Below are 41,906 nucleotides of genomic sequence, written 5' to 3'. Positions count from 1 at the left end.
GGCCGGCGCAGCCGGTCAGAGTTGCTCGTCAGTCCGGGGTAGGGCATTGGGAGCGTGTCTGTCATGGCCAGGCAGACCTCCTGGACCGGCAGCGTCCGGCGGATGGCCCCAGGGACCGGGGGGTGGGCCGTGAGGTGGCTCCGCCGAGGCAAGTATTTCAAGCTGTTCGGGCGTCAGTTTGGTGCGCAGCGCTGCGATCGCGTCCTTCAACTTGGCGGCCGCCGCGCCACGCTTGGTAACATCGTCGGCCAGTCTTTCCTGGAAAGCAAAGGGATCGCGGGGACCCTGATCGGCTTTGCCGCCGTGGTCCTCCGCGCCACTTCCATCGGGACCGCGACCACCGGAGCCACCGAAGCCATGATCGGGCCCGGGCGGCGCCAGCACCGCCTGCAGCGCGCTGGTATAGTCGCGCCAGGCATCGAGCTGTTCGCTGCGCACGCCGATGCGGGTTTCGAGCGCAGCAAGCCGAGCCGCGAGCAATTGCGGCGGTGGGCCCATGCGATGCAGGCCGAAGCTTTCCGGGCCGTGCCATGTCGGCCGGTGCGGCCAAGGACCTTGATCCGGGGTACCTTGGTCCGGGTCGTCCTGCAGCGCCAGGATTTGTGGCTGCTCGCCGGGCGCGGGGCCGGCCTGCTGCGCAAGGGCGGGATGAATGGCGACCGCGGAGAACAAGCCGAGCGCCAGAAGTCTGCTTTGCATGACGTAATCCTTTCCCACATGCATCGGATGGCAGCAGGATAGGGGGCCTCTTTTTCCGCTTTGCTTCGGTGTGTTGCCGAAGGTTTCCAGCAAAGGCAGATTTGTTTCGGAATGTTTCTGCCGGATTGCTGGCAACATTCGGTTGCAATTTTATCTGCTGTGCGCCGGCGGCTTGCCTATAATCGGCGTGGCAAACCGGCAAAGGGCACATCGCAGGCAATGCAATCGCAACCCCACATCCTCGTCGTCGACGACGACCGCGAGATCAGGACGCTGCTCGGGCGCTATCTCGACGGCCAGGGCTTTCGCGTTTCGATGGCGGCGGACCGCCGCGAATGCGAACAGAAGCTCGGCGCCGGCCAATTCGACCTGATCGTGCTCGACGTCATGCTGCCCGATGGCTCCGGGCTTGATATCTGCCGGGGACTGCGCGACCGCAAACCGCATATTCCGATCATCCTGCTGACGGCGCTGAAAGAGGATGTCGACCGCATCATCGGCCTGGAACTCGGCGCAGACGACTATATCGGCAAGCCGTTCAACCCGCGTGAGCTCACCGCCCGCATCCGCGCCGTGCTGCGTCGGGCAGCACCTGAGGAGTTTGCGGCACCGCGCGCGCGCATCTACCGCTTCGCCAGCTACACTCTGGAGCCAGACATCCGCAAGGTGACGGATGCGGAAGGGGTTCCCGTCGATCTGACCGGCGCCGAATTCGACCTCTTGCAGGTGTTTCTCGATCGGCCCGGCCGGCTGTTGTCGCGCGACCAACTGCTCGATCTCACCCAAGGCCGCGAACGCGATCCGCTCGACCGATCCGTCGACGTGCTGATGAGCCGGCTGCGCCGCAAGTTTGCCGAGACCGGTGAGGAACCGCTGTTCAAGACGGTGCGCAATGGCGGCTACCAGCTCACCACCCGCGTCGAAACGTTGGAGACCGAGGCATGAACTCGCTGCGCCGGCGGCTCATTTTGTTGCTGGTTGCCTCGATCGTCGGCGTCGTCGGCCTGGCCACTGCCGCCGTGATCAGCGTGCGCGGCGGCGGGCCGCCGCCAGAACTGACCGTGCCCTGGATTGCGCAACAGATGGAACTCGTGGTGCGGCTGCTGCCCGGTCCTGTCCCTGATGTGCTGAACGTGCAGTTCACCGATCATCCCGCCGGTGGCAAGGTCGCCCGTGCCGAAACGGCGATGCTCAACGACATACTACGCCGCCGGGGCTTTGACCTCCCAGCCATCGTCAGCGAGAAGACGGACGAACCCGAGCAGCTCGCGTCGGTGCAACTGCCCGACGGCCGCTGGGCGATCATGGAGGTGCCTCACGTCAAGCCGCCAAGGCGCGAATGGCTGGTTCTGGCCGGCTGGATCTCGCTGATCGTGGCCGGCGCCACGGCGGTGTCCGTCTATTTCACCTCCGTGTTGATCCGGCCACTGGAAATGCTGGAGGCCGCTGTCTCCAAGATCGGCTCGGACGGCGTACTGGCGTCGGTGCCTGAAGTGGGCTCGGCCGAGGTCAAGGCGACCGCGCATGCGCTCAACCAGCTTTCCGCCCGGCTGAAGACGGCCATGGAAAGCCGCATGCGGCTGGTCGCCGCCGCCGGTCATGATCTGCGCACGCCGMTGACGCGCATGCGGCTGCGCGCCGAATTCCTCGACGACGACCGCGAAAAATGGCTGCACGACCTCGACGAACTCGACCGCATCGCCGACAGCGCGATCCGGCTGGTGCGCGAGGAGGTCAACCAGGACGCGGTCGAACCGGTCGACCTGGAAAGGCTGGTCCGCGACATCGCGGCTGAGATGCGATCGCTCGGACATCAGGTATCGGCTGACCGTCTCGACAAGGTCTCGGTGCGGGCAGGGGCGCTTGGGTTGCGCCGGGCCTTGCGCAATCTGATCGTCAACGCCGCCACGCATGGCAAGGGTTGCAGCGTTTCGCTCACCGCTGCCGACGGCCGCGCCGTGCTTGCCATCGCCGACCGTGGCCCCGGCATTCCACCGGAATTGCTCAACAAGGCGTTCGAGCCATTTTTCCGCGTCAATCCCGCCCGCTGGCAATCCATCCCCGGCGCCGGCCTGGGCTTGGCAATCGCCAAGGAAATCGTCGAGCGCTATGGCGGAACCATCACGCTGGAAAACTTGTCCGGCGGCGGGCTTTTGCAGACGGTGGTGTTCAAGGCGGTTTAGCGCGCGGCATTGGCCTTTCGGCAATCCTGTGCCGGGTGGGTCCGAATCGGCTATGCCTGCGCCATGCACGAAACGTCTCTCTACGTCCCGGTGAAGCGGTTTCTTGAGAGCCTGGAATTCACGGTCAAGGGCGAAATCGGCAATTGCGATATCGTGGCGGTGCGTGATGGCGAGCCGCCAGTGCTGGTCATTTGCGAACTGAAACTGCAGTTCAACCTGGAACTTGTCCTGCAAGGCGTCGATCGCGCTGCCGCTTGCGACGAGGTATGGCTGGCGGCGCGCATGTCGGCGCGTGGCAAGGGCCGCGAGCACGACCGCCGTTTTCGCGCGCTCTGCCGGCGGCTCGGCTTCGGGCTTCTGGCTGTCAGCAGCAAGGGCGAGGTCGAATTGCTGCTCAGCCCGGCCGCCTTGCCGCCGCGCCGCGACCCGAAGCGGCGCTCGCGGCTGATGGAGGAACACCGGCGCCGGCGCGGCGATCCGGTGATCGGCGGCGGTTCGCGCGCGCCGATCATGACCGCCTACCGGCAGGATGCGCTGGCCTGCGCCGCCGCCATGACTGATGGCCCGAAGCGGCCGCGCGATCTGAAGGCGATTTCGCCACGGGCGGCCAGCATCCTTCTGGACAATGTCTATGGCTGGTTCGCTCGGGCCGAGCGTGGGGTGTATGCGCTGACCGAAGGTGGCCACGCCGCCCTGCAGCGCTGGCCGCAGGTGGCGCACGACCAGGGGTGAGGATTTTTCGCAGTGCCTGCAGCGTTACTCCTTGGCGGCGCTCAACCGCCGGTAGGAGACGCCATCGAAACTTGCCGTCACAAAGTCGGTGGCCGACATCTTTCGTTTGCGGCCGTCGCTGCAGCTGTAGAGCGGCCAACCGACATCGCTGCATTCGCTGGCGGCGCAAAAGCGGGCAAGGCAATTTCCGACGGTCACCCGGAAGCCGCCAGTGCCTGCAAAACCCTGCAGCAGGCTGCCGTCCGCCGCACGCCATGTCCGCGCCCGGAATTCCGCTCGCAACGACCATGGCTCGAGCGGGACCGCTAGATTGGTCTCACCGGTGCGCCCGGCAAGGTTCAGGCGGCTGCGCGCCATGCCCGACGTGTAGGCAGTTACAAGGTCTGATTCGGCCGCATAGGCCGAGGCTGTGCTGGTGCGATCAAGCACATGCGAGATACGGTCGCCTGCCTCTGCCGGCTGTACGAAGGCCGCCGTCAAGGCCAGGAAGGCAAAGCAGGCTTGCAGACTATTCCAGCCGCCGGCCTGCCACCGGTCCGCCTGCGATGTCTCCCAAGCCCGCATCCTGCCGATCCCACCCGTGGCGTCCGCCACAATCCGCCGTCATCGATGAAGGCACAATGACGGCTGGACCTTGACATCCGCCGGTAAAGACGGCGTTGCCAAACGTAGGGTGGATGCATCACGGAAGGAATGCCTGTTCGTCGGTTGCTATTCCAGGCCCTTGGCGCGGTCCCAGGCACATTGCAAGCGGTTGCTTTGGATAGGTCGAAAAATGGCCAACGCCAGGGGTTGGGATACCTTGGGTGGGCAGGCGCCGGCCAAAAGGCGGGTAAGGTCCGCCGCTTGGAAAGCGTAGCCGAGTCGCCCGCGTGCCCTTATGGTGTGATCGCGAAAGTCAGCCGCTGGCCGGCAGCATAGCACCGAGACCGCAAGGACAAGGACTCCGAGACGGGTGGCAAGTCCAGTTGAGATAAGTCGGTGCCGGAAGCTTTAGGACGATGGATCAGGAAAGAATTCTAGCCGCAGTCCTCTTAGCCGATGTGGTGGGCAGCACGCCGCTGTATGAACGCATCGGCGACGATGCCGCTCTGCAGCAGGTCTCGGATTGCCTAGACGCGATACGCGAGATCGCCGTCCGGCACGGCGGTGATTTTATACACTCGAAGGGCGATGATGTGCTTAGCCTGTTCGAGAGGCCAGAGGGCGCGCTGAGGGCCGTCCGTCAAATTAGCAACCAACTGACGAAAGGGTCGCTGACCACCCGGATCGGATTGCACTTCGGGGCGGTTATTCGCACGCGGGGCGAAGTATTCGGGGACGTTGTCAATGTCACCGCAAGGTTGTCCACCACGGCCAACCCGGGGGAGGTGCTGATAAGCCAGAGCTTCTTCGAAGCCCTTTCCTCAGAGGGCCGCAGTGACTTGCGGCTCCTCGACAAAATGCCCTTCAAGGGGAAGGAAGAGCCCTTCGACGTCTATACCCTGGGTAGCGACGATGGGGGCCTCACTACGCAGATCGCAAGCCGGGGCACCATTATCGATAGGCGGTTCGCCCCGCCTAGGCACATCAATCTGGTCATCCGCTATGGAGATCAGTTGCGATCTTGCCGCAACAACGAATTCGTGACCATCGGCCGATCTCCTGAATGCAATATTGTCGTCCCGCGGCCCTGGGTCTCAAGGCACCACGCGACCTTCACCATTTCGAACGGCAGGGCGGGTCTTGTTGAGCGAAGTTCGTCGGGCACATTTGTGTCGACTGGACCCGACCATGAAGTGTTTGTGCGCCGTGAAGCCGTTCTCCTGTTCGGCTCCGGCGTCATCTCGCCTGGACGGAGGTCGTCCCTAAGCGACGCTCAGCTCCTTACCTACGAAATTATCTCAGGCTGACGCGGCGGCGGCGCCGGTTTCGCTGGGGAGTCCAGGATACCGGCTGATGCTGCTCACTTGACCTGTTCGATCTCGGGAGCAGGCGTCTGGTTTGTCGCGGGAGCCGGCGTGCAATCTTGCCCCTTGCACTCCTCGACGTGGTCCTCGGCCGGCGGCAAGCAATTTTGCCCCTCGCAATGAACCGGCGGCTGTTCTGGTGTCGCTGTCGGCGAAACAGGCTGATCTTCGGCGCGAACGACCGATAGTCCTGCCAGGCCGATCATGGCCGCGCACAAAAGCGCTGTTCGCAGCAAGTGCATTCCCGACCTCCACGGCTGAGAGCATGCAGAACTTACGCTTCCGAGCCGGGCCGACATACCGTCACCCGAAAACGACGTTAACAGCGCGTTTCCACCCCTGGTGAAATTCAGCGATTGTCTTGCGGCTGTCTATTGGACAAGCTACCGGGATGTGACGCGCCGGTAGGGGGTGGCTTGTGGGGCTTCGTAACCTAAGCGGCGCGCCGTTGGGGGATATGGAGACCCGAACGGGCTCGACGCGGGTCCACGGCGGTCACGATGTTGTGGTGGTGATCGCAGTAGACACGGTCCGGCGAAGTTGGCCCGGCACAAAAACGGTAGCCGCCAGGTACTGACGGGTCTTCGCTCACCGGGAAGCGGCACTGATGGACGCCGAGCTGAATGAGGGGAACGTCTCTCGAAGTTAGTCTGACATTTTCTGGCATGATGGTTTTCAGGTTCCTTGGTTCATAGCCATTGCTGGCTGACAGCCGCAATGCGACCCGTCTGGCGAGCTTCTCTCGATTTGGAGGGCTTTGGATCACCATATGGTGCTGGTCGCACCGTCAATGAAGCCCGACGCCCTGCTTTTGAAGCCAATAGTTTGCGACTTAAGGCCACACCTGCGCTGGCATCGGGCATTGGTCAACAGCTTCGCCAACTCGCTCATTCAGGCCCATAGAGAATTGGATGCCGGCACAGGCGCTGCGCATCAGTTGGGGGCCGCGATCAATGCTTTGCACGACAAAAACCATCACGATCTCGGTTCTGACGAGGCAAGTCGGCACCGGCACGCAATCTCTCTACGATGTGCCGAACCAGACCGGCGGCACCAGTGGGGTCGGCGTCACCCGCTATTCATCGAACGGCCCTGCCGTTTCTTCAACGCCAATCTTCAACACGTCGACAAACTCGTGGGGATACACCCAACCCAAGACCTATCAAGACCCGAGGGTTTTGGCGCAGGTGGCCGCCATGTATCCGCAGCGAGCCGCTGGCGGCCCTATCTCAGCCAACACGCCTTATTGGGTCGGCGAGCGCGGTCCTGAGCTGGTGATGCCATCGTGCTGGCGCTGGCGTGGTGGCCATCGTTCGTTCCACTCTAACCGCCTCGCCTACTGCTAAACAGTAATGAAGTACGGGCAGCCGGTGAGCGCGTAGCTTGGTGTCGTGAACGTCCCGGTTCCGGTGAAATACCGGCAAAAATAACCGTCACCGGTCTTCTCCTGATAGATGAGAATTACATCCGATGTCGCGAGCAGCGCGCCAATCGAAACGACGATCACCACCACCAAGCCGATGGCGACTGCTTTCATTGCCTTGCGCCCCGGCACTGTCGTTTGCCTAAGGTCCCTCAGGCGGGTTGAAGCTGTCCGACCGAGTCCTTACGCATCCTCAAAACGAGCAGCCGCGTCGCGGCGAACGGTGCCATGACGATAAACGCCATCGCGACGTTGACCAAGACCGACAACAGACAGGTGTCGCTGTAAGTGCAAACGGATTCCATAACGTACCCCTTTTCCACCGTCTGTAAGCATGCTCCTGCTTCAAACGAAACACAAGCAAGTGCTAAACCAGCGATTGAAGGGCCGACCTAACCGGCGAGCGCCATCCCGATGCCCACGCCAAGGCCGATTGCAAGGCCGAGGAACAGCTTGCCTGCCAATTCTAGGGCCAAGGCGCGGACAGGACGCCAGGCGTCTGTGCGGGGCGCTCTAAGGGCTAGGGAGAGATCGTCAAAGATCGTTTCCATGAGCAGATTCCAGATCGAAACGGCGAATCTGTGAATCCCCTGTTTGTCCCGTCAAAGTCTAACGATCAGGGAAGCGCACTGGAAAGCACGTGCGGTAACAGTTGATTCAACCATTGCTGGTATATTAGGTATCGGTGGCGGCTCCGACAGCTGGGCGGGGTGCTTGGTGCCGGAGCCGCCTGCGCAGTCCGGTTGGGGTTTGACCGCGCCGTCCTATAATGGGACAGCGCGGTCAACGATTCGTTAAAATTTTCCGGAACTAATTAAGCATGTGCTAATTGAATCGCAGTCGGCGAGTGATGGCTTTAAACTAAAAGGGCTGGTGGCAGTCACTCTCGTTGGCGTTCTCGCCAACCGAACACAAGTCGGTACGCGATTGCCGACACAATGCCCCCTATTGAGGCGTCGACGCCAAGTGGAGCGAACGGGTTCGGCCAAGGAGCAAGCGCATATTGCAGACACCCTATAGCAATTCCCATAAGCGCCCCTAGGATGACTGCTTGCTTGAAGGAAATGATGGCGTGCCCGGAGGCCTTCCGGAGAGCTGTTCCCGGTAGCGGATTTGAAGGCAAATTCCTGTCTGTGGAAGGTTTGGCAGAGTCAGTCCCGGCCACCGCGCGCAGGGGCTCGGCTTCGCTATTCAGGGCCTGCTGCCGATAGGTGTTCAGGACTTCGACCATCTTCTCAGTCGATAGAGGCCATCCCGCACCGGACAGGCTAAGCTCAATCCCCGGCCTTCGGTTCAACGTCGTCTTGGCGCCAGGTTCGAGGCGAAAGCCGATTGACTTGTATTTTCCCTGCTTCCGGACGTGGAAGCCTTGAATGTCCCGCCATGCAATTTTCAACTGAGATCGACCAAAGGGCGCGGGGAGAGTAAAGCCACTCCCGTCCAGGGTCAAAGCGCGCGGGCGGATGAGCGTTATTGCGCCACCCAGCGCGGCTAGTCCGAAAAGAACTATGCCAACCCATCCCGCAACTAGCAATTTGACGGCGATTACGCCTGATTGAGATGCCGAGTCCCTGACCGCGTGAGTCATTACCCAGACGAGGGCGATGCCTCCGAACAGATAGAAGAGGCTCTTAATCCTTGAGCTTCTTATGGTTCGAGGCTCGACTACTGTTTTGGTCGCGTCTTGCATGAATATCCCCCAATACTTCTTCCCCGGCATCAGCATCGCGCAGCACGCAGTCGTGCGCAAGCCGGCTTGCCAGCGCTACCGATATCAGGAATATAATCCTAATTATGTCGTTGACACCACAACGGCTAGGAGTAGAATTCCAGCCATGACAGGCCGGAAGGTGGGGCGCCCCACCACACCAGTTAGCGAGATCGAAATCACGCCCGAGATGATCGAGGCTGGAGAGGAATTGGTTCGGGAATTTGATCCTGAATTCAACAGCGCGTCTGAATACGCCGAAAAAATATACAAGGCTATGGAGACGGTACGTCTCAGCTTTCCTGATATTCCTTCACGGCCTTGCTAAGGCGCACTACCAAAGGAAAGCACTTCTCCGACTGCGATACGATCTCTGTCGGGCGAAATTGTTTGTGGTATCTCTTAAATTTGTCACGCGTCGTTGTGTACCATTTGCCGAACGCGTCGTCGTTAGGAGACCAGCCTGACCAATCGCCGTGAATTAGCTCATTCCGGTATGTGGTTAAGGTTCTGATTTCCTTAATTATCTCCAATATTTCCTTTGAAACAGGCTTTGTCTTTCTCCCCTTTACTATGGATTGCATTATGTTTAGTCGAGTATCTACGCTGACTATCGGACCCAATAGCAGTTGCATTTTCCGGACGTTATCAATGGGAAGCAGGCAAGCGATGGCCCAAACGATGTGTTTTTCAAGCACTGAAAAATCCAGGCAGAACTTGCCAATAGCGTATGCCAAGCGCTTCTCAGCCTCGTCGTGAGGGCGCATAATGGCGTCTAATTCTTCTTCGGGTGTCAATGGGACGCTTTCAGACATGACATCGGTACCGCGAAAGAGCGACCAATATGGCGACAACGAAGCGGAAGACCGTTTCCGCAGACTGCTAAAGTCTGCGCTGAATACGCCCCCCGCGCCTTTGAAGAGCTTGGCACCGATAGGGGTGGCGGCGCAACAAAAGCGCGGGAGAAAACCTAAGTCTTCTTCCGCTTCTTCGGATGCTTCTTCTGCCAGCGCAAAAAGCGCAGGGCGCGATAGCGATAAACCGGACTAGTCAGGTAGGTGATAGGTGAGGCGCTTGCCGGGTGCGCCCTTGATCGCCGCATGTGTGCGGGCTTCATCCTCAACGCCAAGCGCCGAACGATGGTTGTAGCGGAAGTCAAATTCCGCAAGATAACGGTGCAAGTGCTTCTCATCGCAATGCTGATAGACGCCGCGCATGCCGCGCTTGAACACCGAAAATACGTTCTCCACGGTATTGGTGTGAATGGTGCGGTCGCCCTCGTAGCGCACGTATTCGCCGGCTGAGTGCTTCACTGTCGAGTGGTCCGCAAAGAGCTGGTCGGCATCGCCATAGAGGCGGCTTTCATCGGTATAGAGGTAGCTTTCGCGGGCAACGTTCTCGGCAACGATCTTGGTCACGGTCTGCTTATCGGCAACGCCTGCATAGAACATACGAACCGAACCTCCGCGCTCGACCAAGGCGATGATCGGGCGCTTGTTTGACGGGCCAGTCTTGCCGCTCTTCGTAAACGGGCGGCCCCTAGTGGTAGTCGTGCGGCGCTTCGCCTTCTCGATTGGGCCATAGTAGGTTTCATCGGCTTCAACGATTTTGCCTTCGCCGCCTAACGGGCCGAACGTACCATCGGCGCGCATGGCTTCACGAATGCGGTGCGCCATGAACCAAGCCGCCTTGTAGGTGATGCCGAGCATACGATGAAGCTGGTGGGCCGAGACGCCTTTCTTGGACGAAGCCATGAGAAAGAAGCCCTGCATCCACTTGTGGAGCGGGATATGCGAGGACTCCATAACGCTCTTTGTGGTGACGCTGAAATCTTTCCGGCATTCCGGTTCACCACAACGGTAAACGGTCGCGCCGCACTTCTGGGTGCGCTTGGTAGCGTAGGAGCGGTCAAAGGTTCCGCAATGCGGGCAGGAACGGCCTTCCGGCCAGCGGATTTCCTCTAAAAGCCTACGGGCGGCTTCGTCATCGTGGAAGTGTGGTGCGGAGAACATGGCTGCGTCCCTCTCTTGCAGCCCATACTATACCTAGGGTTTGTGGTGTCAACGATATAATTAGGAATATAATCCTCCCTGTTGCGGCGACCCCTTCAACGGAGTTCGCCATGCCCCAAAAGACCCTTGCCGATACCCTGGCCGATCGCGAAACCGTCTATGTCAACTGCGGGCATCCGATGTGCTGCAAGTCGACCAAGCTCGATATCCAGGCGCTGATCGACCGGCTCGGGCCGGATCATGGTGCCATGCACTGGGATCTTGTCGGCCTGTTCGGTTGCTCGTCATGCAAGAGTGCCGGCCGCGATCGCCGGCCTGTGTTCTTCACCTGCGTCCCCGACTATGAGGGCCTCAACAGGGCTTGCAACCGCGATTGGAAGCCAACTTTCGGCACTCGCTAGGCTGGCTTTTGCAGCAAGGGCTCCGTGCCCTTCGGCCGGCGGTATTTCCTCAGCAGTTCGACCGTTACGGCATCAACCGTGACGCGTCCGAGCACCTGCACGGTCACACGGTCCAGATCCTCATCGACGAAGACGACATCGCCCTCAAATCTCTTCCTGTCGCCAGGTTTCGCCTTTGGGTCGATGATCGAATAGGGATTGTTGGCCGTGAGGATGTGCAGGGTCACGCGATCCTCGATACGCTTGCCTACCGTGGCGAAGATCGCCACCTTGTCGCCGATGTTGATTTCCCGCGCCATCGATAGGATTCTGGAGCGGGCGCGGCCTTAGTCAAGAGGTTGCTAATATATTGCGCGATGCCGTGAGGCGAAGATGCAAGCCGCGATCGATCTCGCCCAGGGGCCAGGTCGAATGCGCGCTTCCTGCGGGCCACAGGGAAGCGCCAGGACGCGGGGGACGCTTCGGCGGCGTAGGACAGCGGCCAGTGGGAAATGCACGCTGGCGAGCTCCTTCCTGTTCCCGAAACGTGCAAGACACGTTCTTACGTTAGGGAGGCCTAAACCCGCCGTCGTCTGGCGATGCTCCAGGTAGCCGCGTCTATCGGCCGCGTGGGCCACCAGCAGTCCGCCGCGTGCCCCCACGCGACGGACCTCTGATGGGAGCGGCTACATTCCCTAAGGAATCGACCGCTTGTAGGATGTATTGTGAACTGCCGGGATCACGTTAGCCTATGGTGTGATCGCGGAAGCCCGAGGAGATCGGCGACCAAGTGCGGATTGAAGAGATCACGCCGAAGCCGAAGCGGCGGCCTTTGGTCAAAAGCGAATACAAAAAAGCCCGCCGCTGTTGGGGGCGCGCAGCGACGGGCCTCGCTATGGCGGCACTGGTACACAGCCGCCTAGTCGGGAGCGCGCCGTCGCCCGACGCGTCTTATCGGACGCAGGGCGGCCCAGCGGCATGGTCGAGGGGACTTTGGGCGGCTGTCGCTGGGCCTGACCAGTCTGGCTTGAACGAGGCGCGGTGCTGGCTGACTTAGAATGAGCGCAAGCCACTTTGAAGGCAATCGGCGCCGTCTCATACGTTTGCTTCTGCAGCCTCAGCCAATTTGCTTAGGGCGACCTGCGGCCGATCTAAATCCTGAGGGCCGCCCGCTTAGAAAAATGGCCGGCGCGATTTTCGGCCTACCCGCGCGACGTTCTTTCCACAAGAGGGCTGAACATGCTCAACGGTTTGTTGATCGGCCGAATATGAGGAGCCGTACAGACGCTCGTACGCGTCCACCGAATGTGACATTGACGCAACCTGATTGCGCTAACGAACACGCGAACGGAACACTCGCTTGACGATCGAGGCAGACTGCGACAGCGTTTTGACGTCCGGGGGTACGCGGCGCACGGCTCGTCGAGAGCTAGTAAAAAAGGCGGGGGCCTTTCTCGGCGAGCCTGCCTCGGACTTGGCGCTTGGCTAAGGATCACGGCGCGAAGAGGCGCTGGCAGCATCAGCACCACCACCGCAAGAACCGCCATCAGGATGCAAGCGGCCATGCCCACCATGTCGCGCTGCCTGTAGCGCCAGACCGCGCTGGCGATCATCGCAGCGGCGATAGCGGCGATAGGGAGGCGCCAACACGGTTTCAGATCACCGCGATGCCGACTGGTTCGCGAACTCAGAAATGGTCCGCTGTTTCAACTCCTCGCCATTGAAAAATGGCATCGCATAAGTAGCGACTTTGGCCGTTCTCTAGGGAGGCGATCGACTTCGTTACGCTCGCAAGCTCTTGTCTCATCCAAGCAATGTGATTTTCGAGCATTTCCTGGGTCATAGATGGTCTCAGATCCTATGAAGTTTGAGAGAGCATATCACGCCAAACGATGAGCCGATGACGGCTTTCTCAAGGGGTGATCCAGTGAGCGGCGCGGCCCACCTCGATCAGAGCCATCACCACAGTAGCGAGGGTGACAGCTAAAGCAAGGCGCCTCTCATAGTCGGACAACCGCTTCTCGGTGACAATCGCGTGGCCATCCCAATACAGCCGATTGGTCCTAGGATCGACGCCGAGCAGTGTAAGACCGCTCAGGCTGATCGGCTTGACTCCTGACGGCCATTCGGGAGGAGGCGACTCCATCGAATAGCGGTCTTGCCTGATTTTTTCCCAGTCGATCACACGTGTTTCCCTCGCACCTGCATGGATTTGGCTGACTGTGACAGGAATCAGTTCAACGACAAAGCCAGACCGATATTGGCCAAAAATTGGACAGGTGAGGTGGGATTTTGGCTAAGTCATTGAAAGATCTGGTACGCCCAAGGGGAATCGAACCCCTGTTACCGCCGTGAAAGGGCGGTGTCCTAACCGCTAGACGATGGGCGCGCTCAGACGAAGCGGCTTATAATTGCGTTGTTGCCAACCGGCAACCCATCAGCCGCCAGATGCGACAACTTTTTTCAAACGCCAGGCGAGAGGGGAGAAAAACTTACCCCCGACGGCGGCAGCGCCAGTTCCAGTCGCGCTCGGGGCCGACGTCGACGTGGACGGATTCGGTGTGGCAGTAGGTGCCGACGCCGCCACGGCCGGGCATGGTTCTGATGTAGCTCGCCAGCTCCCATTTGGAGACGCCGGGAACCTGGATGTCGGCGGCGGCGCAATACATGTGCAGCGAATTCTTGGCGCCGTTGGCGCGGCGGTTGCGGGCCGGGTCGCGATAGCCTGAGGTGACCGTCATCTTGCGGCCGTAGTGGCCTTCGATCGTCTTCAGCACACGCACCAGCGACGGCTTCAGGCAGGCGACGTCGACGCTTTCGTTCTGCTTCAACAGGCCGTTGGGCGCGAGCCGGGCGAGGCCAGCGGCGGAGGCCACCTGATAGGCGCCGCCCGAGCCTTCGTCCTCGTTCAGGTCGACGTCGCTTTCGTCGTCGATGCCGGATTTGCGCTTGATCTCGAACAGTGCCGTCTGGCGCACGCCGGGCAGCGCATCGCTGCCGGTGATGTGGTTGCTGCTGTCATCGCCGAGCGAGGCCAGCTGCACCGGTTTGTCGGCCGAAGTAGCGGAGGCCAGCGTGACGATCGGCTTTGCCGGCGCTGCCTTGGGCTGGGCCGTAACCGCAGGCTGTTCGCCCGAGCGGGAGTTGATCAGCGGAGAGGGTGCAGCCGAGGCTGGTGCTGTGCTGAACAGCGAAGCGAGGAAGCCCTTCTTCGGCGCGTCGACCTGCTGGGGTGCGGCGGCCGTCACATAGACCTCGTTGGTCGCAGGTGCGGCGGCGGTCGGCTTCGGTGCGGTCACGCCGGCGTCGGCGGTAGCAATCTGCTGCGCCACGTCGTCGGTTGCGGCCGCCGTCTGCGTCGGCTGCTGCAGCGGCTGCGGCGTCTGGCCGACGATGGTTTCGGCGCCGGCGGGAACGTTGACCGGGAAGCTGGCGCCGGGCTTGGCCATCGGCACATAGGCGACCTGCTCGGGCAGCGTAGCATCGCCCGCAGCCGTCATCATCATCTGCGGCCCTGTCGATGTGACCTGCGCGGTCGAATCGGATGTTGTTGTCGTACCGGAAGCGGCGGCGATGTCAGAAGCGGTGGCATTGTAGCCGGGCATGCCGACCGACATTGTCGGGTCGCCGGCGGAGGTGCAGGACGCCAGAAGCACGGAGAAAAGCGCTGCCGCTATAGTGCGACCCTCTCTCCCCGCGAGACGCGATCCTACTGATTTCAAAACTAAATTCCCCCTCGGCGTCCGGTCGGCTGCTATTGGTGCGGCGTCGAAACGTTCACATCCAATAACCTTGTGTTCCCAAACCGGAAACGAGACTTGTGTCAATTCTGCAAGCCTCTGAATTAATCGCTCGTTGGAGGCGAATTGAGGCTTCTTAATGGTTGACGACACCATTTCGCCCCGTTTTGCCGGTCCGTCAACTCACCAGACATTACAGTCCGTTACACACGCACCTTGACATAGGTGCCGGGGGCATCACCCAGGGTTTTCATATGCTTGCCCGGTTTGCGGGCCGGAACGAGGGTGTCATCCTGGGTCTCGATCCAGTGCTGCCAGTGCGTCCACCAGGAGCCGGGATGCTCTACCGCAGAGGCAAACCACTGGCCAAAATCGCCCATCGGCTTGCCGCCGGTCCAGTACTGGTACTTCTTGGCCGCCGGCGGGTTGACGACACCGGCGATGTGGCCGGAACCGGCCATCACATACTCGACTTCGCCGCCGAAATATTGCGAGCCGAGGAACACCGAAAGCGCCGGCGCGATGTGATCTTCCTTCGACGCCAGATTGTAGACCGGGATGGTGACGTCTCCTAGCGAGACAATACGGCCGGCCAACTCCATTACGCCGCGTGTGAGATTGTTCTCGAGATAGCAGTTGCGCAGATAGAAGGAATGGTTGGCTGCCGCCATGCGAGTGGAATCGGCGTTCCAGTAGAGCAGGTCGAAGGGCAGGGGATCCTTGCCGCGCATGTAATTGTTGATGACATAGGGCCAGATCAGGTCGCCCGAGCGCAGCATGTTGAAGGCGGTCGCCATCTTGGTGCCGTCGAGATAGCCCTTCTCGTTCATCGATTTCTCGACCGCCGCCACCTGGTCCTCGTCGACGAACACTTTCAGGTCGCCGGCATGGGTGAAGTCGACCTGCGTGGTGAAGAAGGTCGCCGATTTGATGCGGTTGTCGCCTTCCTGCGCCAGGAGCGCGAGGGCTGCCGCCAAAAGCGTGCCGCCGACGCAGTACCCGATGGCGTTGACCTCCTTCTCGCCGGTCGCCTTCTCGACCATGTCGAGGCCGTATTGCAGGCCTTCCCTTATATAGGCCTCCCAGCCCTTGGCGCCGTGGCGCTCGTCGGGGTTGATCCACGAAATGACGAAGACGGTGTGGCCCTGCTCGATCGCCCAGCGGATGAAGGACTTCTGCGGGTTGAGATCGAGGATGTAGTATTTGTTGATCCATGGCGGGCAGATCAGCAGCGGGCGCTTGAGCACCGTTTCGGTCGTCGGATCGTACTGGATGATCTCGGCGACATCGCTGCGGCCGACCACCTTGCCGGGTGACATCGCGACGTTCTTGCCGATCTCGAAGGGCGAGTAGTCGGCCTGCCGCAGCTTCAGGTCGCCCTTGCCGGCGGCGATGTCCTCGGCCAGCATCTTCATGCCGCGCACCAGGTTTTCGCCATTCGAGGCGACGGTTTCGCGAAACAGCTCCGGATTGGTCAGGATGAAGTTCGACGGCGAGATGGCGTTGGACACCTGCTTGACGTAGAAGCTGGCCTTGTGGCGGGTGTGGTCATCGAGGCCTTCTGCGTGCTCGACCAGGTCGGCCGCCCAGCGCGAGGTGACGAGATAGGCCTGTTTGAGGAAATCGAAGAAAGCGTTGCGGCCCCATTCGGGGTCCTGAAAACGCTTGTCGCCACGCTCGGGCTTGACCGCATCGTCCGGCGCTTCGGCATTCGAGCTGACCTTCTGGATGGCGTTGCCCCACACGGTCATGTAGCCGGCGAACAGCCGCGTCTGCGCCTCCAGCGCGCGCTGCGGATCGGCAAGCCAGTATTCGCTGAGCTTGGAGAAGGTTTTGACCATGTCGACCACGGGTTCGGCGACGTGATCGCGCACCTCACCCTTTTCGCGCGGCTCGGCCCAGGCAGAGGCAGCCTTCCCGGCCTGTTCGACCATGCGCGCCATGTTCAACGCGAAGCGTTCCGGGTCTTTCACCAGATATTGCTCGACGGTCGAAGATTGATCATCTTCCGCTTTGCTCGAATCAGGTGCTTTGGACATGGCTCGCGGGGTTCCTCCCGGGGCGTTTTCTTGACATATTATCATGGGACATCTGACCGGGTCCAATGCGCTGTACCCCGGCTGCCAGGAAAACATTATGACGATTAACACCGGCAAGACCATTTTTTCGGGGGCAGGCCGCTTTTGCCGCATCGCGGTTGCGATCGCCTGTCTGGCGCCAGGGCTGTTGGCGGCAGGCGGTTGCACGAGCGCCAACACCGGCAACGGGATGGATGTCGGCCTGACCCAGGGCGCCCAGGACACCGGCTCCTATCCCAATCTCAACATCCCGCCGCAGGTGGCGGCAAAGCAGCTCACGCCTGAGGAGAGCAAGGCCAAGCTTGACCAGTTGAAAGCCGAGCAGCAGGCGCAGGCGGGCAAAGGCGGCGGCGGTGTCCAGTCCGCCAGCCCGGCGGCGCTGAACTCGCTGGCGAAGAACCACGGCAACGATACGCTGAAGCAGATCGAAGCCAAATGCGACCCCGCCCTCGACCCTACCTGCAAATAGAGCTATATGGCGCGCCAAAAGCCGCCTGTGCCAAGGTCCGCTTAGCCACTCTGCCAAAGCCAATTCTAATCGTCTGGAACTGACATGGAAGAATTTCACAAGGTCCGCCGGCTTCCGCCTTACGTGTTCGAGCAGGTCAACCGGCTGAAGGCCAGTGCCCGCTCGCGCGGCGCCGACATTATCGACCTTGGCATGGGCAATCCGGACCTGCCGACGCCGAAGGCGATCGTCGACAAATTGTGCGAAGTGGTGCGCGACCCGCGTACGCATCGCTATTCCTCCTCGCGCGGCATTCCTGGCCTGCGCCGCGCCCAGGCTGCCTACTATCAGCGCCGCTTCGGCGTGAAGCTCAACCCCGACACGCAGGTGGTGGCCACGCTCGGCTCGAAGGAAGGCTTCGCCAACATGGCGCAGGCAATCACCGCGCCCGGTGACGTCATCTTGTGCCCCAACCCGACCTATCCGATCCATGCTTTCGGCTTCATCATGTCGGGCGGCGTCATCCGTTCGCTTCAGGTCGAGCCGGATGACGGCTTCATTCCGGCGCTCGAGCGCGGTGTCCGTCACTCGATCCCGAAGCCCTTGGCGCTGATCCTCAACTATCCGTCGAACCCGACGGCGCTGGTCGCCTCGCTCGATTTTTACAAGGACGTCGTTGCCTTCGCCAAGAAGAACGACATCATCATCCTGTCGGACCTTGCCTATTCGGAGATCTATTTCGACGGCAATCCGCCGCCATCGGTGTTGCAGGTCCCGGGCGCCGTCGATGTCTGCGTCGAGTTTACCTCGATGTCGAAGACCTTCTCCATGCCCGGCTGGCGCATGGGCTTTGCCGTCGGCAATGAGCGGCTGATCTCGGCGCTGACCCGGGTGAAGTCTTATCTCGACTACGGCGCCTTCACGCCGATCCAGGTGGCGGCGGCGCATGCGCTGAATGGCGACGGCGCCGACATCGCCGAAGTGCGCGAGGTCTATCTGAAGCGCCGCGACGTCATGGTCGACGCCTTCAGCCGCGCTGGCTGGACCATTCCCGCACCCGCGGCCTCGATGTTCGCCTGGGCGCCGATCCCGGAGCCGTTCAAGCATCTCGGTTCGCTCGAATTCTCCAAGCTTCTGATCGAGCACGCCGACGTGGCGGTGGCGCCGGGCATCGGCTTCGGTGAGCACGGCGACGATCATGTGCGCATCGCGCTGGTCGAGAACGAGCACCGGATCCGGCAGGCGGCGCGCAACATCAAGCGTTTCCTGGCATCCAGCGCCAAGCAGCCGAACAATGTGGTGCCGCTCGCCGCGCATCGCTAAGGTCGCCGCACATCTTATTTGAGCATAGTTTGAGGGGCGTCGCCGGACATGGCTGAAGCGTTGCGTGTTGGAATTGCGGGTCTTGGCACCGTCGGCGCCTCGGTGGCGCGCGTGCTGCGCGACAAGGCGGCCGAACTGACCCGCCAGTGCGGCCGTGACGTGATTGTCACTGCCGTTTCGGCCCGCGACCCCAAGCGCGACCGTGGCGTCGATCTCGGCGCCGCCAAATGGTTCGACGATCCGGTCAAGATGGCGCAGACCGCCGACATCGACGTCTTCGTCGAGTTGATCGGCGGCGACGAGGGGCCGGCGCGCTCGTCGGTCAAGGCAGCACTTGAAGCCGGACGCCATGTCGTCACGGCGAACAAGGCGTTGCTGGCCAAGCATGGCGTGGCGCTGGCAGAGATCGCCGAGAAGAAAGGCGTGCTGCTCAACTACGAAGCGGCGGTGGCCGGCGGCATTCCGGTTATCAAGACGATGCGCGAGGCGATGGCCGGCAATTCGGTCACCCGCGTGTTCGGCATCTTGAACGGCACCTGCAACTACATCCTGACCCGCATGGAAGCCGAAGGCATCTCATTCGACGAGTGCCTGAAGGATGCGCAGCGGCTGGGCTATGCCGAGGCCGACCCGACCTTCGACATCGAGGGCCATGACACGGCGCACAAATTATCGATCCTGACCAGCCTGGCCTTCGGCACCAGGATCGCCGCCAACGACATCTACATGGAAGGCATTTCCAACATTAGCCAGGCCGATATCCGCGCGGCCGGCGATCTTGGCTACCGGATAAAGCTGCTTGGCGTCGCCCAGCGCACCGACAGCGGCATCGAGCAGCGCGTGCACCCGACCATGGTGCCGACGGCCTCGGTGATTGCGCAGGTGCATGGCGTGACCAATGCGGTGGCGATCGAAACCGACATTCTGGGCGAGCTGCTGCTGTCCGGCCCAGGCGCTGGCGGCAACGCCACCGCATCGGCGGTGGTCGGCGATATCGCCGACATCGCCAAGAGCCGGCCGGGCTTCCAGCACGGTCCGGTGTTCGGCCTGCCGGCCAAGGAGTTGCGCCCCTACAAGAAGGCGCAGATGCGCAGCCATGCCGGCGGCTACTTTATTCGGCTGACCGTGCACGACCGCATCGGTGTGTTTGCTGCGATCGCCAAGCGCATGGCCGACAATGACATTTCGCTAGAATCGATCGTCCAGCACGCGGCCGGACCGGAAACCGATGCGCAAAAGACCGTGATCCTGGTCACCCACGAGACGACGGAAGCCGCAGTGCGCAAGGCCGTCGACGGCATCACCAAGGACGGCCATCTGACCGACAAGCCTCAGGTTATCCGCATCGAGCGTGCCGGCTAGAAGAATTCATCTTTCTTCTTTAATCGATTGATATTGCTGCGATTTCAAAAAATTGACGCGGCAAGTCTTGCCCTTGTCATGGAGCTTTGACACAAGAAGCGCGCCCCTAGAGCATGATGCCGAAAAGTGTGAAGCGGTTTTCGGACGACATCATGCTCTATCTCTTTGATTTGGAGCCGGATGATTTCAGGTCGAACAGACCTGAAATCATCCGGCTCTAGCGGAGGCGTGTGCGAACGAGGATTTCTCCCGATGAATGTGGCCCAGAACATTGTCGCCGGTCTCGACCGGATACTCACCATGGAAGTTGTGCGCGTCACCGAGCGCGCCGCTGTCGCGGCCGCCAGATTGCGCGGACGCGGCGATGAAAAAGCCGCCGACCAGGCCGCCGTCGACGCCATGCGGCAGGAACTCAACCGTCTCGCCATCAAGGGCACGGTGGTGATCGGCGAGGGCGAACGCGACGAGGCGCCGATGCTCTATATCGGCGAAGAGGTCGGCAGCGGTAAAGGCCCGGCGGTCGACATCGCGCTGGACCCGCTCGAAGGCACGACGATCTGCGCCAAGAACCTGCCCAATGCGCTGGCCGTCATCGCCATTGCCGAAAAGGGCAGCCTGTTGTTTGCGCCCGACGTCTATATGGACAAGATCGCCATCGGCCCCGGCTACGCCGACGGCGTCATCGACATCGATGCCTCGCCGGCTGAAAACATCGCCAGCCTTGCCAGGGCCAAGGGCGTCGCGGTATCCGAAATTACCGCCTGCATCCTCGACCGGCCGCGCCACGAAAGGCTGATCGAGGCGGTGCGCGCCACCGGAGCTGCAATCCGGCTGATCGGCGACGGCGATGTCGCCGGCGTCATCCACACCACCGATCCGGAAGAGACCGGCATCGACATCTATCTCGGCACCGGCGGCGCGCCGGAAGGCGTGCTGGCGGCGGCGGCACTGCGCTGCACCGGTGGCCGGATGCAGGGCCGGCTGATCCTCGACACACAGGAAAAGGTGGCGCGCGCGGCCAAAATGGGAATTGCCGATCCGAAACGGATCTATCGCGCCGAGGACATGGCGCGCGGCGATGTGCTGTTTGCAGCGACCGGCGTCACCGACGGCAACATGCTGGCCGGCGTCAAGTTCGGCGGCAATTACATCACCACGCACACCATCGTGCTGCGCTCGTCGTCGCGCACCGTGCGCGAGATCAAGGCACGCCACCAGGATCTGGAAAAGTTTTGAGACTTTCCTCTTTAGCCGTCGCATATTGCCGGAAATGACAATCTGCAGACGACGCGTCCTATGACGGGCGACAAACGCCTCTTCCTCGATGTCAGGCAGTCGGCGACCGGTGTTTCCTGGGAACACCGGTTGAGCGAACGGCAGGACATGACGGCGCTTGCCATCGCGCAAGGCCATGGCGTGCCCGACATTGTCGCGCGCGTGCTCGCCGGGCGCGGCGTCACCGCCGACCAGGCCGAGCTCTTCCTCGATCCAACGATCCGCAACCTGTTGCCGGATCCGGCCTCGCTGACCGACATGGACAAGGCAGCGACCCGTATTGCCGACGCTGTCATGCACAAGGAGAAGGTGGCGATCTTCGGCGACTACGATGTCGATGGCGCCGCCTCGTCAGCGCTGCTCAAACGCTTCCTGACGCATTTCTCCGTGCCGTCTGAAATTTACATTCCGGACCGCATTTTCGAGGGCTATGGCCCCAATCCGGAGGCCATGCGCGATTTGGTCTCGCGCGGTGCAACCCTGATTGTCACCGTCGATTGCGGCACCAACAGCGCCGTCTCCATCGATGCGGCCAAAGCCGCAGGCGCCGATGTGGTGGTGCTCGACCACCATCAGGTCGGCGGCGCCCTGCCGGAGGCGACCGCGGTCGTCAATCCCAACCGCGAGGATGACCTGTCAGGGCAAGGCCATCTGTGCGCTGCCGGCGTCGTCTTCCTCGCTCTGGTGCAGACCGCCAGGATCCTGCGCGGCCGTATGCCCGACGGCGCACCGCCGGACCTGCTGTCGCTGCTTGATCTGGCGGCACTGGCCACCGTCTGCGACGTGGTACCGCTTATCGGCGTCAACCGTGCCTTCGTCGTCAAGGGCCTGCAGATGGCGCGCCAGCAGAAGAATGAGGGGCTTGCCGCGCTGGCGCGGGTGTCGCGCATCGGCGAGCCGATCAGCACCTTTCATCTCGCCTATCTGATCGGTCCGCGCATCAATGCCGGCGGCCGCATCGGCGATGCCGCGCTCGGCAGCCGGCTGCTTGCCACCGACGATCCTGTCGAGGCGGGCACGATTGCCGAGACGCTCGACCGGCTGAACCAGGAACGCCAGCAGATGGAGCTGGAGATGCTGGCCGCGGCGCGCGCCGAGGCCGATGCCGAGCTTGCCGGCGGCAATGGCCCGGCCATCATCGTCACCGCCAGCACCAGCTGGCATCCCGGTATTGTCGGCTTGATTGCCTCGCGGTTGAAGGACCATGCGCGGCGGCCGGCCTTTGCCATCGCCTTCAACGCCAATGGCATCGGCACCGGATCGGGCCGTTCGGTGTCGGGCTTCGACCTCGGACGGCTGGTGCGCGAAGCCGCCGATGCCGGGCTGATCGTCAAGGGCGGCGGCCATGGCATGGCGGCCGGCATCACGGTGGAGCGCGCCAAGCTCGGAGAACTGAGGGCTTTCTTCGAGGAGCGCGCGGCGGCCGAAGTGTTCCGGCTGCAGGACGAGGAAAGCCTGGCCATTGATGGCGCGCTTGCCGCCGAAGGGGCGACATTGAGCCTGCTCGATGCGCTGGAAAAGGCCGGTCCGTTCGGCGCCGGCCATGTCGCACCGGTGTTCGCGCTGCCGCGCCACCGGCTGGCCGACGCGCGTGCGGTCGGCACCAACCACATCCGCGCCGATCTGCAGTCGGAAAGCGGTGGCCGCATCCAGGCCATCGCCTTTCGCGCCGTTGATACCGCGCTCGGCGAATTCCTGTTCAAGAACCGCGGCAAGACGATCCATGTCGCCGGTTCGCTGTCGGGTAATTACTGGAACGGCAATCGCACGGTGCAGTTTCGCATCTCCGATGCGGCAAAGGCCTGAGATCGCCGAATTAAGCCAGAACCGTCTGCAGCCGCCTCAACTCGCTGATCTGCGCCATCGTCGCCTGGTAGCCGAGGCTGATGGCCTCGTCGGCGCGGTGGAACTCGGTCAGGCCGATATGGCTGAGCTTCGGCTGCAGCGACATGTCGGGCGGATCGCCGGCGAGCCTGGCGCGCGAAATGCGGTCCTGTATGATGTTGAAGGCCTCGACCATGACGCCGGTGACGCCGAGACGGCTCTGGTGCGCCTGGTGGTCAGGGGCGGCCTGGCCTGGCCGAGGCGCATCCTTCTCGATGAGCAGTTCGCCGGCGCTGTGCTTGATGACGGCGGCGCGGCCGAACAGATCGTAGTGAAGGTTGACCGCGACAACCAGCGGCTGCTCGTAGGCGCGGCAGACCGAAACCGGCACCGGGTTGACCAGCGCGCCGTCGACCAGCACGCGGCCATTGCAATTAACCGGCTCGAACACACCGGGCAGCGCATAAGAAGCGCGCATGGCGGTGATGAGCGAGCCGCTCGACAGCCAGATTTCATGGCCGGTGCGGATTTCCGCGCCAACGGCAACGAAGGGTTTCGTCAGGTCCTCGAAGCGGATGCCGGCCATGTGCTCGCGCAAACGTGCGTCCAGTTTCATACCGCCGAACAGGCCGCTGCCGCGCAGATTGAGATCGAGCAGCCCGAAGATGCGGCGTTTGGTCAGGCTGCGGGCGAACTCCTCGAGCTCGTCCAGCTTTCCGGCGATATAGCAGCCGCCGACCAGCGCGCCGATCGAGGTGCCGGCGATCATCGAGACTTCGATGCCGGCTTCGTCGAGCGCGCGCAGCACGCCGATATGTGCCCAGCCGCGTGCGCAGCCGCCGCCCAGCGCGAGCGAAATGCCTGTCTTGCCCGCAGGTTGCGGGTCAGGCACGCCGCCGGACGATGAGGGGCCATTGGCCTCCCCCACGTCTGGTCTGCTACGCAATGACGCCCATTCGAGCATCACGATCTCCCTTGTCCCACGTCCGTTCTACAGGAAGGACGTTTGAAAATAGTGAATATGAGTGGCTTGCGACTGTTGAATGGTTCACTTCCGATACGTCTGGTCCGCATCGAACAGCGGCGTGCTACCATCGTCGGCAAGCGTTGCCTTGCCGTCGTTGAGCCCCACCGTCCGATAAAAGCATGAACGCCGGCCGGTGTGACAGGTTGCGTCGTGGCCCAACACTTTGACGCGAAGCCACAAGGCGTCCTGGTCGCAGTCGGTGCGGATCTCGACGACGGTCTGGAGGTTGCCCGAAGTTTCGCCCTTCTTCCACAGCGCGTTGCGCGAGCGCGACCAGTAGTGGGCAATGCCGGTTTCCAACGTCAGCGCCAGCGCTTCCGCATTCATATGCGCGACCATCAGCAGCATGCCGTCAGCGGCGTCGGTGACCACGACGGTGACGAGGCCGCTAGCATCGAAGCGCGGTGAAAACACCGCGCCTTCTTCAAGCGCCTTCTTGTCCGATGGAGCTTTCGGGAATTCCAGTGCCGACATCGCCGGTCCTTGATCTAACGATGCCGGCGAGGGGCTTACACCCCGAGGCCGCGCACCATGGTGACGAAACGGACCTGTTCCTCGGGCGTGTCCTTGAACACGCCGGTGAAGGTCGAGGTCAGCGTGGTTGAGCCCTGCTTGCGGATGCCGCGCATGGCCATGCACATATGCTCGGCCTCGATCATGACGGCGACGCCGCGCGGGTTGAGCACATCCTGGATGACGCCGGCGATCTGCGCGGTCATGGCCTCCTGGGTCTGCAGGCGATGGGCGAAGATATCGACGACGCGGGCGATCTTGGACAGGCCGACGACCTTGCCGTCCGGCAGATAGCCGACATGCGCCTTGCCGATGATCGGTACCATGTGGTGCTCGCAATGCGAGTGGAACTGGATGTCCCTGACGATAACGAGATCGTCATAGCCGGCAACTTCCTCGAAGGTACGGCCAAGTTCTTCGGCCGGGCACATGTCATAGCCGTTGAACATTTCGAGGAAGGACTTGGTGACGCGCTTCGGCGTGTCGATCAGACCCTCGCGGTCCGGATTGTCGCCGGTCCAGCGCAACAGCGTGCGCACGGCGGCCTCGACCTCGGCTTCGCTCGGCCTGTCGGTGACCGGCTTGTCCAGATAGTCGGAAGGGGGCATGATTTTCTTGATGACGGCATCCATAAAGGCGTCTCCCGTAGTTCCTCTCTCAGGAGGAACGAGTTGAACGGACCACGACCTTTCGGGTGCTGAAAACTCGCCCTGTTTCCAGCCCGCAAGCGGCGTGAACGAAATGGGCAAGGACGGTGGCTTTGCGTTGCCTTGTCGATACCCGACTGCCAGCATTATATATGGTCGTGCCCGGCGAATGAAAGACGCTACAGCGGCAATCGCTGTTCGCTTGGCGGCGACGGATTGGAAAAATATGATTGACGATGTCTACAATGCGAAAATTCTGGGTTTTGCCGGAAACATCGCACGCATCGGCCGGCTCGATCATCCAGATGCGAGCGCCAAGGCCCATTCCAAATTGTGCGGCTCGACGGTGACCGTCGATCTCAAGATGGACGATGGCGTCGTCACCGATTTCGCCCATGATGTGAAAGCCTGCGCGCTCGGCCAGGCCTCGTCCTCGATCATGGCCCAACATGTTATCGGCGCCAGTGCCGATGAGTTGCGGGCGGTGCGCGACACCATGCTGAAGATGCTCAAGGAAAACGGCGCGCCGCCAGAAGGTCGTTTCGCCGACCTCCGGTATCTGGAGCCGGTGCGCGACTACAAGGCGCGCCATGCCTCGACCATGCTGACCTTCGATGCCGTGGTCGATGCCATCGGCCAGATCGAGAAGAAACGCGCCGAACAGGCGGCTTGACCCTATCCGTCCAGAGCGCGGCGGCTTTCTGCAAATTCGTTGCGGATCCAGTCGGCAAAAGCCTTGGCCGGTTCCGGCAGATCCTTCAAACTCCTGGCGACCAGCCAGTAGGCGCCAGATGCGACGTCGATGTCGAACGGCTTGATCAGCGCGCCGGACGCAATCTCCTCGCCGATCTGCAAGAGGTCGCCCAGCGCCACGCCGTGGCCGAGCAGGGCCGCCTGCTTCGACAGCGACACATCCGCCAGCATCGGGCCGCGCGCCGGAATGGCGTCGGCGACCACGCCGGCCGCCTCGAACCAGCGCGCCCAGCCCTGACGGTTTTCCTCGTGCAGCAGCGTGTAGCGGGCAAGGTCGAGCGGCTTGTCGAGGGCAGGGCCTGACGCCAGCAAGGCCGGAGACAGGACCGGTGAATCGACGGTCGAGGCGAGCCATTCGGCCTCGCTGCGCGGCCATGAGGTGGCGCGCGCGCTGAAGCGCAAGGCGAGTTCGGGCTGATCGCTGCGGAACTCGATCGGCCTTGGGTCAACCTCGAGGGAAACGTCGATATCGGGCCGCAACTGGCTGAAGCGGTTGAGCCGCGGCAACAGCCATACCGAAGCCAGCGATGGCTCGACGCTGACGCGAACCACGGACTGCGCCGGGGCCGCCACCAAGTCCGAGAGCAGCCTGTCAATGTCGTCGAAGCTCCTGACCAGTTGATCGAGCAGGCGCTGGCCGGCCTCGGTCAGTTCGACGCGGCGATGATGGCGGTGGAACAAAGGCCGGCGCAGGAACTGCTCGAGCTCGCGGATCTGCCGGCTGATGGCGGCCTGCGAGACGAACAGCTCCTCGGCGGCCCGGCTGAAACTCAATTGCCGTCCGGCTGCCTCGAAACTTCGCAACGCTGTCAGAGGCAGCCGCCCGCGCTTCATTCGCATAACCCAAAGTTATCCGAAACGGAAATTATACTCGTTTGAAGGCGAAGGCCAGTGGGCGTCTAATCCGCTCTCAGAGGAGACACGGACATGATCCAGTTTCTGGAAATCTTTGGCGATGTGATGCGGATCGCGACGTTTCAATGGCGTGGCGACAGGCGGCATGACCCGTGCCGCGAGGAGCGGCCGGCGAGCGTCAGTCGCTGGGCGACGCCGGCTGAGCGGCACCCGTTTCGCCGCTCTCGACCATGAGGCCGACAATGGGACGCGCGAATGAGAGGGATTGCGTTCGCCTGCCGAAGCTCACATCTATCGGCTTGGAAACGCAAGCTGATCCCGAAATCGGTTTCGGGGTCACGTTCAGAAAGAGACCGTGGTGGGCGACCAACATCGGCATGTGCATGCCGCCGGACAGACCCGGCGCGGGCGCAACTGGCCCGGTCCTTGGCGCAGGACGCCTGGCCGCCTTTTCGGCACGTCGCTGGTGCGCCTGTACCAACTGACGCTGTCCGGCTTTGTCGGCAATTCCTGCCGGCATCTACCGACCTGTTCCGAATATGCGCATGAGGCGATTGCCCGGCATGGGCTGTGGGCCGGCGGCTGGATGGGCCTTTTCCGCGTGCTGCGCTGCGGCCCGTTCGGCACGCATGGCATCGACCGTGTGCCCGAGGTGCTTGCCCCGCGCTATGTCTGGTTCACACCATGGCGGTATTGGCGGATCGGCAGGAAGCGCGGCGAGGCCTGACGGCGACTCTCCGGGTCCCTGATTCAGATCGTCAAGGTCGCATTTCTTTACGATCCGGTAGGGTTAACAACGGCCTGCACAAAGACTGCGCATTTGAGTCAAAATCGAGCCAAGACAACTCGCTAAGCGCCTCCTGTCATTCCCAGGAGAGCTCACATGCGTCGGATCGAAACCCATCCCTTCATTATTGCTGCGGTCCTCTTCCTGCTGGCCTGGTTCCTGGGTTTTCCGATGCGCGCACAATCGGCGCCGCTCGGCGATGTCGCGTGCACGGTGATCCAGGACGCGGCGAGCGGCGAGACGCTCTATCAGAACGGCGTCTGCGACCAGCGCGTCAGCCCGGCGTCGACCTTCAAGGTGCCGCTGGCGCTGATCGGCTATGACAGCGGCATCCTGACCGACGCGCATACGCCGAGCTGGGACTACAAGCCCGAGTTCAAGGCCGTGAAGCGTGACCGCAAAACCGTGGACCCGACGATCTGGGAGCGCGACTCGATCGTGTGGTATTCGCGCGAGATCGTGCGCCGGCTCGGTGCGGAAAGCTTTGCCGGCTACGTCTCGAAATTCGGCTACGGCAACATGGATGTATCGGGCGACGCCGGCAAGGACAACGGGCTCACGCAATCCTGGATAAATTCGTCGCTTGAGATATCGCCGGTCGAACAGACAGAATTCCTGCGCCAGCTGCTTGCCGGCAAAATGCCTGTTACGGCCAAGGCGCATGAAATGACCCAAGCCATCCTGCCGAGTTTTCAGGCCGGCGGCTGGACGGTGCAGGGCAAGACCGGCAGCACCCGGCTCGGCAACAGCAAGGACAAGCGCTCGCTGGGCTGGTTCGTCGGCTGGGCCGAAAAGGGTGGACGCCGGATCGTCTTTGCCCGGCTGGTCGTCGATACCAAGCCGATCGACACGCCAAGGGGCCCTACAACACGCGCGGCGTTCCTGAATGATTTGCCGCAGCTGGTGAGGTGAGCTGTCGCGACATTTCCCGACGGCTGCGCCAATGAGCGCTCCGGAAGTGTCTCAGTTTGAATTCCTGGCTCGTGACAAACGATAGTCGACGGCGGCTCGGCTCGTGGACTCGGCCGGCGGTCGCCCGTACAATCCTTGTCCTGTTGTTCTTGAAGGCGATGCACTACATGCCCGAAGGACGCGTCCAACGCCGCCTCGCGGCGATCTTTGCCGCTGACGTGGCGGGTTACACTCGGCTCATTGGCAGGGATGAGGTCGGCACGCTTGACGCACTGAAGGAAATCCGAGCCGGGTTGGTCGACCCAAAGATCGCCGAGCACAAAGGCCGTATTTTCAAAACGACGGGCGATGGTGTGCTCGCCGAGTTTCCAAGTGTAGTGAACGCCGTGGCCTGTGCGGTCGACATCCAGCGGGCCATGTCGGGTCGCAACGCAGACTTGTCCGAGGCCCGAAAGATACAATTCCGCATTGGGATCAACCTCGGCGACGTAATCGTCGAGGATGAGGATCTGTTCGGTGACGGCGTGAACGTGGCGGCAAGGCTCGAAGGTATCGCTCCCGTTGGAGGTGTCATAGTTTCGGGCACGGTGCGAGATCACCTCGGAAACCGGCTTGACCTGCAATTCGACGACACTGGTGAGCAGATACTTAAAAATATTGAGTGCCCCGTGCGAGCTTATGCGGTGCATCTCGACGGGCTCGGCGCGACCCCCTTTTCGCCGACCTCGCTTTCTGACAAGCCCTCCATCGCTTTGCTGCCGTTCGTCAATATGAGCGACGACCGCCAGCAGGATTATCTCGCGGATGGTATTACAGAAAACGTCATCACCGGCCTGTCGCGGTTCCGTGATCTTTTCGTCATCGCGAGCAATTCGACGTTTGCCTACAAGGGCAAAGCTACAAAGATCCAGGATGCCAGCCGGGAGCTGGGTGCCCGCTATATCCTGGAGGGCAGCGTACAGAGGTCGAACGAGCGCGTCCGAATAACGGCTCAGCTCATTGACGGTAAGACTGGCCGGCATCTCTGGGTAGAGCGCTATGACCGGGGCATTGATGACATCTTTGCCGTACAAGACGATGTGACCGAAAGGATTATTGGCAGTCTCGCCACCGCCTATGGCGGGCGACTGTTAAAGGTCTGGCGCGAGCGGCCAGAGGCAGCGGGCACACGGAACTTTGAAGCCCTAGACTATTTCGTGCGCGGCATGGAGTCTCTCAACCGTTACACAAAAGAGGACAACTTGCGTGCTCGCGAACTCTTTGAGAAGGCGGGTGAACTCGATCCGAAGTTCGGAAAAGCGTTTGCGAAGCTCGCTTGGACGCACTTGATCGACGCAAACGACGGTTGGAGCGAGAATCCCGAGGCCTCACTGGCAAATGGCCTGAAATACGCCAATTTGGCGATCGAACGCGACGACGCCGAGGCATGGGGGCACTATGCGCTCGCAGGGCATTGCCTATTTTGCGGACAATACGAACGCGCTATCATTGAGTATCAACGCGCCCTTGAGCTCAATCCAAATGATGCCGACGTGCTGTTGGATTTTGGTTCCTGCCTAAGCTATTGCGGGAGGGCACAGGAAGGCCTTGAGACGGCGCAAAAGGCCATGCGTCTCAACCCTCACTACCCCGAGTGGTACATTCTACAGATTGGCCAGATTTACTACGACGTTCGCAGATATCATGAAGCGATCGCGGCGTTGGAAGGTCTACGAACCCTCGACACCGTATACCAATACTTATACCTGGCAGCGAGTTATGCGGCGTTAGGGAGCGAAGACGAAGCGCACCAGGCCATTGAGCACGTTTTGCAGCTGGAGCCACGGGCCACAATCACGATGAGAACGACCTCGGACATGGCGCCATACAAGAATTCAAGTGACTTGGAACATTTTCGCGAGAACTTGCGCAAGGCGGGCCTGCGGGAATGAGTGAAAGTGCAGGCTGGCCTTCGGCTGCAAAATGGCACCTTGCTCGTCCCGATCAGCGAGACCAATAGCAAAGGTCCAGCTGGAATTCAAACTGACGGACTACCAGCGCCCTTTACCTCACGCCGTGCTGCCTCTAAAACCCGCGCGCTGTTGTCGTCAGCCCAATTGGCGCCTCCGGCTCATTTTACCACCCGCGCTCGTTTGCGGGACTGGATAGGAGAACCCTGATGCTGAATTCCGTTTCCCTGACATTTCCCGATGGCTCCGTCCGCGACTACGACGCGGCGATGACCGGTGCGGGCCTGGCCGAATCGATCTCGAAGTCGCTGGCAAAGAAGGCGGTGGCCTACGCTATCGACGGTACCGTGCGCGACCTTTCCGACCCGCTCGGCAAGTCCGGCAAGGTCGAGATCATCACCCGCACCGATCCGCGCGCGCTGGAGCTCATCCGCCATGATGCGGCGCATGTGCTGGCGGAAGCCGTGCAGGAACTGTGGCCGGGAACGCAGGTGACCATCGGGCCGGTGATCGAGAACGGATTCTACTACGACTTCGCCCGCAACGAGCCGTTCACGCCGGACGATTTCCCGGTGATCGAAAAGAAGATGCGCGAGATCATCGCGCGCAACAAGCCGTTCACCAAGGAAGTCTGGTCGCGCGACAAGGCCAAGAATGTCTTTGCCGAGAAGGGCGAGCGCTACAAGCTCGAACTCATCGACGCCATTCCCGAGGACCAGGATCTCAAGATCTATGCCCAAGGCGACTGGTTCGATCTCTGCCGCGGCCCGCACATGGCTTCGACCGGCCAGATCGGCAACGCCTTCAAGCTGATGAAGGTGGCCGGCGCCTATTGGCGCGGCGATTCGAACAACCCGATGCTGACCCGCATCTACGGCACGGCGTGGGCCGAGCAGGCTGAACTCGATGCCTACCAGACGATGCTGGAAGAGGCCGAAAAGCGGGACCACCGCAAACTCGGCCGCGAGATGGACCTGTTCCATTTCCAGGAAGAGGGGCCGGGCGTCGTCTTCTGGCACGCCAAGGGCTGGAAGATGTTCCAGAACCTGGTCAACTACATGCGCCGCCGCCTCGACGAGCAAGGCTACCAGGAGGTCAACGCACCGCAGGTTCTGGACAAGAGCCTGTGGGAGACGTCGGGCCACTGGGGCTGGTATCGCGACGCCATGTTCAAGGTGACGGTGGCCGGCGACGACACCGACGACGACCGCGTGTTCGCGCTGAAGCCGATGAATTGTCCGGGCCATGTGCAGATCTTCAAGCATGGGTTGAAATCCTATCGCGATCTACCCGTAAAGCTTGCAGAATTCGGCAATGTGCATCGCTACGAACCGTCCGGCGCGCTGCACGGGCTGATGCGCGTGCGCGGCTTCACGCAGGACGATGCGCATATCTTCTGCACCGAGGATCAGCTCGCCGCCGAGTGCCTGCGCATCAATGACCTGATCCTGTCGACCTATGCCGATTTCGGCTTCGACGAGGTCAGCGTGAAGCTGTCGACGCGGCCGGACAAGCGCGTCGGCACCGACGAGGCCTGGGACCATGCCGAAGCGATCATGAACAGCGTGCTGGACACGATCCGCACGCGCTCGGGCAACCGTATCAAAACCTCGATCAATCCCGGCGAGGGCGCCTTCTATGGGCCGAAGTTCGAATATGTGCTGAAGGACGCCATCGGCCGCGAATGGCAATGCGGCACCACCCAGGTCGACTTCAACCTGCCGGAACGTTTTGGCGCCTTCTACATCGGTTCGGATTCGGAAAAGAAGCAGCCGGTGATGGTGCATCGCGCCATTTGCGGCTCGATGGAGCGCTTCCTCGGCATCCTGACCGAGCATTATTCCGGCCATTTCCCGCTGTGGTTTGCGCCGCTGCAGGTGGTGGTGGCGACGATCACTTCGGATGCCGACGACTACGCCAAGAAGGTCGTGGCGCAGCTGAAGGCGGCGGGGCTTATCGCCGAAGCCGATCTGCGCAACGAGAAGATCAACTACAAGGTCCGCGAGCATTCGCTGGCCAAGGTTCCCGTGATCCTCGTCTGCGGCAAGCGCGAGGCGGAGGAGGAGACAGTCAACATCCGCCGGCTCGGCTCGCGCGACCAGGAATCGCTCAAGCTGGCCGATGCGCTCAAGTCGCTGTCCGACGAGGCCACTTCGCCTGACCGGAGACGGCGCGCGGCCTGAACCGTCGATATCTCCAGGAAAGGCGGTGGAGTGATCCACCGCCATTTTCACATGCCTGTCACGCCAACCCTGTAACGAGCCCCCATGCTCAAGCTGAAAATGCGGGAAAGACCGTTTCCCGAGCTCTCCTACGCCAATGCGAGCCAGCCGGCGCTGACGCGCTGGTTCATTCATTCCATTGAAGGCTTGTCGGGGCGCGACCGGTATGCTGCGCTCTACGATTTCTGGCGCCGCCAGGTGGTGCCGACCGGCGAGCGGGTGTTCAGCCGCATGCTGGAGCTGATCGACGTCAAGGTGCGCGGCGCCGATCAATGGCCGCCGGCCAGGCTGCCCGACACACCGCTGGTGATCGTCGCCAACCATCCGTTCGGCATCGGCGACGGCATTGCCGTGCTGTCGCTGGCCGAGCAGCTCGGGCGTCCGTTCCGCGTCATGATCCACAAGGATCTGCTCAAGATCCGCGAGATGGAACCGTACTCACTGCCGATCGACTTTTCCGAGACCAAGGACGCGGTGAAGAACAACATGGCGGTGCGGCACGAGGCGGTGCGGCTGTTGAAAGAGGGCGTCACCATCGTCGTATTTCCGGCCGGCGGCGTCGCCACCGCGCCGAAGGGCTTTGGCCGGGCGCGCGACCTGCCGTGGAAGATGTTTCCGGCGCGCCTCGTGCAGGATGCCAAGGCGTCGGTGGTGCCGATGCATTTTTCCGGACAGAACGGCCGGCTGTTCCATCTCGTCAGCGGTCCCATGAACATGGCCGAGCGTGAGGGGCGGGTGGCGAAATTCGTCGGCAAGGCGTCGCTGACGCTGCGCCTTTCGATGCTCATCCGCGAATTCGCGCGACTGTCCGGCAAGGCGATCGACGTGCGCGTCGGCAATGTGCTGCGGTGGGACGAACTGGAGCCGCTGCGCGACCGCAAGGCCTTGCTCGACCGTCTTCATCGCGGCGTCTTTGACCTGGCGGCCCCCGACGCACCGCGTGGCCGCATCCACTTCCTGCCGCGCCGTATGCGCAAGGCAGCCTGACGAAGGCCCGAACTACCACTTCAACTGAACGGCCAAAACTGAGGTCAAGCTGGCGCGCCCGTCAGTCGGCGCCTTCCTCGGGATCGATTGCCGACGCCTCTGTGGCCAGGACCTCGATTTCCTGGTTCTGACCGGCAACGACGGTGAAATCCTTCTGGTAGATGCGGTCGCGGTTCTTGGCGATGATGGTGTACTGGCCTTCGGCCAGCACCATCGAGGCGAAGGCGCCGACGGCTTCCTTGATCGGGTCGCCGGATTCGTTGAGCAGCGACCAGGATGTATCGGCGATCGCTTCGCCGCCGGTCTCGCGCACCAGCTTCATGGTCATCTCGGCCGCACGATGCTCGACCGTGGCTTCGGTCAGCTTGCCGGCTTCGACGCGGATGTCGGAGCGAATAACGGCATTCACCGCGCCATAGGTGGAGACGACATGGTAGACGCCGGCGTTGAGCCGTACGACGCTGTTCGGCTCGACATCGGGGATGATCAAAGCGCGGTCGCCATTGGCCTCGGCGGTGCCCTCATAGATCGAAAAGCGCAGCTTTTTCGGCGGAATGCGCACGCCGCCCGACAGCACCGCGTCGAGCTTGAGGCCGCCGGCATCGAGCACCAGGCTTTCGCGCCTGGCGTCCTTGCCGACGGTGATGCGTTTGGTGGCGCCGGCGCGTCCGTAGGAGGCGTGGACCAGATAGCTGCCGGGTTCGAGCTGGAACACCGCGGTGCCGCCGTGCGCGGACGCCACCATCGGCAGCTTGCCGTCGCTGGTGGCCTCGGGCTTGAAGACGCGCCAGACGATGCCGCGCGTGATGTCGGCGCCCTTGTCGGTAAGCTGGGCCGACAGCGTGATGGCGCCACCGCCACTGAGCGCCAGCGACGTCCCGCTCTTGGGCGATGCGTAGCTCGAAATGTCGGGGAGTTTCAGATTGGAGATGCCGTCGGCATTCTGCGCCATGGCCATCGAGGCCGGCACCATCAACAGCGCGGCGGCGAGCCAAATCAGGAAAAGGCGCAATGTCCCCTCAAACATACCTTGCGTTGAAGCCCAAGGCGGTGGCAATTTCAAGGCTTAAGAGTCCGATCCGCCTTGGCAACAGGCTCTTTCGTCCGGCGCTTTCGCGCCAATGCCCGAGCCGCCCCGATCCGCAACGGCGCGCTTCAGCTCAAAATCGAGTGCTTTAGGAGACCAGGCCCCCATGGCGTCGCCGATCATTGACTTCCTGCTGACCCGAAACTCCGCACCGATTCCTGAATTGAAGGAGCCGGCGCCCAGCGATGCCGATATTGCGACCATGATCGCGGCTGCAAGCCGGGTGCCCGATCACGGCCGGCTGGAACCGTGGCGCTTCATCCTCTATCGCGGCGAGGCGCGCGTCGAGATCGGCAGGAAGCTGGCCGCCCTTGCCGAACAGCGCGAAGGGCCGCTGCCGGAAAACCGTCGCAACCAGGAGCTGGCGCGGTTTTCGCGTGCGCCGCTGGTGATCGGCGTGGTCTCCAGCCCGAAGGAAAATCCTAAAATCCCGCAATGGGAAATGTTCCTGTCCGGCGGCATGGCGGCGATGAACCTGATGATCGCAGCCAATGCGTTGGGTTATGGCACCAACATGATCAGCAACTGGTATTCCGACGTGGCCGAGGGCAGGGCGCTGCTGGGGTTGGCGCCGCAGGAACGCGTCGTCGGCTTCATCCATATCGGCTCCTACCAGGGGCCGGCGCCGGAACGGCCGCGGCCCAATCCGGCAAAGCTCTATGCCGATTATGCGGGACCTTGGAACGGCTGAATGGTCAGCCACGGTGAGCCGGTTCAGGGCGGCTTGCCGGACGCGTGTGGCGGGTTCGACATTCCTGTGGATTCCGTAGCCGTGCACACGCGAAAAGCGATGCCCTTCATCCAGACACACGCTAAGAGGGCGGCTTGGGCGATGCGCTGGCGCATCGACCTTGGGATTGCGGGGGCGTCTGCGGCATGAAGAAACGAGACTCGTTGGCAACCCGGCTGCGCTACGGGTTCGACAAGAGCATGGCCGCCGGCCCGATCGCACTGATCGGCTGGCTTGCCGTCGCTTCCCTGCTGATCATCATCGCCGCCGCGGCTTTCCTTGCGGTGACGCGCATCGCGCCCGAGGGTGGCGAACCGCTGAACTTCTTCGAAGCGTTCTGGGAATCGCTGATGCGTACGCTCGATTCCGGCACGATGGGCGGCGACACCGGCTGGGCCTTCCGCCTCGTCATGCTGTTTGTCACGCTTGCCGGCATCTTCGTCGTGTCGGCTCTCATCGGCGTGCTCAGCGCAGGCGTCGACAGCAAGCTCGATGAATTGCGCAAGGGCCGTTCGCGGGTGCTTGAGAGCGACCACACCGTCATCCTCAACTGGTCGCCGTCGATCTTCGACGTCATCTCCGAGCTCGTCATTGCCAATGCCAGCCGCCGCCATCCGCGCATTGTCGTCATGGCCAATATGGACAAGGTCGCGATGGAGGACGAGATCGCGGCCAAGGTCGACAAACTGGGCAACACACGCATCATCTGCCGCAGCGGCGACCCGACTGACCTCTACGATCTCGCTATCGTCAACCCGCAGACTTCGCGGTCGGTCATCGTGCTGTCGCCGGACGGCGACGATCCGGATTCGCAAGTGATCAAGACGGTGCTGGCGCTGGCCAACGACCCGAACCGGCGCACGGCGCCCTATAACGTCGCCGCCGAGATCCGCGACGGCAAGAACGCCGAGGTCGCCCGCGTCGTCGGCGGCGCCGAGGTGCAACTCGTGCTGGCCGACCAGCTGATCTCGCGCATCGTCGTGCATTCGAGCCGGCAGTCGGGTCTCAGCGGCGTCTATTCGGAGCTGCTCGATTTCGACGGCTGCGAGATCTACACGACCGAACAGCCTGATCTCACAGGCAAGACCTTCGGCGAGGCGGTGATGGCGTATGAGCATTGCGTACTGATCGGGCTTTGCGACCAAAAGGGGTGCGTCAATCTCAACCCGCCCTCGGAGCTGGTGATCGGCAAGGACATGCGCGCCATCATCATTGCCGAGGACGATGCCGCCATCAAGCTGGGTAGCGCGGCGGCCAAGATCGATGCCGCGGCGATCCTTCGCCATCAGCCCATCGAGGCGAAGCCGGAGCGCACCTTGATCCTCGGCTGGAACCGGCGCGGCCCGATCATCACCTATGAACTGTCGCGCTACGTTGCGCCGGGTTCGATCCTGACTGTCGCCGCCGATACGCCCGGCCTCGAGCAGGAAGTTGCCGGGCTGCCGGTCGTCGGCGACAATCTGTCGGTGTCCTGCCGCATCACCGACACGTCGAGCAGCGCAGCGCTGGCAAACCTGGACGTGCCGTCCTACGACCACGTGCTCGTCCTCGGCTACAGCGAGACCATGGCTGCGCAGCCCGCCGATACGCGCACGCTGGTGACGCTGCTGCATCTGCGCAAGATCTCGGACGATGCCGGCACGCATATCAGCATCGTCAGCGAGATGATCGACGTGCGCAACCGCGAGCTTGCGGCGGTGACCAAGGCCGATGACTTCGTCGTCAGCAACCGGCTGGTCAGCCTGATGCTGGCGCAGGCGTCGGAGAACCAGTATCTCGCCGCGATCTTCGATGACCTGCTCGACGAGGAGGGCTCCGAAATCTACATGCGTCCGGTCGGCGACTATGTCGCCATCGACCAGCCGGTAACGTTCTGGACGATCGCGGAATCGGCGCGGCTGCGTGGCGAGATCGCCATCGGGTACCGGCGCGTCCGCGCCGTGCAGGTCGATGAGCGGGCGCTGGGCGGCGTCACCGTCAACCCTCTGAAGTCGGAAGCGCTGGCCTACCTGCCGGAGGACCGGGTCATCGTGCTGGCGCGGGATTAGTCTAACCGTCAGTGCCGCGTTGCTGGGCTATCGCCATAGCGAACACACCATTTCCGACGCTCCAGTCCGAATAATCATTCTCGTGCATGAAAATGAAGACGTCCTTGGGGGACACAGTCGCCGTCACTTCGAGGTTTCGGGTGATGGCCGCGTAGAGATCGCGTTTCATGGCATCGCTTCTGCCCCTGCGCATCGTGATTTCCACGACAATCAGGTTTTCGGAACGGGCAATGCCGTTGAAGCTTCGATCATAGAAGAACTCGCCGTCTCCATATTCGGTCACAAGGTTGAATAGCTCGTCCTTCGGCATTCCGATGCCCTCGACCAAGGCTTCGTGTATCCCCTGCACGATCCCGAGCTTTCGTGATTGCTCCGTTCCTTTGGGCATCGCTGTTCTGACAAATGGCATGGCTGACCTCATCGTTCCAATGAGGCATGATCTATCATCCCCAATGCCCTCCATTTATTGACAGTTTAGCCGTTTCAGCGTGAGTATGGCTCACAATGAAACATCGTAAAAATCTCCCTGTTGCCGCTCTACGAGCTTTCGAGGCCGCCGCACGGCACGGCCAAATGTCATCAGCAGCCGAAGAACTCGGGGTGACTCATGGGGCGGTTAGCCGCCATGTCAGCCATCTTGAGGCGTTTGTCGGAGCACCGCTATTTGAGGGAGCGCGAAACCGTCCGAAGCTCACCGCAGAGGGACGGGTATTCGGCTTCGCCCTCACTGCTGCATTCGACCAGATCGAGGACGCACTTCGCATCATAGGCCGGGGCGATGGCAGCATTCTGGATGTGGCCTGCCTCAGTACCTTTGCCATGCGCTGGCTTATTCCACGCCTTCACGACTTTACAGCCAAGTATCCCCGCTATGATGTGCGTCTGGCAACCGATGACCGGCGCCCCCGCGGCCACATCGATGCCCAGATTCTGGTTCTGCCGCCGGACGCAGCACTGCCGGAAAACTGTTCAACGCTTTTCCGCGAGAAGCTGGCGCTGGTCGTCGCGCCATCGCTTGCAGTGGATGACCGGACTGATGTGTTCTCGCTGCCTCGCTTGGAAACCCGGACACGGCCTGATGCCTGGCGCGAATGGACGCGTCTGACGTGTAAGGAGGGGCTCAATGAAATTGGTGGGACCCGAATTTTCGACCATTACCACATGACTATCGAGGCTGTGCTCAACAGCCTCGGCGTCGCAATAGCTCCTTGGCATCTGGTGGCTGAGGACGTTGCCTGCGGTCGGTTGCGCGCCCCCTTTGGGTCAGTGGATAGCAACTACGTTTATGCAGTGCAGGTGCCCCGGTCGGGGAGACCGAAGACAGAGCATTTCGTCCAGTGGCTTAAAGAGGCGGCCGGTCAGGACAGCCGCTTATTGTAGGACTTCCGCATGTTCGCAGCGGCCACGGAATTCGGCGCCGCCTAGAAGAAAACCGCGCCTAGGCGGAAACCCCGGCTGCGCGGGCCCTCGCGAGAAGCCGTTCGGCCAGCCGCAAATGTGGGCGGTCGTACATCTTGCCGTCAATGCCGACGACACCGGGATTTCCCGCCGCCTCGAAGGCCGACACAATCGCCTGCGAGCGTCGCACCGCCTCGGCTGATGGCGTGAAGGCGGCGTTGATGACCGGCACTTGCGCCGGATGGATCGCCATCTTGCCGGTAAAGCCGTCACGCTCGGCCTCCGTGCATTCGGCTTCGAAGGCGGCCATGTCGCGAAATCCGGGGAAAACAGTATCGATCGCCGCGACTTCGGCTGCACCGGCGGCGAGGATGGTCATGGTGCGGGCAAGGCGGAAGACATCGGTGTAGCGGCCATTCTCGTCGCGCGCCGCGCGCGCGCCGATCGCCGCCGACAGATCCTCGGCACCCCAGGTTAGGCCGGCAAGTCGGGCGCTTGCCCCCGCATAGGTCGCGGCCGCGAGCACGCCGGCAGCGGTCTCGGTGATGATCGGCAGGATTTTTATGCCGCCGTCCGGCAATCCGTTCTCGGCTTCGTGCACGCGCAGCTTTGCGGAGAGCTGCTGCACGTCCTGGCCGCTGTTCGACTTCGGCAGCATGATGCCGTCGGGTTTGGCCGAGACCAGGGCGGCCAGATCGTCGTCGGTCAATCCGGTCGAGAGATCGTTGACTCTGATATAGATGGCGGAGCTTGTCTGCCGCCTGTTGCCGGCAATGAAGCGTGCCGCGATCTCGCGCGCCGACGCCTTGTTTTGTGGCGCCACGGAATCCTCGAGGTCGACGATGACCACGTCGGCTCCGGCGCCAAAGCCTTTCTCCAGCTTCTTTTCGGAATCGCCGGGCACAAACAGCAGCGAGCGCATCATGCCGCCTTTTTCATCATCATCGCCTGGCGCGTGCATTTGGCGACGAGCACGTCGTTCTGATTGTAGGCGCGATGTTCGAACTCGACGATGCCGCGGTCCGGCTTCGATTTCGATTCCCGGACCGAGAGCACCGTCGTCTCGACACGGATGGTGTCGCCGTGGAAGACCGGGTGGGGAAACACCGTCTCCTTCATGCCGAGATTGGCAACCGTAGTGCCGACGGTGATGTCATTGACGGAAATGCCGATCATCAGGCCGAGCGTGAACAATGAATTGACCAGCGGCTTGCCCCACTCGCTCTTGGCGGCGAAGTCGAAGTCGATGTGCAGCGGCTGCGGGTTCAGCGTCATCACCGAAAACAGCATGTTGTCGCTCTCGGTGACGGTCTTGCGCAGCGTGTGCCTGAAGACATGGCCGACGACGAACTCTTCGAGATAAAGCCCGGCCATTGTTTCCTCCTCATCTGATTGACGGTTGATAAGCGCTGCCTATCCCACCCGCAAGCCAGTTAATAAACATGGTGAACCGTTCGTAAACCTTTTCTGCCTAGGGTCATTCCTGGGGCCGGAAGCTTTCCGGCAAGGGGCGTAAGCAGGCAGTATGGTTGTCTCGCATTTTCTCAAATGGATATACACGGCGAGGGTTTCGGAGCGTGCCGCGGCGGCGAGCGCCCTGGCCCGCGCCTACATCAATTCCGATCTGCCTTTCGAGGACCGCTGCGCCGCCGAGGCCGCGCTGACGCTGCTGCTCGACGACGCCTCGTCGAAGGTGCGGCTGGCGCTGGCCGAGGCACTGTCGATGAGCCATCACGCCCCGCTGCAGATCATCAGCGCGCTCGCCTCCGATCAGCCGGAAGTGGCCGCCATGGTGCTGGCGCGCTCGCCGCTGCTCACCGATGCCGACCTGATCGACCGCGTTGCCGCCGGTCACAAGGCGACGCAAAAACTGATCGCCGACCGGCCGGTTGTCTCGATGGCGGTTGCCGCGGCCATTGCCGAGATCGGCGAACCGGAAGCGTGCGCCGCGCTGCTCGCCAATGACGGCGCCGATATCGCGTCGCTCAGCTTTCGCCGCATGGCCGAGCGGCACGGCCATCTCGCTCATGTGCGCGAGGCAATGGTTACCGACGTGCGGCTGCCTGCCGACTGCCGGCATATGCTGCTTGTCAAGCTCGGCGAAACGCTGAAGGGTTCGCCGCTGGTGATGGCGCTGATGGGGGCGGCCAGAGCCGAGCGCGTCACGCGCGATGCCTGCGTCAAGGCTTCGGTGCGGCTGGTCGAAGGCACGCGCACGGAGGAACATGCGGCACTCATCGAACATTTGCGCCTGCGCGGCGACCTGACCGCAAGCTTCATCATTCGCACCATCGCTCACGGCAAGGTCGACTTCTTCGGCTCGACCCTGGTCGCGCTCAGCCAGCAGTCGGAGCAGCGGGTGCGGGCGTTGCTCGCCGGCGGCCACGATGTGGCGCTGCAGGCTCTGTTTCGCAGTGCCGGCCTTGCCGCTCCCACCCACGCCGTCATCCTGCGCGCACTCAAGATCTGGCGCGAAGTCGCCAATGGCAAGCGCGTCGCCGGCGTGCAGGAGGTCAGCTGGCTGATGCTGAAGGAGCTCGGCGGCCAGTCCACCGAGGGCGATCTCGCTGGTTTGGTCAAGTCGATTCATCTCGACGCCTTGCGCGAAAACGCGCGTGGACATGCGCTGGCGATAGCGGCGGCCTGAGACCCTAGTCGCGATCCTTGGTGAAAAAATCCGGGAAATCCTCGATCGCGGCGGCGATGATGCGCAGCGAGGCTGCGATCTGCAGCGTGTCGGCACTGCCGCTGCGTTCGCTGAGGCTGGCTGCGTATTGCCGGGCGACGGCGACGGTCGCCGTCTGCGGATCGCCGGGTACGCGAAAGAGCAGTTCACGCGCCAGGCCGCGCAGGAA

Annotated in this window: 44 protein-coding genes and 1 tRNA gene (1 of these 45 running past the window's edge); 23 read left to right on the top strand and 22 right to left on the bottom strand. The window is 62.1% G+C overall.

Annotated elements, in window-relative coordinates; all coding sequences use genetic code 11:
* Nucleotides 1–15: 15 nt before the first annotated feature.
* Entirely contained in the window at nt 16–699 is a 684-nt protein-coding gene (locus tag AC1DYO_RS17770) for a hypothetical protein (RefSeq protein WP_477265385.1), read from the bottom strand.
* A gap of 219 nt (nt 700–918) precedes the next feature.
* On the opposite strand from AC1DYO_RS17770, the gene AC1DYO_RS17765 reads away from it, so the two are divergent.
* From AC1DYO_RS17765 to AC1DYO_RS17755, 3 genes are all read left to right on the top strand, one after another.
* Nucleotides 919–1,644, top strand: a complete 726-nt coding sequence (locus AC1DYO_RS17765; protein WP_477265383.1) for a response regulator — start codon at nt 919–921, stop codon at nt 1,642–1,644.
* Nucleotides 1,641–2,882 (top strand): ATP-binding protein, encoded by a 1,242-nt coding sequence (locus tag AC1DYO_RS17760; RefSeq protein WP_477265381.1) that lies wholly within the window; start codon nt 1,641–1,643, stop codon nt 2,880–2,882. Before AC1DYO_RS17765 ends, AC1DYO_RS17760 begins: the two co-directional genes overlap by 4 nt.
* 63 nt (nt 2,883–2,945) lie before the next feature.
* Nucleotides 2,946–3,614 (top strand): DUF2161 domain-containing phosphodiesterase, encoded by a 669-nt coding sequence (locus AC1DYO_RS17755; protein ID WP_477265379.1) that lies wholly within the window; start codon nt 2,946–2,948, stop codon nt 3,612–3,614.
* Nucleotides 3,615–3,638: 24 nt separating this feature from the next.
* Here AC1DYO_RS17755 and AC1DYO_RS17750 read toward each other — a convergent pair whose 3' ends face one another.
* Nucleotides 3,639–4,178 (bottom strand): hypothetical protein, encoded by a 540-nt coding sequence (locus AC1DYO_RS17750; protein WP_477265377.1) that lies wholly within the window; start codon nt 4,176–4,178, stop codon nt 3,639–3,641.
* A gap of 437 nt (nt 4,179–4,615) precedes the next feature.
* Between AC1DYO_RS17750 and AC1DYO_RS17745 the strand changes: the two genes are divergently transcribed.
* Nucleotides 4,616–5,506, top strand: a complete 891-nt coding sequence (locus AC1DYO_RS17745) for an adenylate/guanylate cyclase domain-containing protein (RefSeq protein WP_477265375.1) — start codon at nt 4,616–4,618, stop codon at nt 5,504–5,506.
* Nucleotides 5,507–5,996: 490 nt separating this feature from the next.
* Here the strand turns inward: AC1DYO_RS17745 and AC1DYO_RS17740 are convergent, their stop codons facing one another.
* Nucleotides 5,997–6,332 (bottom strand): GcrA family cell cycle regulator, encoded by a 336-nt coding sequence (locus tag AC1DYO_RS17740; RefSeq protein ID WP_477265373.1) that lies wholly within the window; start codon nt 6,330–6,332, stop codon nt 5,997–5,999.
* Between the two features lie 142 nt (nt 6,333–6,474).
* On the opposite strand from AC1DYO_RS17740, the gene AC1DYO_RS17735 reads away from it, so the two are divergent.
* Nucleotides 6,475–6,909, top strand: a complete 435-nt coding sequence (locus tag AC1DYO_RS17735; protein ID WP_477265371.1) for a hypothetical protein — start codon at nt 6,475–6,477, stop codon at nt 6,907–6,909.
* On the opposite strand, the gene AC1DYO_RS17730 is transcribed toward AC1DYO_RS17735, so the two are convergent.
* The 3 genes from AC1DYO_RS17730 to AC1DYO_RS17720 form a co-directional block, all read right to left on the bottom strand.
* Nucleotides 6,906–7,100 (bottom strand): hypothetical protein, encoded by a 195-nt coding sequence (locus AC1DYO_RS17730; RefSeq protein WP_477265369.1) that lies wholly within the window; start codon nt 7,098–7,100, stop codon nt 6,906–6,908. The two genes, AC1DYO_RS17735 and AC1DYO_RS17730, sit on opposite strands and share 4 nt — an antisense overlap.
* Nucleotides 7,101–7,378: 278 nt before the next feature.
* Nucleotides 7,379–7,537: a hypothetical protein gene (locus tag AC1DYO_RS17725; RefSeq protein ID WP_477265367.1), complete on the bottom strand. Its 159-nt coding sequence runs from the start codon at nt 7,535–7,537 to the stop codon at nt 7,379–7,381.
* 329 nt (nt 7,538–7,866) lie between these two features.
* Nucleotides 7,867–8,676: an STM3941 family protein gene (locus tag AC1DYO_RS17720; protein WP_477265365.1), complete on the bottom strand. Its 810-nt coding sequence runs from the start codon at nt 8,674–8,676 to the stop codon at nt 7,867–7,869.
* Between AC1DYO_RS17720 and AC1DYO_RS17715 the strand changes: the two genes are divergently transcribed.
* A complete protein-coding gene (locus AC1DYO_RS17715) occupies nt 8,675–9,022 on the top strand; it encodes a hypothetical protein (RefSeq protein ID WP_477265363.1) in 348 nt (115 codons plus the stop codon). The two genes, AC1DYO_RS17720 and AC1DYO_RS17715, sit on opposite strands and share 2 nt — an antisense overlap.
* On the opposite strand, the gene AC1DYO_RS17710 is transcribed toward AC1DYO_RS17715, so the two are convergent.
* Nucleotides 8,988–9,509: a hypothetical protein gene (locus tag AC1DYO_RS17710; protein WP_477265361.1), complete on the bottom strand. Its 522-nt coding sequence runs from the start codon at nt 9,507–9,509 to the stop codon at nt 8,988–8,990. The genes AC1DYO_RS17715 and AC1DYO_RS17710 overlap by 35 nt on opposite strands.
* A gap of 231 nt (nt 9,510–9,740) precedes the next feature.
* A complete protein-coding gene (locus AC1DYO_RS17705; RefSeq protein ID WP_477265359.1) occupies nt 9,741–10,706 on the bottom strand; it encodes an IS1595 family transposase in 966 nt (321 codons plus the stop codon).
* A gap of 110 nt (nt 10,707–10,816) precedes the next feature.
* Between AC1DYO_RS17705 and AC1DYO_RS17700 the strand changes: the two genes are divergently transcribed.
* A complete protein-coding gene (locus AC1DYO_RS17700; RefSeq protein WP_477265357.1) occupies nt 10,817–11,107 on the top strand; it encodes a hypothetical protein in 291 nt (96 codons plus the stop codon).
* Here the strand turns inward: AC1DYO_RS17700 and AC1DYO_RS17695 are convergent.
* From AC1DYO_RS17695 to phaC, 5 genes are all read right to left on the bottom strand, one after another.
* Nucleotides 11,104–11,406, bottom strand: a complete 303-nt coding sequence (locus tag AC1DYO_RS17695) for a hypothetical protein (protein WP_477265355.1) — start codon at nt 11,404–11,406, stop codon at nt 11,104–11,106. The two genes, AC1DYO_RS17700 and AC1DYO_RS17695, sit on opposite strands and share 4 nt — an antisense overlap.
* Nucleotides 11,407–12,998: 1,592 nt before the next feature.
* Nucleotides 12,999–13,271 (bottom strand): hypothetical protein, encoded by a 273-nt coding sequence (locus AC1DYO_RS17690; RefSeq protein WP_477265353.1) that lies wholly within the window; start codon nt 13,269–13,271, stop codon nt 12,999–13,001.
* Between the two features lie 129 nt (nt 13,272–13,400).
* Nucleotides 13,401–13,475 (bottom strand) — tRNA-Glu (locus AC1DYO_RS17685).
* A gap of 103 nt (nt 13,476–13,578) precedes the next feature.
* Entirely contained in the window at nt 13,579–14,703 is a 1,125-nt protein-coding gene (locus AC1DYO_RS17680; RefSeq protein WP_477265352.1) for a YcbK family protein, read from the bottom strand.
* A gap of 326 nt (nt 14,704–15,029) precedes the next feature.
* The gene (phaC, locus tag AC1DYO_RS17675) at nt 15,030–16,865 is read right to left on the bottom strand and encodes a class I poly(R)-hydroxyalkanoic acid synthase (RefSeq protein WP_477265350.1); all 1,836 of its coding nucleotides are present in this window, start codon (nt 16,863–16,865) and stop codon (nt 15,030–15,032) included.
* Nucleotides 16,866–16,962: 97 nt separating this feature from the next.
* Here phaC and AC1DYO_RS17670 point away from each other — a divergent pair, with 97 nt between their 5' ends.
* From AC1DYO_RS17670 to recJ, 5 genes are all read left to right on the top strand, one after another.
* Complete coding sequence (locus tag AC1DYO_RS17670; protein WP_477265348.1) at nt 16,963–17,373, top strand: hypothetical protein; 411 nt, start codon at nt 16,963–16,965, stop codon at nt 17,371–17,373.
* 84 nt (nt 17,374–17,457) lie between these two features.
* The gene (locus AC1DYO_RS17665; RefSeq protein WP_477265346.1) at nt 17,458–18,675 is read left to right on the top strand and encodes an LL-diaminopimelate aminotransferase; all 1,218 of its coding nucleotides are present in this window, start codon (nt 17,458–17,460) and stop codon (nt 18,673–18,675) included.
* Between the two features lie 48 nt (nt 18,676–18,723).
* A complete protein-coding gene (locus AC1DYO_RS17660; RefSeq protein ID WP_477265344.1) occupies nt 18,724–20,037 on the top strand; it encodes a homoserine dehydrogenase in 1,314 nt (437 codons plus the stop codon).
* Between the two features lie 252 nt (nt 20,038–20,289).
* Nucleotides 20,290–21,273 (top strand): class II fructose-bisphosphatase, encoded by a 984-nt coding sequence (gene glpX / locus AC1DYO_RS17655; RefSeq protein ID WP_477265342.1) that lies wholly within the window; start codon nt 20,290–20,292, stop codon nt 21,271–21,273.
* Nucleotides 21,274–21,333: 60 nt separating this feature from the next.
* Nucleotides 21,334–23,118 (top strand): single-stranded-DNA-specific exonuclease RecJ, encoded by a 1,785-nt coding sequence (recJ, locus tag AC1DYO_RS17650; RefSeq protein WP_477265340.1) that lies wholly within the window; start codon nt 21,334–21,336, stop codon nt 23,116–23,118.
* Nucleotides 23,119–23,128: 10 nt separating this feature from the next.
* Here recJ and AC1DYO_RS17645 read toward each other — a convergent pair whose 3' ends face one another.
* The 3 genes from AC1DYO_RS17645 to folE form a co-directional block, all read right to left on the bottom strand.
* Nucleotides 23,129–24,100, bottom strand: coding sequence for a patatin family protein (locus AC1DYO_RS17645; RefSeq protein ID WP_477265338.1), 972 nt, complete (start codon nt 24,098–24,100; stop codon nt 23,129–23,131).
* A gap of 84 nt (nt 24,101–24,184) precedes the next feature.
* Nucleotides 24,185–24,637, bottom strand: coding sequence for a phosphoribosyl-AMP cyclohydrolase (hisI, locus tag AC1DYO_RS17640; RefSeq protein WP_477265336.1), 453 nt, complete (start codon nt 24,635–24,637; stop codon nt 24,185–24,187).
* Nucleotides 24,638–24,672: 35 nt separating this feature from the next.
* The gene (gene folE / locus AC1DYO_RS17635; RefSeq protein ID WP_477265334.1) at nt 24,673–25,308 is read right to left on the bottom strand and encodes a GTP cyclohydrolase I FolE; all 636 of its coding nucleotides are present in this window, start codon (nt 25,306–25,308) and stop codon (nt 24,673–24,675) included.
* A 241-nt stretch (nt 25,309–25,549) separates the two neighbouring features.
* On the opposite strand from folE, the gene AC1DYO_RS17630 reads away from it, so the two are divergent.
* Nucleotides 25,550–25,996 (top strand): iron-sulfur cluster assembly scaffold protein, encoded by a 447-nt coding sequence (locus AC1DYO_RS17630; RefSeq protein WP_477265332.1) that lies wholly within the window; start codon nt 25,550–25,552, stop codon nt 25,994–25,996.
* A gap of 2 nt (nt 25,997–25,998) precedes the next feature.
* Here the strand turns inward: AC1DYO_RS17630 and AC1DYO_RS17625 are convergent, their stop codons facing one another.
* Nucleotides 25,999–26,910, bottom strand: a complete 912-nt coding sequence (locus tag AC1DYO_RS17625) for a LysR substrate-binding domain-containing protein (RefSeq protein ID WP_477265330.1) — start codon at nt 26,908–26,910, stop codon at nt 25,999–26,001.
* Nucleotides 26,911–27,003: 93 nt separating this feature from the next.
* On the opposite strand from AC1DYO_RS17625, the gene AC1DYO_RS17620 reads away from it, so the two are divergent.
* From AC1DYO_RS17620 to AC1DYO_RS17595, 6 genes are all read left to right on the top strand, one after another.
* A complete protein-coding gene (locus tag AC1DYO_RS17620; RefSeq protein WP_477265328.1) occupies nt 27,004–27,165 on the top strand; it encodes a hypothetical protein in 162 nt (53 codons plus the stop codon).
* A gap of 124 nt (nt 27,166–27,289) precedes the next feature.
* Nucleotides 27,290–27,658, top strand: coding sequence for a membrane protein insertion efficiency factor YidD (gene yidD, locus AC1DYO_RS17615; RefSeq protein ID WP_477265326.1), 369 nt, complete (start codon nt 27,290–27,292; stop codon nt 27,656–27,658).
* 156 nt (nt 27,659–27,814) lie between these two features.
* The gene (gene blaOXA / locus AC1DYO_RS17610; RefSeq protein WP_477265324.1) at nt 27,815–28,630 is read left to right on the top strand and encodes a class D beta-lactamase; all 816 of its coding nucleotides are present in this window, start codon (nt 27,815–27,817) and stop codon (nt 28,628–28,630) included.
* Nucleotides 28,631–28,797: 167 nt separating this feature from the next.
* Nucleotides 28,798–30,561 carry an adenylate/guanylate cyclase domain-containing protein gene (locus tag AC1DYO_RS17605; RefSeq protein WP_477265322.1) on the top strand — a complete coding sequence of 588 codons (1,764 nt, stop codon included), beginning with the start codon at nt 28,798–28,800 and terminating at the stop codon, nt 30,559–30,561.
* Between the two features lie 227 nt (nt 30,562–30,788).
* Nucleotides 30,789–32,762 (top strand): threonine--tRNA ligase, encoded by a 1,974-nt coding sequence (gene thrS, locus AC1DYO_RS17600; RefSeq protein ID WP_477265320.1) that lies wholly within the window; start codon nt 30,789–30,791, stop codon nt 32,760–32,762.
* Nucleotides 32,763–32,846: 84 nt separating this feature from the next.
* Nucleotides 32,847–33,788 carry a lysophospholipid acyltransferase family protein gene (locus AC1DYO_RS17595; RefSeq protein ID WP_477265318.1) on the top strand — a complete coding sequence of 314 codons (942 nt, stop codon included), beginning with the start codon at nt 32,847–32,849 and terminating at the stop codon, nt 33,786–33,788.
* A 61-nt stretch (nt 33,789–33,849) separates the two neighbouring features.
* On the opposite strand, the gene AC1DYO_RS17590 is transcribed toward AC1DYO_RS17595, so the two are convergent.
* On the bottom strand, nt 33,850–34,815 hold the full coding sequence (locus tag AC1DYO_RS17590) for a hypothetical protein (RefSeq protein WP_477265316.1): 966 nt from the start codon (nt 34,813–34,815) through the stop codon (nt 33,850–33,852).
* A gap of 166 nt (nt 34,816–34,981) precedes the next feature.
* On the opposite strand from AC1DYO_RS17590, the gene AC1DYO_RS17585 reads away from it, so the two are divergent.
* Both AC1DYO_RS17585 and AC1DYO_RS17580 read left to right on the top strand, forming a co-directional pair.
* Nucleotides 34,982–35,566 (top strand): nitroreductase family protein, encoded by a 585-nt coding sequence (locus AC1DYO_RS17585; RefSeq protein WP_477265314.1) that lies wholly within the window; start codon nt 34,982–34,984, stop codon nt 35,564–35,566.
* 185 nt (nt 35,567–35,751) lie between these two features.
* On the top strand, nt 35,752–37,653 hold the full coding sequence (locus AC1DYO_RS17580) for a CASTOR/POLLUX-related putative ion channel (RefSeq protein ID WP_477265312.1): 1,902 nt from the start codon (nt 35,752–35,754) through the stop codon (nt 37,651–37,653).
* A gap of 1 nt (nt 37,654) precedes the next feature.
* Here the strand turns inward: AC1DYO_RS17580 and AC1DYO_RS17575 are convergent, their stop codons facing one another.
* Nucleotides 37,655–38,062 (bottom strand): tautomerase family protein, encoded by a 408-nt coding sequence (locus AC1DYO_RS17575; RefSeq protein WP_477265310.1) that lies wholly within the window; start codon nt 38,060–38,062, stop codon nt 37,655–37,657.
* 95 nt (nt 38,063–38,157) lie between these two features.
* On the opposite strand from AC1DYO_RS17575, the gene AC1DYO_RS17570 reads away from it, so the two are divergent.
* Complete coding sequence (locus AC1DYO_RS17570) at nt 38,158–39,033, top strand: LysR substrate-binding domain-containing protein (protein ID WP_477265308.1); 876 nt, start codon at nt 38,158–38,160, stop codon at nt 39,031–39,033.
* 58 nt (nt 39,034–39,091) lie between these two features.
* Here AC1DYO_RS17570 and AC1DYO_RS17565 read toward each other — a convergent pair whose 3' ends face one another.
* A complete protein-coding gene (locus AC1DYO_RS17565; RefSeq protein WP_477265390.1) occupies nt 39,092–39,973 on the bottom strand; it encodes an HpcH/HpaI aldolase/citrate lyase family protein in 882 nt (293 codons plus the stop codon).
* Nucleotides 39,973–40,425: a MaoC family dehydratase gene (locus AC1DYO_RS17560; protein WP_477238491.1), complete on the bottom strand. Its 453-nt coding sequence runs from the start codon at nt 40,423–40,425 to the stop codon at nt 39,973–39,975. Before AC1DYO_RS17560 ends, AC1DYO_RS17565 begins: the two co-directional genes overlap by 1 nt.
* Nucleotides 40,426–40,576: 151 nt before the next feature.
* On the opposite strand from AC1DYO_RS17560, the gene AC1DYO_RS17555 reads away from it, so the two are divergent.
* Entirely contained in the window at nt 40,577–41,698 is a 1,122-nt protein-coding gene (locus tag AC1DYO_RS17555) for a DUF2336 domain-containing protein (protein WP_477265306.1), read from the top strand.
* A 4-nt stretch (nt 41,699–41,702) separates the two neighbouring features.
* Here the strand turns inward: AC1DYO_RS17555 and AC1DYO_RS17550 are convergent, their stop codons facing one another.
* Nucleotides 41,703–41,906, bottom strand: partial view of an FUSC family protein gene (locus tag AC1DYO_RS17550; RefSeq protein WP_477265304.1) — the end only. It continues 1,866 nt past the right edge of the window; the window shows 204 of its 2,070 coding nt (coding positions 1,867–2,070); the start codon falls outside the window, past its right edge; the stop codon is at nt 41,703–41,705.

Source organism: Mesorhizobium sp. P2_F5 (genome assembly GCF_056403715.1).
The sequence above is the reverse complement of the archived record's forward strand: the minus strand, read 5'-3'. Positions and strand labels throughout refer to the sequence as shown.

Bases quoted from the DNA above. Each gene is read 5' to 3' on its own strand.
- AC1DYO_RS17735 (WP_477265371.1), top strand. From the start codon at position 6,475: ATGCCGGCACAGGCGCTGCGCATCAGTTGGGGGCCGCGATCAATGCTT.
- blaOXA (WP_477265324.1), top strand. From the start codon at position 27,815: ATGCGTCGGATCGAAACCCATCCCTTCATTATTGCTGCGGTCCTCTTC.
- AC1DYO_RS17700 (WP_477265357.1), top strand. From the start codon at position 10,817: ATGCCCCAAAAGACCCTTGCCGATACCCTGGCCGATCGCGAAACCGTC.
- AC1DYO_RS17625 (WP_477265330.1), bottom strand. From the start codon at position 26,910: ATGAAGCGCGGGCGGCTGCCTCTGACAGCGTTGCGAAGTTTCGAGGCA.
- phaC (WP_477265350.1), bottom strand. From the start codon at position 16,865: ATGTCCAAAGCACCTGATTCGAGCAAAGCGGAAGATGATCAATCTTCG.
- AC1DYO_RS17725 (WP_477265367.1), bottom strand. From the start codon at position 7,537: ATGGAAACGATCTTTGACGATCTCTCCCTAGCCCTTAGAGCGCCCCGC.
- recJ (WP_477265340.1), top strand. From the start codon at position 21,334: ATGACGGGCGACAAACGCCTCTTCCTCGATGTCAGGCAGTCGGCGACC.
- AC1DYO_RS17555 (WP_477265306.1), top strand. From the start codon at position 40,577: ATGGTTGTCTCGCATTTTCTCAAATGGATATACACGGCGAGGGTTTCG.
- AC1DYO_RS17770 (WP_477265385.1), bottom strand. From the start codon at position 699: ATGCAAAGCAGACTTCTGGCGCTCGGCTTGTTCTCCGCGGTCGCCATT.
- thrS (WP_477265320.1), top strand. From the start codon at position 30,789: ATGCTGAATTCCGTTTCCCTGACATTTCCCGATGGCTCCGTCCGCGAC.
- AC1DYO_RS17715 (WP_477265363.1), top strand. From the start codon at position 8,675: ATGAATATCCCCCAATACTTCTTCCCCGGCATCAGCATCGCGCAGCAC.
- AC1DYO_RS17645 (WP_477265338.1), bottom strand. From the start codon at position 24,100: ATGCTCGAATGGGCGTCATTGCGTAGCAGACCAGACGTGGGGGAGGCC.
- AC1DYO_RS17560 (WP_477238491.1), bottom strand. From the start codon at position 40,425: ATGGCCGGGCTTTATCTCGAAGAGTTCGTCGTCGGCCATGTCTTCAGG.
- glpX (WP_477265342.1), top strand. From the start codon at position 20,290: ATGAATGTGGCCCAGAACATTGTCGCCGGTCTCGACCGGATACTCACC.
- AC1DYO_RS17705 (WP_477265359.1), bottom strand. From the start codon at position 10,706: ATGTTCTCCGCACCACACTTCCACGATGACGAAGCCGCCCGTAGGCTT.
- AC1DYO_RS17585 (WP_477265314.1), top strand. From the start codon at position 34,982: ATGGCGTCGCCGATCATTGACTTCCTGCTGACCCGAAACTCCGCACCG.
- AC1DYO_RS17745 (WP_477265375.1), top strand. From the start codon at position 4,616: ATGGATCAGGAAAGAATTCTAGCCGCAGTCCTCTTAGCCGATGTGGTG.
- AC1DYO_RS17570 (WP_477265308.1), top strand. From the start codon at position 38,158: ATGAAACATCGTAAAAATCTCCCTGTTGCCGCTCTACGAGCTTTCGAG.
- hisI (WP_477265336.1), bottom strand. From the start codon at position 24,637: ATGTCGGCACTGGAATTCCCGAAAGCTCCATCGGACAAGAAGGCGCTT.
- AC1DYO_RS17730 (WP_477265369.1), bottom strand. From the start codon at position 7,100: ATGAAAGCAGTCGCCATCGGCTTGGTGGTGGTGATCGTCGTTTCGATT.
- AC1DYO_RS17695 (WP_477265355.1), bottom strand. From the start codon at position 11,406: ATGGCGCGGGAAATCAACATCGGCGACAAGGTGGCGATCTTCGCCACG.
- AC1DYO_RS17630 (WP_477265332.1), top strand. From the start codon at position 25,550: ATGATTGACGATGTCTACAATGCGAAAATTCTGGGTTTTGCCGGAAAC.
- AC1DYO_RS17595 (WP_477265318.1), top strand. From the start codon at position 32,847: ATGCTCAAGCTGAAAATGCGGGAAAGACCGTTTCCCGAGCTCTCCTAC.
- AC1DYO_RS17755 (WP_477265379.1), top strand. From the start codon at position 2,946: ATGCACGAAACGTCTCTCTACGTCCCGGTGAAGCGGTTTCTTGAGAGC.
- AC1DYO_RS17580 (WP_477265312.1), top strand. From the start codon at position 35,752: ATGAAGAAACGAGACTCGTTGGCAACCCGGCTGCGCTACGGGTTCGAC.
- AC1DYO_RS17620 (WP_477265328.1), top strand. From the start codon at position 27,004: ATGATCCAGTTTCTGGAAATCTTTGGCGATGTGATGCGGATCGCGACG.
- AC1DYO_RS17750 (WP_477265377.1), bottom strand. From the start codon at position 4,178: ATGCGGGCTTGGGAGACATCGCAGGCGGACCGGTGGCAGGCCGGCGGC.
- AC1DYO_RS17680 (WP_477265352.1), bottom strand. From the start codon at position 14,703: ATGTCGGTCGGCATGCCCGGCTACAATGCCACCGCTTCTGACATCGCC.
- AC1DYO_RS17670 (WP_477265348.1), top strand. From the start codon at position 16,963: ATGACGATTAACACCGGCAAGACCATTTTTTCGGGGGCAGGCCGCTTT.
- AC1DYO_RS17710 (WP_477265361.1), bottom strand. From the start codon at position 9,509: ATGTCTGAAAGCGTCCCATTGACACCCGAAGAAGAATTAGACGCCATT.
- AC1DYO_RS17740 (WP_477265373.1), bottom strand. From the start codon at position 6,332: ATGGTGATCCAAAGCCCTCCAAATCGAGAGAAGCTCGCCAGACGGGTC.
- folE (WP_477265334.1), bottom strand. From the start codon at position 25,308: ATGGATGCCGTCATCAAGAAAATCATGCCCCCTTCCGACTATCTGGAC.
- AC1DYO_RS17605 (WP_477265322.1), top strand. From the start codon at position 28,798: ATGCCCGAAGGACGCGTCCAACGCCGCCTCGCGGCGATCTTTGCCGCT.
- AC1DYO_RS17720 (WP_477265365.1), bottom strand. From the start codon at position 8,676: ATGCAAGACGCGACCAAAACAGTAGTCGAGCCTCGAACCATAAGAAGC.
- AC1DYO_RS17660 (WP_477265344.1), top strand. From the start codon at position 18,724: ATGGCTGAAGCGTTGCGTGTTGGAATTGCGGGTCTTGGCACCGTCGGC.
- AC1DYO_RS17575 (WP_477265310.1), bottom strand. From the start codon at position 38,062: ATGCCATTTGTCAGAACAGCGATGCCCAAAGGAACGGAGCAATCACGA.
- AC1DYO_RS17590 (WP_477265316.1), bottom strand. From the start codon at position 34,815: ATGTTTGAGGGGACATTGCGCCTTTTCCTGATTTGGCTCGCCGCCGCG.
- AC1DYO_RS17765 (WP_477265383.1), top strand. From the start codon at position 919: ATGCAATCGCAACCCCACATCCTCGTCGTCGACGACGACCGCGAGATC.
- AC1DYO_RS17565 (WP_477265390.1), bottom strand. From the start codon at position 39,973: ATGCGCTCGCTGCTGTTTGTGCCCGGCGATTCCGAAAAGAAGCTGGAG.
- AC1DYO_RS17665 (WP_477265346.1), top strand. From the start codon at position 17,458: ATGGAAGAATTTCACAAGGTCCGCCGGCTTCCGCCTTACGTGTTCGAG.